55 protein-coding genes, 1 tRNA gene, 1 pseudogene and 1 riboswitch (2 of these 58 cut by a window edge) are annotated in these 55,556 nt (G+C 61.1%); of the genes and pseudogenes, 19 read left to right on the top strand and 38 right to left on the bottom strand.

Annotation, left to right across the window (positions count from 1 at the left end):
* From ASG47_RS05055 to ASG47_RS05025, 7 genes are all read right to left on the bottom strand, one after another.
* Nucleotides 1–1,249, bottom strand: the 5' portion of a protein-coding gene (locus ASG47_RS05055; RefSeq protein WP_061907653.1) for a CpaF family protein. It extends 245 nt beyond the left edge of the window; 1,249 of the gene's 1,494 nt are visible here — the first part of the coding sequence; it begins with the start codon at nucleotides 1,247–1,249; its stop codon lies beyond the left edge, outside the window.
* Between the two features lie 35 nt (nucleotides 1,250–1,284).
* The gene (locus ASG47_RS05050) at nucleotides 1,285–2,562 is read right to left on the bottom strand and encodes an AAA family ATPase (protein WP_061907652.1); all 1,278 of its coding nucleotides are present in this window, start codon (nucleotides 2,560–2,562) and stop codon (nucleotides 1,285–1,287) included.
* Nucleotides 2,563–2,584: 22 nt separating this feature from the next.
* Nucleotides 2,585–3,979 (bottom strand): type II and III secretion system protein family protein, encoded by a 1,395-nt coding sequence (locus ASG47_RS05045; RefSeq protein WP_162243220.1) that lies wholly within the window; start codon nucleotides 3,977–3,979, stop codon nucleotides 2,585–2,587.
* A 13-nt stretch (nucleotides 3,980–3,992) separates the two neighbouring features.
* The gene (cpaB, locus tag ASG47_RS05040; protein WP_082511581.1) at nucleotides 3,993–4,928 is read right to left on the bottom strand and encodes a Flp pilus assembly protein CpaB; all 936 of its coding nucleotides are present in this window, start codon (nucleotides 4,926–4,928) and stop codon (nucleotides 3,993–3,995) included.
* A 165-nt stretch (nucleotides 4,929–5,093) separates the two neighbouring features.
* Nucleotides 5,094–5,594 (bottom strand): prepilin peptidase, encoded by a 501-nt coding sequence (locus ASG47_RS05035; RefSeq protein WP_200940859.1) that lies wholly within the window; start codon nucleotides 5,592–5,594, stop codon nucleotides 5,094–5,096.
* A 7-nt stretch (nucleotides 5,595–5,601) separates the two neighbouring features.
* Complete coding sequence (locus ASG47_RS05030) at nucleotides 5,602–5,790, bottom strand: Flp family type IVb pilin (protein WP_413813450.1); 189 nt, start codon at nucleotides 5,788–5,790, stop codon at nucleotides 5,602–5,604.
* A 97-nt stretch (nucleotides 5,791–5,887) separates the two neighbouring features.
* Nucleotides 5,888–6,073, bottom strand: coding sequence for a Flp family type IVb pilin (locus ASG47_RS05025; RefSeq protein WP_061907648.1), 186 nt, complete (start codon nucleotides 6,071–6,073; stop codon nucleotides 5,888–5,890).
* 337 nt (nucleotides 6,074–6,410) lie between these two features.
* Here ASG47_RS05025 and ASG47_RS05020 point away from each other — a divergent pair, with 337 nt between their 5' ends.
* The 4 genes from ASG47_RS05020 to ASG47_RS05005 all read left to right on the top strand — a co-directional run bounded on the left by ASG47_RS05020 (nucleotide 6,411) and on the right by ASG47_RS05005 (nucleotide 8,774).
* On the top strand, nucleotides 6,411–6,854 hold the full coding sequence (locus ASG47_RS05020; RefSeq protein ID WP_061907647.1) for a pilus assembly protein N-terminal domain-containing protein: 444 nt from the start codon (nucleotides 6,411–6,413) through the stop codon (nucleotides 6,852–6,854).
* Nucleotides 6,855–6,981: 127 nt separating this feature from the next.
* Entirely contained in the window at nucleotides 6,982–7,509 is a 528-nt protein-coding gene (locus ASG47_RS05015; RefSeq protein WP_061907646.1) for a TadE/TadG family type IV pilus assembly protein, read from the top strand.
* Nucleotides 7,509–8,075: a TadE/TadG family type IV pilus assembly protein gene (locus ASG47_RS05010; RefSeq protein WP_061907645.1), complete on the top strand. Its 567-nt coding sequence runs from the start codon at nucleotides 7,509–7,511 to the stop codon at nucleotides 8,073–8,075. Before ASG47_RS05015 ends, ASG47_RS05010 begins: the two co-directional genes overlap by 1 nt.
* 78 nt (nucleotides 8,076–8,153) lie before the next feature.
* The gene (locus ASG47_RS05005) at nucleotides 8,154–8,774 is read left to right on the top strand and encodes an HAD family hydrolase (protein WP_061907644.1); all 621 of its coding nucleotides are present in this window, start codon (nucleotides 8,154–8,156) and stop codon (nucleotides 8,772–8,774) included.
* Nucleotides 8,775–8,814: 40 nt separating this feature from the next.
* On the opposite strand, the gene ASG47_RS05000 is transcribed toward ASG47_RS05005, so the two are convergent.
* The 14 genes and pseudogenes from ASG47_RS05000 to ASG47_RS04940 all read right to left on the bottom strand — a co-directional run bounded on the left by ASG47_RS05000 (nucleotide 8,815) and on the right by ASG47_RS04940 (nucleotide 23,004).
* Complete coding sequence (locus ASG47_RS05000; protein ID WP_061907643.1) at nucleotides 8,815–9,210, bottom strand: VOC family protein; 396 nt, start codon at nucleotides 9,208–9,210, stop codon at nucleotides 8,815–8,817.
* 3 nt (nucleotides 9,211–9,213) lie between these two features.
* On the bottom strand, nucleotides 9,214–9,855 hold the full coding sequence (gene upp, locus ASG47_RS04995) for a uracil phosphoribosyltransferase (RefSeq protein WP_061908069.1): 642 nt from the start codon (nucleotides 9,853–9,855) through the stop codon (nucleotides 9,214–9,216).
* A gap of 18 nt (nucleotides 9,856–9,873) precedes the next feature.
* Nucleotides 9,874–11,091 (bottom strand): phosphopentomutase, encoded by a 1,218-nt coding sequence (locus tag ASG47_RS04990; protein ID WP_061907642.1) that lies wholly within the window; start codon nucleotides 11,089–11,091, stop codon nucleotides 9,874–9,876.
* A gap of 4 nt (nucleotides 11,092–11,095) precedes the next feature.
* A complete protein-coding gene (gene deoA / locus ASG47_RS04985; RefSeq protein ID WP_061907641.1) occupies nucleotides 11,096–12,418 on the bottom strand; it encodes a thymidine phosphorylase in 1,323 nt (440 codons plus the stop codon).
* A gap of 147 nt (nucleotides 12,419–12,565) precedes the next feature.
* Entirely contained in the window at nucleotides 12,566–14,932 is a 2,367-nt protein-coding gene (locus ASG47_RS04980; protein WP_061907640.1) for an aldehyde dehydrogenase family protein, read from the bottom strand.
* 8 nt (nucleotides 14,933–14,940) lie between these two features.
* A complete protein-coding gene (deoC, locus tag ASG47_RS04975; protein ID WP_061907639.1) occupies nucleotides 14,941–15,936 on the bottom strand; it encodes a deoxyribose-phosphate aldolase in 996 nt (331 codons plus the stop codon).
* Nucleotides 15,933–16,727 (bottom strand): purine-nucleoside phosphorylase, encoded by a 795-nt coding sequence (locus tag ASG47_RS04970; protein ID WP_061907638.1) that lies wholly within the window; start codon nucleotides 16,725–16,727, stop codon nucleotides 15,933–15,935. Before ASG47_RS04970 ends, deoC begins: the two co-directional genes overlap by 4 nt.
* 82 nt (nucleotides 16,728–16,809) lie before the next feature.
* A pseudogene (locus tag ASG47_RS04965) lies at nucleotides 16,810–17,265 on the bottom strand (cytidine deaminase); the annotation flags it as partial.
* A 151-nt stretch (nucleotides 17,266–17,416) separates the two neighbouring features.
* Nucleotides 17,417–18,385, bottom strand: a complete 969-nt coding sequence (locus tag ASG47_RS04960) for an ABC transporter permease (RefSeq protein WP_061907636.1) — start codon at nucleotides 18,383–18,385, stop codon at nucleotides 17,417–17,419.
* Between the two features lies 1 nt (nucleotide 18,386).
* Nucleotides 18,387–19,517: an ABC transporter permease gene (locus ASG47_RS04955; protein ID WP_061907635.1), complete on the bottom strand. Its 1,131-nt coding sequence runs from the start codon at nucleotides 19,515–19,517 to the stop codon at nucleotides 18,387–18,389.
* Complete coding sequence (locus ASG47_RS04950; RefSeq protein WP_061907634.1) at nucleotides 19,514–21,121, bottom strand: ABC transporter ATP-binding protein; 1,608 nt, start codon at nucleotides 21,119–21,121, stop codon at nucleotides 19,514–19,516. The genes ASG47_RS04955 and ASG47_RS04950 overlap by 4 nt, the downstream gene beginning before the upstream one ends.
* Before the next feature lie 24 nt (nucleotides 21,122–21,145).
* A complete protein-coding gene (locus ASG47_RS04945; RefSeq protein ID WP_061907633.1) occupies nucleotides 21,146–22,150 on the bottom strand; it encodes a BMP family lipoprotein in 1,005 nt (334 codons plus the stop codon).
* Nucleotides 22,151–22,331: 181 nt separating this feature from the next.
* Nucleotides 22,332–22,454 carry a hypothetical protein gene (locus ASG47_RS21190; RefSeq protein ID WP_274532519.1) on the bottom strand — a complete coding sequence of 41 codons (123 nt, stop codon included), beginning with the start codon at nucleotides 22,452–22,454 and terminating at the stop codon, nucleotides 22,332–22,334.
* Nucleotides 22,455–22,563: 109 nt separating this feature from the next.
* Entirely contained in the window at nucleotides 22,564–23,004 is a 441-nt protein-coding gene (locus tag ASG47_RS04940) for a CoxG family protein (RefSeq protein ID WP_162243219.1), read from the bottom strand.
* A 246-nt stretch (nucleotides 23,005–23,250) separates the two neighbouring features.
* On the opposite strand from ASG47_RS04940, the gene ASG47_RS04935 reads away from it, so the two are divergent.
* From ASG47_RS04935 to ASG47_RS04925, 3 genes are read left to right on the top strand one after another with little or no spacing between them, the layout of a single operon-like run.
* Entirely contained in the window at nucleotides 23,251–24,468 is a 1,218-nt protein-coding gene (locus tag ASG47_RS04935; protein ID WP_061907631.1) for a hypothetical protein, read from the top strand.
* Between the two features lie 30 nt (nucleotides 24,469–24,498).
* A complete protein-coding gene (locus ASG47_RS04930; protein ID WP_061907630.1) occupies nucleotides 24,499–25,437 on the top strand; it encodes a DUF6384 family protein in 939 nt (312 codons plus the stop codon).
* 4 nt (nucleotides 25,438–25,441) lie between these two features.
* Nucleotides 25,442–26,995 carry a hypothetical protein gene (locus ASG47_RS04925; protein WP_156463996.1) on the top strand — a complete coding sequence of 518 codons (1,554 nt, stop codon included), beginning with the start codon at nucleotides 25,442–25,444 and terminating at the stop codon, nucleotides 26,993–26,995.
* A 54-nt stretch (nucleotides 26,996–27,049) separates the two neighbouring features.
* On the opposite strand, the gene ASG47_RS04920 is transcribed toward ASG47_RS04925, so the two are convergent.
* Entirely contained in the window at nucleotides 27,050–30,538 is a 3,489-nt protein-coding gene (locus tag ASG47_RS04920) for a peptidoglycan-binding protein (protein WP_061907628.1), read from the bottom strand.
* 173 nt (nucleotides 30,539–30,711) lie between these two features.
* Between ASG47_RS04920 and ASG47_RS04915 the strand changes: the two genes are divergently transcribed.
* The 4 genes from ASG47_RS04915 (at nucleotide 30,712) to ASG47_RS04900 (ending at nucleotide 33,619) form a co-directional block, all read left to right on the top strand.
* Complete coding sequence (locus ASG47_RS04915) at nucleotides 30,712–31,383, top strand: response regulator (RefSeq protein WP_061907627.1); 672 nt, start codon at nucleotides 30,712–30,714, stop codon at nucleotides 31,381–31,383.
* A 29-nt stretch (nucleotides 31,384–31,412) separates the two neighbouring features.
* The gene (locus ASG47_RS04910; RefSeq protein WP_061907626.1) at nucleotides 31,413–31,811 is read left to right on the top strand and encodes a VOC family protein; all 399 of its coding nucleotides are present in this window, start codon (nucleotides 31,413–31,415) and stop codon (nucleotides 31,809–31,811) included.
* A 132-nt stretch (nucleotides 31,812–31,943) separates the two neighbouring features.
* Nucleotides 31,944–32,861: a sulfite exporter TauE/SafE family protein gene (locus ASG47_RS04905; protein WP_061907625.1), complete on the top strand. Its 918-nt coding sequence runs from the start codon at nucleotides 31,944–31,946 to the stop codon at nucleotides 32,859–32,861.
* On the top strand, nucleotides 32,858–33,619 hold the full coding sequence (locus ASG47_RS04900; RefSeq protein WP_061907624.1) for a TIGR02186 family protein: 762 nt from the start codon (nucleotides 32,858–32,860) through the stop codon (nucleotides 33,617–33,619). Before ASG47_RS04905 ends, ASG47_RS04900 begins: the two co-directional genes overlap by 4 nt.
* A 149-nt stretch (nucleotides 33,620–33,768) precedes the next feature.
* On the opposite strand, the gene pdeM is transcribed toward ASG47_RS04900, so the two are convergent.
* Complete coding sequence (gene pdeM, locus ASG47_RS04895; RefSeq protein ID WP_061907623.1) at nucleotides 33,769–34,476, bottom strand: ligase-associated DNA damage response endonuclease PdeM; 708 nt, start codon at nucleotides 34,474–34,476, stop codon at nucleotides 33,769–33,771.
* A 53-nt stretch (nucleotides 34,477–34,529) separates the two neighbouring features.
* Nucleotides 34,530–37,031, bottom strand: a complete 2,502-nt coding sequence (locus ASG47_RS04890; protein WP_061907622.1) for a ligase-associated DNA damage response DEXH box helicase — start codon at nucleotides 37,029–37,031, stop codon at nucleotides 34,530–34,532.
* Nucleotides 37,032–37,096: 65 nt separating this feature from the next.
* Between ASG47_RS04890 and ASG47_RS04885 the strand changes: the two genes are divergently transcribed.
* Genes ASG47_RS04885 through ASG47_RS04875 form a run of 3 tightly spaced genes read left to right on the top strand, consistent with a single transcriptional unit; the run spans nucleotide 37,097 to nucleotide 38,255 of the window.
* Nucleotides 37,097–37,384 carry a DUF6460 domain-containing protein gene (locus ASG47_RS04885; protein WP_061907621.1) on the top strand — a complete coding sequence of 96 codons (288 nt, stop codon included), beginning with the start codon at nucleotides 37,097–37,099 and terminating at the stop codon, nucleotides 37,382–37,384.
* On the top strand, nucleotides 37,384–38,058 hold the full coding sequence (locus ASG47_RS04880) for a hypothetical protein (protein WP_061907620.1): 675 nt from the start codon (nucleotides 37,384–37,386) through the stop codon (nucleotides 38,056–38,058). The genes ASG47_RS04885 and ASG47_RS04880 overlap by 1 nt, the downstream gene beginning before the upstream one ends.
* Entirely contained in the window at nucleotides 38,055–38,255 is a 201-nt protein-coding gene (locus ASG47_RS04875) for a hypothetical protein (protein WP_061907619.1), read from the top strand. Before ASG47_RS04880 ends, ASG47_RS04875 begins: the two co-directional genes overlap by 4 nt.
* Here the strand turns inward: ASG47_RS04875 and ASG47_RS04870 are convergent.
* Nucleotides 38,252–39,355, bottom strand: a complete 1,104-nt coding sequence (locus ASG47_RS04870) for a quinone-dependent dihydroorotate dehydrogenase (protein WP_082460890.1) — start codon at nucleotides 39,353–39,355, stop codon at nucleotides 38,252–38,254. The two genes, ASG47_RS04875 and ASG47_RS04870, sit on opposite strands and share 4 nt — an antisense overlap.
* Nucleotides 39,352–39,708 (bottom strand): DUF952 domain-containing protein, encoded by a 357-nt coding sequence (locus tag ASG47_RS04865; protein ID WP_061907618.1) that lies wholly within the window; start codon nucleotides 39,706–39,708, stop codon nucleotides 39,352–39,354. Before ASG47_RS04865 ends, ASG47_RS04870 begins: the two co-directional genes overlap by 4 nt.
* 126 nt (nucleotides 39,709–39,834) lie before the next feature.
* On the opposite strand from ASG47_RS04865, the gene ASG47_RS04860 reads away from it, so the two are divergent.
* The gene (locus ASG47_RS04860; protein ID WP_061907617.1) at nucleotides 39,835–40,470 is read left to right on the top strand and encodes a helix-turn-helix transcriptional regulator; all 636 of its coding nucleotides are present in this window, start codon (nucleotides 39,835–39,837) and stop codon (nucleotides 40,468–40,470) included.
* Nucleotides 40,437–40,913: an aminoglycoside 6'-N-acetyltransferase gene (gene aac(6'), locus ASG47_RS04855; protein ID WP_082511578.1), complete on the top strand. Its 477-nt coding sequence runs from the start codon at nucleotides 40,437–40,439 to the stop codon at nucleotides 40,911–40,913. Before ASG47_RS04860 ends, aac(6') begins: the two co-directional genes overlap by 34 nt.
* Before the next feature lie 65 nt (nucleotides 40,914–40,978).
* Here the strand turns inward: aac(6') and ASG47_RS04850 are convergent, their stop codons facing one another.
* The gene (locus ASG47_RS04850; protein ID WP_061908066.1) at nucleotides 40,979–42,622 is read right to left on the bottom strand and encodes a lysine--tRNA ligase; all 1,644 of its coding nucleotides are present in this window, start codon (nucleotides 42,620–42,622) and stop codon (nucleotides 40,979–40,981) included.
* A 148-nt stretch (nucleotides 42,623–42,770) separates the two neighbouring features.
* Between ASG47_RS04850 and ASG47_RS04845 the strand changes: the two genes are divergently transcribed.
* Nucleotides 42,771–43,184: a tellurite resistance TerB family protein gene (locus ASG47_RS04845; RefSeq protein WP_061907616.1), complete on the top strand. Its 414-nt coding sequence runs from the start codon at nucleotides 42,771–42,773 to the stop codon at nucleotides 43,182–43,184.
* On the opposite strand, the gene ASG47_RS04840 is transcribed toward ASG47_RS04845, so the two are convergent.
* On the bottom strand, nucleotides 43,181–43,987 hold the full coding sequence (locus ASG47_RS04840; RefSeq protein ID WP_061907615.1) for a transporter substrate-binding domain-containing protein: 807 nt from the start codon (nucleotides 43,985–43,987) through the stop codon (nucleotides 43,181–43,183). The genes ASG47_RS04845 and ASG47_RS04840 overlap by 4 nt on opposite strands.
* 134 nt (nucleotides 43,988–44,121) lie before the next feature.
* Complete coding sequence (gene metZ, locus ASG47_RS04835; protein WP_061907614.1) at nucleotides 44,122–45,330, bottom strand: O-succinylhomoserine sulfhydrylase; 1,209 nt, start codon at nucleotides 45,328–45,330, stop codon at nucleotides 44,122–44,124.
* A 40-nt stretch (nucleotides 45,331–45,370) separates the two neighbouring features.
* A riboswitch (SAM riboswitch) is annotated at nucleotides 45,371–45,446 on the bottom strand.
* Between the two features lie 78 nt (nucleotides 45,447–45,524).
* On the opposite strand from metZ, the gene ASG47_RS04830 reads away from it, so the two are divergent.
* Nucleotides 45,525–46,628: a 2'-deoxycytidine 5'-triphosphate deaminase gene (locus ASG47_RS04830; RefSeq protein ID WP_082511577.1), complete on the top strand. Its 1,104-nt coding sequence runs from the start codon at nucleotides 45,525–45,527 to the stop codon at nucleotides 46,626–46,628.
* 52 nt (nucleotides 46,629–46,680) lie between these two features.
* Nucleotides 46,681–46,754 (top strand) — tRNA-Gly (locus ASG47_RS04825).
* Between the two features lie 65 nt (nucleotides 46,755–46,819).
* Here the strand turns inward: ASG47_RS04825 and ASG47_RS04820 are convergent.
* The 9 genes from ASG47_RS04820 to ASG47_RS04780 form a co-directional block, all read right to left on the bottom strand.
* The gene (locus ASG47_RS04820; RefSeq protein WP_061907613.1) at nucleotides 46,820–47,728 is read right to left on the bottom strand and encodes a hypothetical protein; all 909 of its coding nucleotides are present in this window, start codon (nucleotides 47,726–47,728) and stop codon (nucleotides 46,820–46,822) included.
* Nucleotides 47,729–47,738: 10 nt separating this feature from the next.
* The gene (locus tag ASG47_RS04815) at nucleotides 47,739–49,052 is read right to left on the bottom strand and encodes an HlyD family type I secretion periplasmic adaptor subunit (protein WP_082511576.1); all 1,314 of its coding nucleotides are present in this window, start codon (nucleotides 49,050–49,052) and stop codon (nucleotides 47,739–47,741) included.
* Nucleotides 49,049–50,758, bottom strand: coding sequence for a type I secretion system permease/ATPase (locus tag ASG47_RS04810; RefSeq protein WP_082511575.1), 1,710 nt, complete (start codon nucleotides 50,756–50,758; stop codon nucleotides 49,049–49,051). Before ASG47_RS04810 ends, ASG47_RS04815 begins: the two co-directional genes overlap by 4 nt.
* A gap of 65 nt (nucleotides 50,759–50,823) precedes the next feature.
* Nucleotides 50,824–51,117: a hypothetical protein gene (locus tag ASG47_RS04805; protein WP_061907611.1), complete on the bottom strand. Its 294-nt coding sequence runs from the start codon at nucleotides 51,115–51,117 to the stop codon at nucleotides 50,824–50,826.
* A gap of 488 nt (nucleotides 51,118–51,605) precedes the next feature.
* Nucleotides 51,606–52,625: a CNNM domain-containing protein gene (locus ASG47_RS04800; RefSeq protein WP_061907610.1), complete on the bottom strand. Its 1,020-nt coding sequence runs from the start codon at nucleotides 52,623–52,625 to the stop codon at nucleotides 51,606–51,608.
* A 4-nt stretch (nucleotides 52,626–52,629) separates the two neighbouring features.
* Entirely contained in the window at nucleotides 52,630–53,991 is a 1,362-nt protein-coding gene (locus ASG47_RS04795) for a hemolysin family protein (protein WP_061907609.1), read from the bottom strand.
* 9 nt (nucleotides 53,992–54,000) lie between these two features.
* On the bottom strand, nucleotides 54,001–54,654 hold the full coding sequence (locus tag ASG47_RS04790; protein WP_061907608.1) for an exopolysaccharide biosynthesis protein: 654 nt from the start codon (nucleotides 54,652–54,654) through the stop codon (nucleotides 54,001–54,003).
* A gap of 70 nt (nucleotides 54,655–54,724) precedes the next feature.
* Complete coding sequence (locus ASG47_RS04785) at nucleotides 54,725–55,477, bottom strand: anti-sigma factor family protein (RefSeq protein WP_061907607.1); 753 nt, start codon at nucleotides 55,475–55,477, stop codon at nucleotides 54,725–54,727.
* On the bottom strand, nucleotides 55,467–55,556 hold the 3' end of the coding sequence (locus ASG47_RS04780; protein WP_061907606.1) for a sigma-70 family RNA polymerase sigma factor. 429 nt of this gene lie beyond the right edge of the window; 90 of the gene's 519 nt are visible here — the last part of the coding sequence; its start codon lies beyond the right edge, outside the window; its stop codon occupies nucleotides 55,467–55,469. The genes ASG47_RS04785 and ASG47_RS04780 overlap by 11 nt, the downstream gene beginning before the upstream one ends.

The following is a 55,556-nucleotide window of genomic DNA, read 5'->3' as shown; positions in this document are numbered from 1 at the left end:
AGCCGTCGCGGAGACGCGCGGCCTGGACGATGACGTCGATCGAAGACACGATCATTTCGCGGATGGTGCGGCTCGGCAGGGAATAGCCGCCCATGGTGATCATGGATTCAAGACGCGACAGGGCTTCACGCGGGCTATTGGCGTGGAGCGTGCCCATGGAGCCGTCGTGGCCCGTATTCATGGCCTGGAGAAGGTCAAAACTCTCCGGGCCGCGGACTTCGCCGACGATGATGCGCTCGGGGCGCATACGGAGGCAATTCTTGATGAGATCGCGCATGGTGATCTCGCCTTCGCCCTCAAGGTTGGGCGGGCGGGTTTCCAAACGCACCACATGCGGCTGCTGCAGCTGAAGTTCGGCAGAGTCTTCGCAGGTGATGACGCGCTCATCCTTTTCGATGAAGGCCGTCAGGCAATTGAGCAGCGTCGTCTTGCCCGAGCCGGTACCGCCCGAGATGAGCACATTGGCCCGGACGCGGCCGAGAATGCGGAGAACTTCAGCCCCTTCAGGCGAAATCGAACCGTATTTGACAAGCTGCTGCAGGGTCAGCTTGTCCTTCTTGAACTTACGGATGGTGAGCGCAGCGCCATCGATGGCGAGCGGCGGAGCGATAACATTGACGCGGGAGCCATCGGGAAGACGGGCGTCGCAGATGGGCGAGCCTTCGTCGACGCGGCGGCCAACCTGGGACACGATGCGCTGGCAGACATTCATTAAATGCGCATCGTCGCGGAAGCGCACATTGGTGAGGCGTACCTTGCCGCCAACTTCGATGTAGCACTTCTGGCTGCCGTTCACCATGATATCGGCGATGTCGTCGCGCGCCAGCAGCGGCTCGAGCGGCCCATAACCGAGGACATCGTTGCAGATATCCTCAAGCAGATCTTCCTGCTCGGAAATCGACATGACGATTGATTTGAGCGCGATGATTTCGCCGACGATGTCGCGGATTTCCTCGCGCGCAGCCTGGCTTTCCATCGTCGCGAGCTGGCTGAGATCGATGGAGTCTATCAGCGCGTTGAAAATCGCGGACTTGGTCTGGAAATATTCGCGATCACGCTGCGCATCGACGGGATTGCGCACGTCCAGCACTTCGTCCGTCGTTCGCTGGCGCGTGGCCATGCTGTCCGTGTCGGAAGCGCGGCGTTGCGGTGCGGCAGCTGGCTCAGGGCGCGTTGGGCTGGGCACAGGGCGAGCGATCTCCGCCACGCCCGGTGTATTTCCGCCAAATGTCGTCCGCTTGCCAAACATGTTGTTCTCTTATTTTTCGCGCCGAGCTCTTGGAGCTAGGCCCGCTTTCTGAGGAAGGAGGGCAGCTTCATCAGCCCCGCCGCCTTGCCTGCGCCATGCGCGACCTGCCGGCCGGTGACCTGCATGCCGATATTGCGATAGACGTCGTTGACCTTATTGCTCGCCGAAACCTCGGCGATCATCTGGCCATTGTTCGCGGCCGTGCCGAAGAGCGCGGCGTCAAAGCCGATTTGTCCGATCAAGGTGCATTCGACCGAGGCGGCGAATTCGGCCGCGCTGATCTCGGGGCGCCGGGCGATACCCTGCTTGTTGATCACAAGGTTCGGCGCCTTTTCCGTCGGCCGCAGCGCCTTGATCGTGTCAGCCAGGTTCTTCGCATTGCGCAGATTGGCCAGATCGGGCTCGGCGACGATCACCACCTCATCGATCGTCGAGAGCGTGTGCCGCACCCAGGCATTCCACGAATGGGGAATATCGAGGATGATGACCGGCATGGATTTCTGGCAAATCTCGACGATCTGCTCGAATTCGCGCTCTTCAAAATCCCAGGTGCGATCGAGCGTTGCCGGGGCCGTCAGCAGGTTGATATGATTTGCCGCCTTGCTCATCAGCCGGTCCAGCATGGTCTGATCCACCTTCTGGTTGGCGAGCAGAGCATCGGCAATGCCATGCGGCGGGTCCTGGTTGAAATTCAACCCGGCCGTGCCGAAGCCGAGATCCATATCGAGGATCAGGCAATCCTGCCGGAGGCCAGTGGCAATCGCCCAGGCAACATTGTGGGCGACAGTCGAGCCACCTGCTCCGCCTTTGGCCGAGACAAAGCCGATCGTGCGCCCGATGGCCGCCGCGCCTTCACCCGCAAAGAGGTCAGTGATGGAATTGACGATGATCTGCGCGGTCGCGGGCAGGACGATATATTCGGAAATCCCCGAGCGGATCAGCTCACGGTAGAGCAGCACGTCATTGACGTGGCCGAGGACGATCACGCGCGTGGTCGCGTCGCACACATCGGCGAGACGCCCCAGCGCCTGCGGCACCTCTTCAGGCGGCAGCGAGGTCTCGACAATGATCAGGTTCGGCGTTGGGTTGGTCTTGTAGGTTTCGACCGCACCGTCGATGCCGCCGTTATGCGTCGTCAGCGCAACCTTGGACATACGCCGATCATGCACGGCGCTTTCGACCAGTTGCGCAGTCTGGGAATGCTCACAAAATGCCTGGATGGTGATGCGCGGAACAAGACGCGCGCCGGGCGAGATATCGGCTGCGGCCTCTTCCTGCTTAGCTGGCTCTTCGGGGTTGAGGAAACTCTTCATTACTTTTCTCCTGCCGCCATCATCAATCGAGCGCGAAGCCGACAGAGCCGTTGAAACTGCCGCGCATGCCGCCGGGGCCGACGCCGTATTGCTTTTCGAGCTTGCCGAGGAAAATGCCCTCGGCGTCGCTCGCAGGCACGGCATAGTCGGTCGGCACGGGAATGGTGTTCACCGGGGCGGGATTGACCAGGTAAGGGGTCACCAGAACGACCAGTTCGGTTTCCTCGCTGCGGAATTCGCGGCTGCGGAACAGGGCGCCAAGGATCGGGATATTGCCCAAGCCCGGAAGCTGATCGATATTCTGCGTGGTGTTTTCCGAGAGCAGCCCGCCGATGGCGAGCGTCGACCCGACACCAAGCTCGACGCTGGTGTTCACATCACGCCGTGTCAACGCATAGCTGCCGGTCTGCACTTCCGACACACCGGTTTTGACCGTCAGCGCGATCACGCCATTGGAGCGCACCGTGGGCGTGAACTGCAGTTCGACGCCATAAGGCTTGTACTCGACCGAAGTGCTGCCATTGCTATTCGTCGTTGGGACCGGGAATTCACCACCGACGAGAAATTCCGCGGCCTGGCCCGAGACGGCTGTGAGGGTCGGCTGGGCCAGCAGACGCAGCGCGCCGCGCTGTTCGAGCGCCCGCAGCGAGGCGTTGATCTGGGTATTGCCGATCGGGAAATTGCCCGAAAAGCCGTTGGTCGAGGTGCTTGGCGTCACTGAATTGTTCAGGCCAAGGCTGGCCGAGCCGATGGTGACGGTGCCCGATAGATTGATGCCGAGCTGCTGCGCAACGGTGCGACGAATTTCCGAAACAGTGACCTGCAGCATGACCTGCAGCCCACCGGCGACCTCAATGATATTGGCAACATTTTCCGGGTCGCCCGCAAACTGGATGGCCACCTGGGCGGCACGATCCTTGTCATCGGAAGACAGTACGGTGCCGGTCAAGACGACCCGGTTCGTCGAGTCGTTAAGAGTGACGGATTCGACGCGGATATGAGAACCGGGGATGACGCGGGCCAGCGCCTCTTCGAGAGCATTGCCGACCTGGGATGGCTCCTTGATCACGCGCAGATCGAGCACCTGAATGGTGCGGCCGGCATCATCGATGAAGAAAATATTGGTGTCGCCACCGCCAATGCCCTGAACGATGGCACGGGTGCGCGTGCGCATGATCGCAGCGGCCACCGATGGCTGCGAGACGATCACCTCGGCAACGCCAGCAGGGAGATCGACGATCATCGACTTGTTCAATTCAAGATCGATATCTCGCTGCCCGCCATAGGCCGTCGAAGAAACATTGATCTGTGCCTGGGCCACGGCAGGAGTCGCAACTGCAAGTGACAAGCTGCCGATGGCGCTGGCAACGAGCCAATGGCGCAGGGATCGAGATAGTCTCGTTGATTTGGCGATCATTTCCATCTCTCCCTCACTGCGGCATCAGCTGCGGCTGGGCGGTTTCAACCTGAATTTCAGGCAGTGCGGGCGCAGTCGTCTCCGTCGCCACGAACTGATCGGGCGGCTGCGTTTCGATTGGCGCACTGCTCGACAGCGACCCTGCGAGCACGCTTTGTTCCTTACCGGCACGAATAACCCGCACAGATTGGCTGGCGCTCGCCGGCCGCTGCGTGTCGGCGGTCTTGCCGAAATCGACGATCGACCGAAGGCTTAGGCTCAATTGGCCGCGCATAGAGGCGTTGATCAGGGTTTCGGCTTGGGGCGGGGTCAGTTCGAGGGTCGCGATCGTGCTGTTGTCGAACGGCTCCGGCGCTGGAGTTTCGGCCTCGCCAGTCTCGTCGCCGCCGCTCATGCCAAGTTCGCCAAGGCGCTTGCCGATCGCGAGCACGCGGACATTGGAAAGGACGACTTCGGACTGCTGCCCGCCATTAGTCGCGGTCGTCAGGACAACGTCGACATGATCGTTTGGCACGACGAACCCGCCGGCGCTCGAGACGGCGGTGACGCCAACCGACACGCCGCGCATGCCGGACGCGAGAACAGCCGAGAGATAACCCTGATCGGATTTGACGAGCTTCTGCTCGCGAATGGGTTCGCCGGGGAAAAATTCAAAGCGCGCCACGGCACCAGTCAGCGTCGCCGGAGCATCCGGCATCGATGAGACGGTTACATATTCGGGACGAATGGCGCCTTCGGGCCAATCCTGCCACTCGACATTTTCCGGCTTGAGCCTCTCGCCCACCCCGATCGGTGCCTTGGCAACGAGGATCTGGGTCTTGGCTTCCTCTACCACCTGCGTGACGACTTCGGTCGTCGAAGGTGCCTGTCCGCCGCGAAGTACAAGGATAGCGGCGAGCCCGCCAGCGACCAGGGCAACTACCACCAGGATGATACGTGCTGGTCTCATGACCCACTCCGGTTACGCTGGGCAAATGCCCAATTCCACCGGGTAACTATGCGATCAAAGGGTCAAAGTTTGGTTAATCGAGCCTTATGACACAAGGTAAACAAGATCTTAATTGCCTGCCGCCATTAGCTTTGTTCTTGCAGGCGTAATCGGACCGTTGCTAGTTCAGGCGATGAGTCGTTCGAAAATTACTGTGTTCGAGTAGACCATGATCGCGGCAACCGCCATGGCGATGCCATAGGGCACGCCTGATTTCTTGTCGTGCAGACGAGCAATCCATTCCCAGCGCGCTATAAGCGGGTTGAGCGGAAGAGCACGCAGGCTCAAAATAAGCAATGTGAGGGTCCCGCCCAGCATGCCTGCCAAAAGCAGATAGGGCAGAGTTATACCAAAACCCAGCCAGAGCGTCGTCGCAGCCGCAAGTTTGGCATCTCCGCCGCCGATCCAGCCGAACGCGAACATCACGAAGGCACAGAGAAGCACAACCGACGCGCACAAAAGATGCATGCCGATCTGCTCAAGCGGTAAATTGACGGCAATGGCGACGACAAAGAAGGTCGCGGTGAGTGCGATGACCAGCCTATTTGATATTTTCATCGTCAACAGATCGGACGACGCGGCGAAGGCCATGAAGGCTGGAAACAAAAAAAGGGCTAGGGTCCACATGATGTCCTCAGGAACCAGACAAGACAGGAACCAAGTAGCTCCGGATATACTCGTACATATCGACCATGCTGCCGTTGAGCGCCGTCAGCGCGCCGACGATGACCACTGAGATAAGAGCCCCGATAAGGCCGTATTCAATGGCGGTAGCTCCCGACTGATCGGCCCTAAGCCTCTGTGCCAAGATGAACATATTCATATCAATCGCCCCCGATTGACGCATGAGACACTAGAATTGTTTAAAAATGAAAAAGGGGCTCATAGAGCCCCTTCCTAACTCAGCAGCGGTCTTTTGCTTAGGTGCCCTTGACCGCCGCAGTGCCACCAAGCTTGGTGTTGATGTTATTGAAAACGCTAAATAGCTGACCGCCAAGAGCGCTGACAGCGCCGATGATGACGACCGAGATAAGTGCGGCGATGAGGCCGTATTCGATTGCAGTTGCGCCGGATTCGTCCTGCGCGAAACGTGCCAAAATATTCATGTCCCAGGCTCCTTTTACACGTCCTCGTGACGCCTCACGGCCGGTCACAGCGAAGATATGGCAAAACTAGCCCCCACTCATTGCCATTGCGTTAATCGAGCACCTCAGAACGCGTGCTTTTCGGGTAAAATAAGTGATGGTTTTCAACATGTTGAAGAATTGGGTCGCATTTTAGACACCATTCATCACCGCGATCTACTTGGCATCAATTTGCTACGTCTATCAACGACTTGAGCGGAACGTATCGGCACATCCAAGCAGGAAAACAACCGCTGTTTGCCAAGTATTTACCATTCCATCAGATGGTGTTGTGCATAGTTCAAGCCGGATGAGTGCCATGTTCCGCAAAATTGCCTTCACAGGCTTCTCAATCCTGCTCGCGACGGCAGTGCCAACCCTTGCCACGGATAATGCGCCGATCGATGTGAAGGTGAACATGGCGCGGGTTTTGCGCATGAGCGCACCGGCCGCGACGGTGATCGTCGGAAATCCAGGGATCGCCGACGTCACCATCCAGGATCCACAGACGCTGATCCTGACCGGCAAGAGCTATGGACAGACCAATCTGATCGTCCTGGATGCCTATGGCGAGCCCATCGCCGACACTCTGATCGATGTCGTGCAAATGCAGGCCGGCGTGACCACCGTCTACCAGGGACAGTCGCGCACCACTCTGAGCTGCGCGCCCGTTTGTCAGCCGACGGTCATGCTCGGCGATGACAATGCCTTTACGACCCAGGCGCTCGCATCGTCGCAATTGATCCAGACAACTGGCAATTAGATTTAGCCCTGCTTAACCCTGAACCTGAATTCGGCGCTTGGGTTCACCAATCCTAACGACGCTTTAGCCATAACCGGTTCACTTAGAGCGCATAGCGGAAATTGTCCGCTTGCCGGGTGGAAAAGGCATGGCACGTCTTCGACGCAAATCCTTCTTTGGCGATACGCGCGGCGCAACCGCAGTCGAATTTGCCTTGCTTGCGCCGATCTTTTTCACCCTTCTGGGCGCCATCCTCGAAACGTCAGTCAATTACCTTGCAGCACAAGTGCTGGAAAGCGGGGTGCAGGATACAAGTCGGCTGATCCGCACTGGCGAAGCGCAGCGCCGCAATTGGACCGTTGCCGACTACAAGAAAGACGTTTGTGGGCGCTTGTTTGGGCTCTTCGGCGACTGTTCGGACATGTATGTCAGTGTCCGGCAGATCGATACCTTTCAATCCGCAGATTATGAAGTACCGCTCGACCGCGATTGCAAAAGCAATTGCAAGTGGAGCAAATCGGACGAATGGCAGCCTGGCGTCGCCTCCGGCGTCGTCATGATCCAGGTCTATTATCGCTACCCTTCCATTCTGCAGACGCCGCTCGCCGATAATCGGCTGGGAGATGGTCGGCTATTGATGGGTGCTGCGACGGTTTTCAGAAATGAGCCGTTCTGATGGGTAAACTGATGAAGTATTTGCGCCGTTTCATTCGCAAAGAGACCGGCACGGCAGCAGTTGAATTTGCATTGGTCGTCCCACTGATGCTGACGCTTTATCTTGGCTCTTCGGAAGCAGCAGCGCTCCTCACGGCAGATCGTAAGGTTCAGACCGTTTCCGGCGCTGTGGGCGACCTTGTGGCACGCGCCAACAAGACCATCACCAGCGACCAGATGAAGGATTATTTCGACGCGGCGACCAGCATCATGACGCCCTATGTCACAACTGGGCTGACGCAGACAGTAACGGCGGTTTCGGTTTCATCAACCGGGCAGACGACGGTTCTCTGGTCGGTCCGCTTTGCTGATGGCAGATATTCGGGGACGGTTGCCGATCACCCCAAAGGGCAGCCCTATACGTTGCCGGCCGAGACGATCGCCATCGCCAAAGGCCAGACCGTAATCGCTTCGGAAGCCCGCTATGCCTACAAACCCTTGCTTGGCCTTGTTTTCACGAGCACGTTCGATCTCAACCGCTCCGCGCTGTTCATGCCCCGCTTCGGCGGCAGAATCGATCTGATGTGATCGCCATGGCCTGAGCGGTTGCCGAGTTCCGGCCAGCGTGCCAGAAGCGGTGAGCTTCACCTCGAACCGATCAAGAGCATGAACGACACAATCATCCCTGTCTTCGACCTGGGCGGCGTTTTCGTCGACTGGAACCCTATGTATCTGTTCCGCAAGCTCTTCGAGAGCGAGGAGGATGCGTTGTGGTTTCACCAGAACATCTGCACCGGCGACTGGAATCTCGAATTCGATGCCGGCGAAATCTATGCTGAAGGCGTCGCCAAGCTGATCACGCGCTTTCCGAAATATTGGCGCGAAATCCAGGCCTTTGATCTTCGCTGGAAAGAAACGCTCGGCGACTTCATTCATGGTACGGTCGACATCCACAACGAGCTGATCGAACAGGATATCCCAACCTTCGCCATCACCAATTTCTCCTGGGAAAAATGGGTGAGTTGCCTCGGCGAGTGGCCATTCCTCGAAAAATTCGATGGCGTGATCGTTTCGGGCCTCGAAGGCCTCGTCAAACCCGATCCGCGCATCTATCGCGTCTTCTGCGAACGCTATGGCTTCGCGCCAGATTCCTGCGTTTTCATCGACGACAGCGAACCCAATATCGTCGCCGCCCGCAAGTTCGGCATGCACGGCATCCACTTCAAGGACCCCGTCGCACTCCGCGGCGAACTGATCGCCCTCGGCCTGCCGCTCAAGGCCAAATAACAAAAACCCCGGAGCGATCCGGGGTTTTTCATATTTGCGGTTACTGGAAGCGACCACCCTTCTGGATGACTTCGATTTTGTAGCCGTCGGGGTCGGTCGCGAAGAAGAAGCGCGCGACTGGCACATTGCCGTTCTTGAAATCCACCACCTTGCCGACAGTAAATCCTTCGGCCGTGAACCGCTCGTGCTCGGCCTGCAGATTGTCCACGACGACTGCGAGATGCCCATAGCCGTCGCCGAGATTATAGGGCTCGGCGCGGCCGTGATTGATGGTCAGTTCCAGCTCGAAGCCATCGAGTTCATGGGCCATATAGACCAGAGTGAAATCGGCGAATTCGATCCGGTTGACGATTTCGAGCCCAAAGGCGCGGCGATAAAAATCCACAGACCGCGCTTCATCGAGCACGCGGAGCATCGAATGGGCAAGTTTTGTCATAACTTACCGTGTGCCGTACATGCGGTCGCCCGCATCACCGAGGCCGGGAATAATATAGCCCTTCTCGTTGAGATGGCTGTCGATCGAGGCTGTATAAACCGGCACATCCGGATGCGCCTTTTCGAAATTGACGATGCCTTCGGGCGCCGCCAAGAGGCACAGGAAGCGGATATTATTGGCGCCGCGCTCCTTGAGCTTTTCGATCGCGGCCGTGGCCGAATTGCCGGTCGCCAGCATGGGATCGACGACGATGATCAGGCGGTCTTCAAGGTTGGATGGCGCCTTGAAGTAGTATTCGACCGGCTCGAGCGTCTCGTGGTCGCGATAGATGCCGATATGGGCGACGCGCGCGGCTGGGACGAGATCGAGCATGCCATCGAGAAGACCGTTACCGGCGCGCAGGATTGAGGCGAAAACCAGCTTCTTGCCCTTGATGGCAGGCGAATCCATCGTCGCCATGGGCGTGTCGATCGGAATCATTTCAAGCTCCAGATCGCGCGTCACTTCATAGCACATCAGGTGAGCAATCTCGCGCAGCAGCCGCCGGAAACCGGCGATGGAGGTCTCCTTGTTGCGCATGATCGTCAGCTTGTGCTGGATCAGCGGGTGATCGATGACTGTGACATTGCCCACGACTTTGCTCATATCGATCATCTCTCTCGGTTACAGGAAGGACCTGCCGTGGCGGCCGGGCGCCAGCCCGAGCCATGCGGCTATGCTTTCCCCAATATCTGCGAAGGTGGAGCGAATGCCAATCTCTCCTTTGGGGAGGGCTGGGGAAAAGACGAGGATCGGCACCTGTTCGCGCGTGTGATCGGTGCCCGGCCACGTCGGATCATTGCCGTGGTCAGCCGTCAGGACGAGCAGATCGTCGTAACGCATCTTGGCGATCAGTTCGGGCAGCCGCGCATCGAACAATTCGAGTGCCGCGGCATAACCCGGCACATCCCGGCGATGACCATACTCAGAATCGAAATCGACGAAATTGGTCATTATGAAAGCGCGGTCTGCGGCCATTTCCATGGCGTCGAGCGTCTTGTCGAACAACTGCGGAATCCCGGTCCCCTTGATCTTGTGGGTCACGCCGGAACCGGCATAAATGTCCGAAATTTTCCCAACCGCATAGACCTGATTGCCGGCCGCCTGATTGCGATCAAGCAATGTTGGTTCTGGTGGCGGAATGGCGAAATCACGACGATTGCCGGTGCGCTTGAACGTGTCCGGGGTGTCGCCAACGAACGGCCGAGCGATGACGCGACCGATATTGAGCGGCGCCGTCAGTTCGAAGGCTTGTCTGCAGATCTCGTAGAGCCGCTCGAGCCCAAAGTGGCTTTCATGCGCCGCTATCTGGAAGACGCTATCGATCGAGGTGTAGCAGATCGGCTTGCCGGTGCGGATATGCTCTTCGCCGAGCGCAGCGATGATGTCCGTACCCGAGGCATGCTTGTCGCCCAAAATGCCGGGGAGCTCAGCGCGTCGAACAAATTCTTCGATCAGGTGCGGCGGAAAGGTTGGTTCGGATTGTGGAAAATAGCCCCAATCGAAAGGCACCGGCACGCCGGCGATTTCCCAATGCCCCGATGGCGTATCCTTGCCGCGCGAGATCTCACGACCAACGCCGAACCGGCCGCCCTTTGGCACATCGCTGAGATTGGGTGGCAGGCTGCCCGTGGACAGTTTGATCGCTGCCCCAAGGCCCATGGCGTCCATGTTCGGCACATTGAGCGAACCGGAACGGAGGCCGGCTCTGTCCGCCCTGCCCTCGGCGGCCCATTCGGCGATATGGCCGACCGTATTGGCGCCCTGGTCGCCATATTGATTGGCATCAGGCGAGCCGCCAATGCCGACACTGTCGAGAAGGCAGACAATTGCGCGTGGCATGGGCTTACTCCGTGGCGGTGATGCGGTCGGCGATCAATGCGAATTTTGGCGCGCCGGAGCCGACGAAATAGGCAGAGCGCAGACGCGCTTCGGCATCGGCTGCCGAAGCTTCATCGGCGGCGTGGATGCGGGCGATCGGGGTAGTTGGTTCGACTTCCGCGCCAAGACCAAGCAGGCGATCGAACCCCACCCGATGATCGATGGCGTCCGTCGGCGTTGCCCGACCGCCACCAAGGGCGACAACCGCCATGCCGACGCCGCGCGTATTGATCTCGGCGATCGTGCCGCGGCCTCCCGCGAGAACGTCGCGAACGATCGGCGCCGGCTGCAGATGCTCATCCATGCGCTCGACGAAATCGGCCGGGCCACCCAGCACAGAAACCATTTTCGAAAAGTGCTCCGTCGCCTTGCCGCTATCGAGGGCGACTTCCACTTTTTTGCGAGCGGCGGCAGACGTTTCCGCCATTCCGGTCATCAGGGAAATTTCCGCCGACAAGGCAAGTGTCACTTCGCGAAGGCGCCGGTCCTGGTGCTTACCCGTCAGAAATTCGACGGCATTGCGCATCTCGAGGCCATTGCCCGCAGCACTCGCCAGAGGCTGGTTCATATCGGTAATCAAAGCGCCGGTCTTGAGGCCGGCACCATTGGCCACATCCACCAGGCTTTTGGCGAGATCGCGGGATGCTTCGAGGGTCGGCATGAAGGCGCCAGAACCCGTCTTGACGTCGAGCACCAATGCTCCAAGGCCTGCAGCCAGTTTCTTCGACAGGATCGATGCGGTGATCAGGGAGATGGATTCGACCGTTCCGGTCACGTCGCGAATGGCGTAAAGCGTCTTGTCGACTGGCGCGAGATCGGCGGTCTGGCCGATAATGGCGCAGCCGGCCTGCTGCACCGCGTTGCGGAAGAGCGTATTGTCGGGCTGGGTCTGATAGCCGGGAATGGAATCGAATTTATCGAGCGTACCGCCCGTGTGGCCCAGGCCGCGGCCGGAAATCATCGGCACATAGATGCCGATGGCGGCAAGGATCGGCGCAAGCATCAGCGAAACATTGTCGCCCACACCGCCGGTCGAATGCTTGTCCGCGACCGGACCATCGAGATCGGACCAATCGAGCACGCTTCCGGAATCGCGCATGGCGAGCGTCAGCGCGACGCGCTCATCCATGCTCATATCCCGAAAATAGACCGCCATGGCAAAAGCGGCCGCCTGCGCATGGGACACCGTCCCTTCGGCAAAGCCGACGATGAAGCGGGCGATGTCTTCCTTGGGAAGTTTCTCGCCATTGCGCTTTTTCAGGATCACTTCTTGGGGGAGGAAGACCATTGGATGGCTTTCAGCTCTGAGGAATTACCCCCACCTAACCTCCCCCTGCTAGGGGGAGGAATAGCCTAGAGGTCGTCTCGATATTGCGGCAAGAACCGACGCGCTCCTCCCCCTATCAGGGGGAGGCTGGGAGGGGGTGACTTGGGCTCACGCCCCGTATGGAATCCAGACGTTCTTCACCTGCGTCGCCTTACCGAGGAAATAGTCCCCGGCAAAGCGCTGATCGGCAAGATCATAGTAGAGCCCGCGGCTCGTCCAGGTCTGCTTGAGATTGCCCACCGAGGCCTTCTCGACCATGGCAGAGCCTTCGGCAGACCCCGCGAACCAAAGCCCATCGACGCCATCGTGTTCGGCCAAAGTCTTGGCAAGGCTGACACTTTCACCGGTGACGATATTGACGACGCCAGAAGGCATGTCGGAGGTTTCGAGCACCTGGTAAAAATCGGTCATCGACAGCGGCGAGCCCTCCGAAGGCACTAGCACGACGGTATTCCCCATGGCGAGCGCTGGAGCGATCAGCGCGATCGACCCGAGCAGCGGGCGCGAGGGTGGAGCAACCACGCCGATCACGCCAAGCGGCTCGACCATGGCGGCGGCAACGGCGCGCATGGGCGGGTTGTGCACCGCCCCATCATATTTGTCGGCCCAGCCAGCAAAGGCGAACAGGCGCTCGACGGACTGAGCGACTTCCTTGGAGCCGTCATCGCCGGTCTGCACCTTGATGCGCGCCGCGAATTCGTCCCGGCGATAGTCGAGATTTTCGGCAAGGAAATAGAGGATCTGCGCGCGGGAATGCGCTGCAGTCGTGCCCCAGCCAAGCGCGGCGCGAGCCGCTTCGACGGCATTGCGAATATCCTTGCGATTGCCATCGCCGACTTCGCCGACGAGCGCGCCGTCAGTGCCATGGACCGGCCGATTATAGCCGCTATCGGGCCGTGCCTGCTTGCCGCCGATATACATCTTGGCTGTCTGGTCGAGATGTTCGGCATCGAGCGGGTTTGCCGCCTTGGCAGGAACCGACGTCGCCACAGGAGCCGGTTGGAGCGCCTTCTCCCACTTGGGTTTCAGGTAAGCCGACATGCCTTCGCGGCCGCCTTCGCGACCGAAGCCGGACTCTTTATATCCGCCGAAACCGACGGCAGCATCGAACTGGTTGGTGCCGTTGATCCAGACGACACCGGCCTTGAGCTTTGGCGCTATATCCAGCGCGAGATTGATGTTCTCGCTCCACAGCGTCGCGGCAAGACCGTAGCGGGTGTTGTTGGCAAGCGCGACGGCTTCTTCAGGTGTGCGGAAGCTCATGGCGACCAGCACGGGGCCAAAAATCTCTTCTTCCACAAGAGTGTTAGCCGGGGAGACATTGGTGACGAGGGCCGGTTTCAGGAAGCAGCCATTGGCCGGTACTGTGCCATCGGGCTCGTAGACCACAGCGCCTTCGGCGACGCCCTTTTTCATCAGGTCACGGATGCGCTCGACCTGCACCGGGGCGACCAGCGCGCCGATATCGACTGATTTATCAAGGGGATCGCCGACCCGAAGATTGGCCATGCGCTTTTTCACCTTGGCGATAAAGCGTTCTTCGATGGATTCTTGGACCAGAAGACGTGAGCCGGCGCAGCAGACTTGGCCCTGGTTGAACCAGATGGCCTCGACGAGACCTTCAACCGCCGAGTCGAGATCGGCGTCCTCGAAGACGATGTAGGGCGATTTGCCGCCGAGTTCGAGCGACAGGCCCTTGCCGGTTCCGGCCGTGGCGGCGCGAATGATTTTTCCCACTTCGGTCGAACCGGTGAAGGCGATTTTGTCGACGTCGGAATGGTTTACCAGGGCCGCGCCCGTCTCGCCTTCGCCCGTGACTATGTTGACGACGCCCTTGGGAAGGCCGACGCGCTCACAGATTTCAGCGAAAAGTAGCGCAGTGAGCGACGTGAATTCGGCGGGTTTGAGGACCACCGTATTGCCGGCGGCGAGAGCCGGTGCGATCTTCCAGGCCAGCATCAGCAGCGGGAAATTCCACGGGATGATCTGGCCGCAGACACCATAGGGGACATGGTCGGGGAATTCACGTTCGAGATGTGTGGCCCAGCCGGCGTGGTGATAAAAATGCCGTGCTACCAAGGGGATATCGGCGTCGCGGCTTTCGCGGATTGGCTTGCCGTTGTCCATGGTTTCGAGCACGGCGAAGAGGCGGCTGTGCTTCTGGATCATGCGGGCGATGGAATAGAGAAATTTCCCGCGCTCATAACCACTTAGACCACTCCACAATGGGAAGGCGGCGCGGGCGGCAGCTACAGCTGAATCGACGTCGGCAGAGGTGCCGTCGGTGATGTCGGCCAGTTTTTCGCCTGTTGCCGGATTGGTCGAGGCAAAGGTCTTGCCGCGGGCGGTCCAGGCGCCGTCGATGAAGTGGCCAAAAGTCCGATTTTTGCTGTCGAGCCAGGCATTTGCCTGGTCAGCAGTTTCGGGTGCGGGGCCGTATTCGAGGGTTTCGAAGATTTGTGCGATCTTGTTCATTTGTGGCCTCACACCATCGGCTGGCGGTAGTCGGCGGCGTAGTGGCCGGTTAACCCGTGCTCGAGTTGACGTTCTATATCCGTTAACAATCCGCTAGCGCCGAAACGGAATAAATGGGGATTCAGGTAATGGGTCCCCAGTTCCTCTTTCATCAGCGCCATATATTTGAGCGCGTCGCCCGCGGTCGCGATACCGCCGGCTGGTTTGTAGCCGATCTCGATGCCGGTCTCTTCATTGAACCAGCGGATCATGCGGATCATGGTCAGCGAGGTGACGAGATTGGCGTTGACCTTTTCCTTGCCGGTCGAGGTCTTGATGAAATCGGCGCCGGCCAGCATGCAGACGAGCGAGGCTTTGGCGATATTGGTCTGGGTGGCGAGTTCGCCCGTGCCCAAAATGGTCTTGATATGCGCGTCGCCGCAGGCCTTGCGGAAGGCGCGGACCTGATCGTAAAGCGCCTGCCAATCGCCGCGCAGGACCATGCCGCGCTCGATGACAATGTCGATTTCCTGAGCGCCGTCTCTTACCGAGGCTTCGATTTCGGCGATCTTGGTGTCGACGGGAGCGAGGCCGTGGGGGAAGGCAGTCGAGACGGCGGCGACTGGAATTCCGGTCCCTTCCAACGCGTCGACCGCGGTCTTGACGAAGGTGTGGTAGACGCAGACGGCGCCGGGAAGGATGCGCAGATCACCGACCCCGAGCTTGTCGACGATTTCAGCGCGGAGCGGATTGCGCGCCTTGGCGCAGAGGCGCTCTACGCGGCCGGGTGTATCGTCGGCATTGAGCGTCGTCAGGTCGATCAGCGTGATGGCTTTGAGGAGCCAGGCGAGCTGGTAGTCCTTCTTGACAGTGCGGCGCGCGCCGATGGAGCCGGCGCGGCGTTCGAGGGCCGAGCGGTTCATGCGGACGCGTTCAACCCAATCGAGATCGAGCGGGTAGCCCGGATTACGCTTGTGCGCGGGCGCGTGGCTGCTCCCGCTATTGTCGACGACCTTGAGACTCATAGCTCCTCCACCAGGGCCGGGATCAGCTTTTGCAGCTTGGCCGCCCCTTGCACCGCCATGGTCTTGGTATGCTCATGGCTGATGTTTTCGTTCGAAAGGCCGGCGCCCATATTGGTGATGGACGAACAAGCCCAGACTTTTAGCCCCAAGAAGCGCCCGAGGATCACTTCCGGAGCAGTCGACATGCCAACGGCATTGGCGCCGAGGCGAATGGCCATCTGGATTTCGGCGATGGTTTCAAAGCTCGGGCCAGAATACCAGAGATAGATCCCCTCCCCGACCTTGATACCGAGCCTTTCGCCCGCCGCCTTGGCCTTGGCGCGCAGATCGGAATTGTAGCAATCGACCATGTTCACAAAACGGCGGTCGGTCGGCTCGCCGATCAGCGGGTTCATGCCGGCATAGTTGATGTGATCGGAGATCAGCATGAGATCGCCGGGACGCAGATTTTCGTCGAGCGAACCGGCGGAATTGGTGAGAAGCAGCGTCTTGGCGCCAAGCTCGGCCATGGTTTCGAGCGCGGGACGCATGGCGGCGGCATTGCCATGCTCATAATAGTGTTCGCGGCCGGTGAGGATGGCGATGCGCTTGCCGCTCATCGTGCCTATCAGCAGATCGCGGCCGTGGCCGGAGACGCCGGCACCCGGGAAATCCTTGAGCTCGGAATAGGGAATGGTGACCTTGTCTTCGAGCAGATCACCAATGGCCGAGAGGCCAGAGCCAAGGGTCAGCGCGGCGACAATGGGTTCTTCACCGGCGATCTTGCGAATGGTTTTGGCGGCTTTGGTCATTTTTGCCTCTCGGCTTTCTTCTTTGGCATAGCTTGTTTACCCCGCCACTCGCGCATAGCGCTCGCGGCCTTCTCGCCTAAATTCACTCCACCGGAGTGAATTTGCCTGCGGCCGGCTCTAAGCCCAAAAACTCCGGCCCAAAGCTGTGCGGCAAGAGCTGCCCCAGCGTCTGCACCAGCGGCGTTCCATCCACGCCGTGCGAAATCACTTCCACGTCGAGATCGGCGAATTCGCGGATGCGTTGGCGGCAGCCGCCGCAGGGGGTGACGGGAGCGCTGCCAGGACCGGTGACATAGATGCGCTGGATGCGCCTTGCACCGCCGGCGATCATGGCGGCAATAGCGGAGGTTTCAGCGCAATTGCCTTGCGGATAGGCGGCGTTTTCGATGTTGCAGCCGGAATAGATCTTGCCATCATCGGCGAGGATGGCGGCGCCGACATGGAAATTGGAATAGGGCGCATAGGCCTTGGCGCGGATCGCTTCGGCAGCGGCGAAGAGGGATTTATCGGTATCGGTCATTTGTTTGTTCTCCTCTGCTGCTTTTTCACCTCTCCCTTTGGGGGAGAGGTCGGGTTGCGAAGCAAACCGGGTGAGGGGGCCTTTCGATGTGGGTGCCTAAGGCCCCCTCACCCGCCGCTTTGCGGCGACCTCTCCCCCAAGGGAGAGGTGAAGTGCGCCCCAGCCTCCCTCAGCGCTCCTTCGTGTACGGCACGCCGCCTGCCTTGGGGCCGACTGCCTTGCCGATGAAGCCGGCGAGGAGCACGACCGTGAGTACATAGGGCAGAGCCTGGATGGCCTGGACGGGGACGACGCCGATGACCGGCAGCTCGAAATTCTGCAGGCGGATTTGCAGGGCATCGAGGAAGCCGAAGAGGAGGCAGGTGAACATGGCGGGGACCGGCTTCCACTTGGCAAAGATGAGCGCCGCGAGGGCGATATAGCCCTTGCCGGCTGTCATGTTGTTGCCAAAGCCGGAGCCCTGCGCGATCGAAAAATAGGCTCCGGCGAGACCGCAGAGAAGGCCGGTGATGATGATGGCCTGATAGCGCTGCTTGACCACCGAAATGCCAGCGGTGTCGACGGCTTTGGGGTTTTCGCCGACGGCGCGGAGGCGGAGGCCGAAGCGGGTGCGGTAGAGCACGAAGGTTGTCACCGCGACCATGATGAAGGCGATATAGACCAGAAGGTAATGGCCCGAAATCAGCTCGGAATAGATCGGGCCGAGAATGGGCACGCCCGCGAGTTCATTGGCGAAGGGCAACGTGATGGGCGAGAAGCGGCCGCCTTCGGAGAGTGCTGGCGTGCGGCCGCCCTGGCTGAACCATGTCTGACCGAGGAAGGTCGTCATGCCGGCCGCGAGCATGTTAATGGCGACGCCCGCAATCAACTGATTGCCCTTGAGCGTGATGGCGGCTGCACCCTGCAAGAGCGTCGTTGCTAGCGAAACGGCCATGCCGGCCATGAGGCCGAGCCAAGCGGAGCCGGAAATGGCGGCGACGGCGCCGGCCGCAAAGGCCGCGGCGAGCATCTTGCCTTCGAGGCCAATATCGAAAATGCCGGCTCGTTCCGAATAGAGCCCCGCCAAGCAGGCGAGGAGGAGCGGCGTCGAGAGACGGATCGTGGCATCGAGGACGGAGAGAATGACGGCGAGATCCATCTCAGCTCTCCGGCTTGGCGGTCGAGACCGCAATGGCTTCGGATTTCTGCTCGGGCGAGAGCAGCATGAAGGCGCGCTCGAGCGAGGGGCGGAAAAGCCCTTCCATGGCGCCGGTAAAGAGAATGACCAAGGCCTGGATCACGACGATCATTTCGCGGGTAATGCCGGGAATGACGAACTGCAATTCCTGCCCGCCCTGATAAAGCGCGCCAAAAAGAATGGCGGCGAGCGCAATGCCGATCGGGTGATTGCGGCCCATAAGCGCGACGGCGATACCGACAAAGCCTGCACCGGCGACGAAATCGAGCACGAGACGATTTTGCACGCCCATGACTTCATTGATCGCCACCATGCCGGCGAGGGCGCCGGAAATGGTCATAGTGATCATGATCATTTTCGAATTTGAAATACCGGCATAGCGCGAGGCCGTCGGATTGGCGCCAAGGACGCGCATGGCATAGCCGAACTTGGTGTGCCAGATCAGGATATAGACCCCGATCAGAGCCGCAATGGCGATGACGATCGAGAGATTGACCGGCGAATAGCCAAAGAAGGAGAAGAACTGGCGAAGCTGCGGCACGCGGCCGGCGACTTCGATGGTTTCGGATTCCGGAGCCATGGTCGAGGCGGGTTTGAGCACGCGATTGACCATGTAGACCATCAGCGCCGAGGCGATGAAATTGAACATGATGGTGGTTATGACGACGTGGCTGCCGCGCTTGGCCTGGAGCCAGCCGGGCACGAAGGCCCAGAAGCCACCGACGGCACCGGCCGCGATGACCGCAAGCGGCATGGCGATGAGCCAATGGGTCTGGTCGAGCGCCAGCGCAACGACCACGGCGCCGAGGCCGGCGACATAGGCCTGGCCATCGCCACCGATATTGAAGAGCCCGGCATGAGCCGCGACGGCGACCGCGAGCCCCGTGAAGATGAAATTGGTGGCATAATAGAGCGTGTAGCCAAAACCATCGCCATAGCCGAAGGCGCCATAAAGGATGACCTGAATGGCGTGGAACGGATTTTCGCCCACGAGCAGCACGACAAGGCCCGAGACAAGGAAGGCGAGAAGAAGATTTAGGGCCGGCAGGAGGGCAATATCAGCCCAGCGCGGAAGAGGTCTGCTTGCGCTCATGGAAGAGGTCCCTGTTCGGCTATGCCGATGGTGCGGGGCGCGGTCTTGTTGATGCCGGCCATCATCAGGCCGAGTTCGCCTTCGGTGGCCGTGGCTGGATCGGCTTCGCCGACGATGACGCCATCGAACATGACGAGGATGCGATCGGCGAGGGAGCGGATTTCATCGAGCTCGACAGAGACGAGGAGGATCGCCTTGCCCTCGTCGCGCATCTTGATGATTTCATTGTGGATGAATTCGATGGCCCCGATATCGACGCCGCGGGTCGGCTGGCCGATGATCAGCACATCGGGGTCCTGCTCCATTTCGCGGGCAAGGACGATCTTTTGCTGATTGCCGCCGGAAAAGAGCGATGATTTCAGATTGATATTGGCCGGACGGACGTCGAAAAGCTTGACCTGATCGGCGGCGGCTTTCTTGGCGGCGGCGATATCGAGGAAGGCGCCGGAGCCATAGGCGGGCTTGTCGTGATAGCCGAGAATGGCGTTTTCCCATTCCTGGAAAGTCGTGACGAGGCCCATGCGCTGGCGGTCTTCAGGCACGTGGGCGAGGCCGGCCTGGCGGGCGCGGGCTGCGCCATCATCGCCTTCGAGCGAGAGTGGCTTGCCGTTGAGGATGACCGTGCCCGATTTCTGATCGCGCATGCCGGTGATGGATTCGAGGAGTTCTGACTGGCCATTGCCGGAGACGCCCGCAATGCCGACGATTTCGCCGGCACGAATGGCAAAGCTAACATCTTTGACGCGGGGGACGCCCATATCGTCGGCGACGACGAGATTCTGGACTTCGAGGAGGGTCTTGCCCGGATTGGCGGCGGTCTTGTCGACGCGGAGGAGCACGCGGCGGCCGACCATGAGTTCGGCCAGTTCTTCTGGGCTGGTTTCGCTGGTCTTGACGGTTGCGACCATCTGGCCCTGGCGCATGACCGAGACATTATCGGTGATGGCCATGATCTCGCGCAGCTTATGGGTGATGAGGATCACCGTCTTGCCCTGGGCGCGGAGCGTTTCGAGAACGCGGAAGAGGTCGTCGGCTTCCTTGGGGGTAAGGACGCCGGTGGGCTCGTCGAGAATGAGGGTTTCGGCGCCGCGATAGAGCGCCTTCAGGATTTCGACGCGCTGCTGCTGGCCGACGGAAATATCCTCGATAATGGCATCGGGATCGACTTCGAGCGCATATTCCTTTTCGAGCCGATCGAGTTCCTTGCGGGCACGATTGAGGCTGGGCTTGAGGAAGCCGGAATCTTCGGCGCCGAGCACGATGTTTTCGAGGACCGAGAAATTATCGACCAGCATGAAATGCTGGTGCACCATGCCGATGCCGAGCGCGAGCGCCTGCCGGCTGTCGGCGATATTGGCTTCGGCGCCATTGACACGGATCGTGCCGCTGTCTGCCGTGTAGAAGCCATAGAGGATGGACATGAGCGTGGATTTGCCCGCGCCATTCTCACCCACAATGCCGTGGATGGTGCCGCGTGCAATTTTCAGATCGATGTCCTTGTTGGCGTGAACTGCGCCGAACCGCTTGTTGATCTTTTCAAGCTCGATCGCCCAGCCATTGGCCGGTTGAGGTACAGCGGCCGTTTCCGGCCGCTGCGTGTTCATGGTGTTCTCACTCATGCCGAGCGCTTAGAGCGGGCAAGCCGAGTCGGTGGTGTAGTCGTGGACGGTGACTTCACCGGCGATGATCTTGGCCTTGTAGTCTTCGGCCGCGGCAATCATTTCGGGCGTGAGCAGGTCCTTGTTGTTATCGTCGACCGCATAGCCGACGCCGTCATTGGCAAGGCCGAGAACGGTGAGGCCTGGCTTGAAGGTTGCGTCATCAGCAGCTTCGGTCAGCGCGTTCTGGACGGCAACGTCGACGCGCTTGAGCATCGAGGTCAGGACCGAACCGGGCTGGAGGTAGTTCTGATTGGAATCGACACCGATCGAGAACTTGCCAGCATCCTTCATGGCCTGGAGCACACCGAGGCCCGAACCACCGGCTGCTGCGTAGACGACGTCAGCGCCGGCATCGACGGCAGCCTTGGCGAGTTCGCCGGCGGTGACCGGGTCATTCCAGGCGGCAGGCGTGGTGCCGGTGTAGTTTTCGATCAGCTTGATGTCCGGGTTCGCAGCCTTGGCGCCCTGGGCATAGCCGCAATAGAACTTGTGGATCAGCGGAACGTCCATGCCGCCGACAAACCCGACCGTGCCGGTTTCAGACTTCATGGCTGCGAGAACGCCGACGAGGAACGAGCCGGTGTGCTCGTCAAAAAGGATCGACTGCACGTTGGGCGCGTCGACGACGGTGTCGATCACGACGAAATTGGTATCGGGGAATTCCGGCGCCACGGCGGTGAGCGCGGCGGTCCAGGAGAAGCCGGCCATCACGATCGGGTTTGCACCCTGGCCGGCAAAGCGGCGGAGGGCCTGTTCGCGCTGCGCGTCGTTCTGCAGTTCGAGATCGAGGAAGCTGCCACCGGTAGCGGCCTTCCATGCTTCGGCGCCGTTATAGGCCGCTTCGTTGAACGACTTGTCGAACTTGCCGCCGAGGTCATAGATCACGGCCGGATCGGCCAGGGCCACACCGGTCAGGATCGCGCTGAGAGCAAGACCACCGGACAGAGCCTTGGTGAGGGTCGAGAAATTCATGGATTTAGTCTCCCTGTCTGACATCGTGTGGCCTGGCACCCCCTCGGGGCCAGTCCCAATGTCCTAACAAAGAATAAAATCGTTGAATGACCCGCCCCGCAAGAGGGATCGGCTATTATTTTTCCGGATGGTCAAAATTCTCGGGGACATATTCTGTTACCCGAGCGCGACAGGGAAATGACTACCACCGCGCAAGGATGGCGTGGAACAGGGTGCCGAGATCGACATCGGCATAAAGCACGCAGAGAACGGCCACTGCGGCAATGAAATAAAGCGCGATGCCGTCACGCGTTTGGCTGGTCATATTCATTTTGAGACAAATTGCAAATGGTTGATGGGCGTGTCTCTAACGCACGGGCCGGGGCTGGATTGTGGCTGCGCCGCGGCAATCAAATCTTAGGGTAAATGCCGCGTTAAGCGCGCGGCAGCGGGGTGACCTCGATACCGGCCGCAGCACCGAACCGCTCGAAGAAGCCATCGATAATGCGCTGGGCCGAATTGCCGATCAGCGCCTTGCCTAGCTTCATGATCTGGCCCGACGCGCCGCCATTGGCGGTGAAGGTGAGGATGGTGTTGGGGCCGTCATCGGCGAGCGTGACATCGGCACTGCCTTCGGCGAGACCCATGAAGCCGCCCTTGCCACGACCAGACAATGTGTAGCTCTCGGCCGGGACGATATTGGACAGCGTCAGCTCGCCTTTAAAGGTTGGGTGCATGACGCCGAGATTGACCTTGATCTCGAGGTCGAGCGCATTTCCGACGGACCAGTCGATGTAGCTACAGCCGGGAATGGCGGCCTTGAGCATGGCGGGGTCGTTCAGCGCCTCCCAGATGCGGTTGCGCGGGGCGGACATGAGATAGCGGCCACCGAACTCCATCAGGCAGAAACCGCGTCGCGAAGACGTTTTTGTGGATTGGCACAATTGGGCAAAATCATCGTCGCGGACCCCAGTCTTTACGTGCGGCTTTTTCGCACCAATATGGACTAAATAGTTGCGGGAGCGAGGCGATGCAATTGTCAGCGGAAGCTTCCCGCGCAATCTAGGGTGCATGGGCACCCCACGGCCTCGATGGGCCGCCAAATGCACAGGGAGCGATCGATGACCGACCAAGTGACCACCGCGCCGCAGACCACGACCAGTGCCGTGACGGAACGGCCGCTGCAGTATCTCGACAAGGCCGTCAACGCCATCCGCGACCTCGGCATCTGGCCGGCAAACCAGGGCGAGCAGCCTATTACGGGCCTCTTGCAACAGATTACCGAGCTCGACGAGACGCGCGTCATCCTGATCGGCCGCACGCTCTCCCAGGCGAGCGCGTTTAACGAAGTGGTGCGCGAACAGGTCGCCGCCATGAAGATCGGCGAGCGCTACGAAGAGATCACCAAGGGTTTTGATTCCATTCGCGACGACGCCAAGGGCATGGTCGACCAGTTGGAAGACAACAAGCTCGACCTGCTCGAGCGCGCATCGAACGTCTGGATGAAGGTCAGCCGCGGCGATATCGCGACGCGCTTCAACAAGATCCGCGACACCTATCTCGATGTCACCAAGGACACCAAGGATCAGATCGATCGCGAACAGACGATTTTGGAAGCCTATCGCGATTTCCGCGGGGCACTGAAGCAGTCGGAAGTCATGGCGCTTGAAGTGCTTGCGGTCGCTGAAAAGCGCCTTGAGGAAAAAAAGAACATTTTGCAGGCCGCTTCGAACGAAGTGACGGGTTTTGCAGGCACGGCGCCGGCTGATCGCGCCCGTCTTGAAATGGCGCGCGACGAAAAGCTGCGCGACATGCAGAACGAAGAAAAGCGCTATCAGATTGCCAAGGACCTCTCGGACAATCTGACCATTTCCTACAATACCTCGGAAGTGGTGATGGCGCGGCTGATGCAGACGACCAATGCCAAGGAGCGGGTCTATCAGCAGTCGATTTCGTTCTTTTCGACCAATGAGACGGTTCTCACCGCGCTCTCCGCCTCGTTCACCGGGATGTTCGGCCTCCATGAATCGACTGCGACGCTGAACGCGATGAAGGAAGGGATGTCGAAGAGCTTGGAAACGCTTTCCGAGATCGGCGACAAGGTGCAGGAAGAAGCGGTTCGGGCTGGCTATGGTCCGACGGTGCGCGCTGACGCGGTGAAAAAGCTCGTCGATAGCGTCGTCAATTTCCAAGAAAAGAGCCGCACGATCATCAACGAGATGCGCGTGGCTTCGACCAAGAATTCGGCCGAAATCCGCGATGCCGTCGAGGATGGCAAGCGCCGACTCGCAACGCTAGCGGCCGAGGGCAATGCCCTGCTGCTTGAAACCAAGAACTGATCGGGCCCGGTGGAGACATAGGCCCAGAGGATGAGTGACGCGACGGCCAAGACGGCTGCCCCTCTCGATGAAGTCATGCTGGCGATGGACGTGGTGGACACACTGCGCCATCGACAGGATCTGGCTGTGCGCGAACTCGACGGCGCGGCGCGCGAAGCGCAGCTAATCGAACGCCTGCGCGAGATCTATCGCCAGCAGGGCATCGAAGTGCCCGATCACATCCTCAAGCAAGGCGTCGAGGCGCTGGCCGAAAGCCGCTTTGCCTATGACCCGCCATCGCCAAGCTTCAAGACGACGCTGGCGCGCCTCTATGTCAGCCGCAAGCGCTGGGGGCGCCCTGCCCTTATCGTCGTGGGCGTGATTGTAGTCCTTGCCATTGGCTATTTCGGGGTCGTTCGACCCTTCGCGGAAGGTCGCGCTCATCAGGATCAGGTGGAACTGAGCGAGGGCCTACCGGCCCAGATGGATGCTCTCTACAAGACCATATTCGATGAGACCAAGGTGCAGCAGGCCGTCGTGCAGGCCGATAGCCTCGTCAGCCGCGGCAAGGCTTTTGCGGCCGAAGGCAATCGCACTGGCGCCGAAGATATCGTCGCGCGGCTTACGGCACTACGCGATCAACTCCGCCAGGAATACGTGGTGCAGGTCGTCAATCGCTCCGACGTTCAATCGGGCTTTTGGACCTTTCCGGAAATTAACACCGACGCGACCAATTATTATCTCGTCGTCGAAGCCATCGATCCCGATGGCAAGGTTTTGAGCCTGCCCATTCTCAACGAGGAAACTGGCAAGACCGAGGTCGTTGCGCAATGGGGCCAGCGCGTCTCGGAAGGCGTCTATAATGCTGTCGCCGCCGACAAGCGCGACGATGGCATCATCCAGGCCAATGAAGTGGGCCGGAAATCGGACGGTTTCCTCGAGGTGGAATATCAGATGCCGGTGCTCAAGGGCACCGTGACGCAGTGGTGATGGCATGAGCATAGGCGGTCCACAGGCTCTCGCCAGCCTTGAAGAGGCAATGCGCGATATTCGCCGCGAAGAAGATGAAATCTCCCGCCGGCTGGCGCGCTCCTCCGAAGTCATCGCCAAGGTCAAGGAAAGCGAGGCGGAGCTGTTCCGCCAGCTTGCGCAATTGCGGCTCGACCCATCGATCCAGCGCGAACTGGACGGACGGATTTCGAGTGCCGAAGTGCGCGCCCGCGAGACGCTGAAAACGCATGGTAAGGCTATCGAAGGCGCACAGAAGACGCTCGACGGCTTTGAGGCCGGGCGCGTGTCGCTGATCGAGCGGCGCGCCAATGCCGTCGCCGTGCTGGCTGAAAAACAGCAGGCGCTCGACGCGCTTCTCAAAGAGGTCGCAGTGCGGCTCGAGGCCGATCCGGCCTATATCGAGAAACGCACGGCCGCAGCGGCACTAGCCGAAATTGCCGATCAATCGCTCGACAAGACCAAGCAGGCGGAAGCCGATCGCGAGGAAAAGGGCAAACCCTATCGCGACGATCCGCTCTTCATCTATCTCTGGGACAATGGCTTTGGGACCAGCGCCTATCGTGGCGGCAATCTCACGCGCTATCTCGATGGCCTCGTTGCGGGGCTTGTCGGCTTTGCCAAGGCACGGCCAAACTATGCCATGCTCAACGATATCCCGCTTCGCCTTCGCGAACATGCCGAGCGGCAAGCGGCGGGCGCGGAAGCAGCAGAAGGCGAGCTCGCCGCTTTTGCCGATGCCGCGGCGGATGCGGCCGGCGGCAAACCGCTGCGCGAAGCGCGGGCAAAGGCGCAGGCCGATGTCGATGCGATCGATGCCGCAATCGTCGAAGCCGAAGACAAGCGCGATGCCGCGGCCCAGTCGTTGCAGGACCTCAATGGCAGCGACAATCCCGTGCTGAGTTCGGCCGCGGCCGCGCTCGCAGCTGCCTTGGGACAAGAAGATATCCAGACGCTTCTCGCCGAAGCGCGCCGCACGCGCACTGGTCAGGACGATACGATCGTTGCCCAGATCGATGATGCGCGCACACGCATGCGCGAAGAAGAAGAAGAAAGCCGCGACCTTCGCGATCGCGCCCGGACGCTTGCGGCGCGGCGGCGTGAGCTCGAAGACATCCAGTGGGAATTCAAGAAGCAGCGGTTCGACGATCCGCGCTCGACCTTCCGCGAGGACAGGCTCGTGGGTGATCTGCTCAACGATTTCCTGCGCGGCGGCATTTCGGCGGCAAGCTATTGGGACCAGTGGCGCAAGAGCCAGAACTGGACGCCGGGCAGCGAATGGGGCGCAGGCAATTCTTCGTCACGGCAAGGTGGCTCGCCCTGGGAGGGCGGCGGCGGCTTCAACTGGCCCGACAACAGCTTTGGCGGCGGCGGTGGATCGTCGGGCAATCGCAAGCCGCGAGCGCCCGGCGGGTTCGGTGGCGGCTGGAGCGGCGGGGGCTCGAGCAGTGGCGGCAGCGGCGGCGGGTTTTCGAGGCCGCGGACTGGTAGCTCCGGGACGCGAAAGCACGGCGGCTTCAAGACAGGCGGCGGATTTTAGCATCGTGCCAATACAAAAAGCCCCGCTCGCGCGGGGCTTTTTGTTGGCTGCGCCTCAGACAGGTTGACTGCCAAGGACCGCAAGAAGCCGAGGATTGATCTTGCCGGTTTCGTTCATGCCGGTGCCGCGTTCAAAAGTCTTGATCGCTTCGGCGGTCTTGGGACCGGCGACGCCGTCTGGGCTGCCGATATCGTAGCCGAGGCGCGTCAGCACTTCCTGAACGCGGGCGATCACCTCTTTGCTCGTGATCGCGTCGCCGGGATTGAAATCCTTCATCCAGGTGCCGATGGGTGCAAAGTTGGCTTCGAGCTCGATCGGCTCGGCCTTCCAGGCATCGACTTCGGCGGTGATCCGGCTGACGGCATCCGCCGTCAGGGACTTGGCGATATCGTCGCGGGCCTTGGCCGAATCCGCGTCGCCGCGCTTGGCGGCGAGCGAGAACCACTTGTAGGACTTTTCGAAATCCTGCTCGACGCCGAGGCCGCGGGCATAGAGCATGCCGAGATTGAACTGGCTATCGGTCATACCGCGCTGTGCGGCCCGCTCGAACCATTCGGCGGCCTGGTTGAACTGCTGATCGCCAAGCTGGCCGCTGGCGTAGAGCGCGGCAAGATTGTGCATGGCCATGCGATTGCCGGCATCGGCGGAGCGCTGATACCAGAGGCGAGCCATATCGAGGTCCTTGTCGACCCCCGTACCCGCTTCATAGAGACTGCCGAGACGGTATTGCGCCGGAGCAAAGCCCTGGGCTGCGGAGCGTTCGTACCAGACGGCCGCTTCCTTGGGGTCGGCCGGGACGGCGCGGCCTTCGGTATAGATGGCCGCGATTTCAAATTGGGCGCGGGCGTCACCATCTGCTGCCGCCTGCCGCATGGCCTCGGGGCCAACGGCTTCGGGCGGCAGATCGAAGGTTTCCTGGACGGCAGGATTGACCGCGCCGATGACTGGGTTTTCCTCGATGACCGATTCAGCCGTCGTCGACAGCGGCTTGGCCTGTTCGGCGAAAAGCGCCGGCGGCATGGGCGTGACTTCCGGGGCGCGCGAGAACGACATGCGCTCGCCCGGATTGATGGCGCCGACCGAAGTGGCATCGACCATATCGATAACGCGCGGAGCGATCAGTTCGGAGGTCTGGGTCGAGGGCGCGGGATCAACCGGAATAGTGAGCGAGCTGACTTCCGGCGTTGCGTCGGTCGCGGTCGATTCGACCGCTGCAGGAGCCGCCGTATCCTCGCGCATGCGCTGCAAGACGAGATTGAGGGTCAGCATGGACACGGCCACGACGGCTGCCGCGAGCAGAAGCGGGCGACGATGGCGAACGAGGAAGCTTGGCTGAGCTTCATCGGTGTCTTCGGCGCTTTGTGCAGCGACTTCCGGCGCAGGCTTGCGCGGACGGCGCTTTTCCGGCTTGGGCGCCACGGGCGTTTCGACAGCAGCGGCTTCAGCCTTGGGCTGCGGCTTTACGCGCGCCAGGGCACGGCCGATGATCGAATCCGACCCCGAGGGCGCAGCGGGTAGTTCCTGACGAGCGCGCTGGGCGCGGCGTGCAGCGGCAACGAAGGTGCTGGTATTGGTCTGCGGCGCTTCGACAGAGGGTGCAACGTCGACTCGTGGGGCGCCAAAGCTTTCCTTTTCGGCTGCAAAGCTCGATTGCGGGCGCGGCGGCCGCTCGACCTTTTCGGGATCGAAAGCGGGAGTTTCGGGGCGCACTTCGGCCTTGGGCGCAGGCTTGGCAGCGGGGCGTGGTGCAGCGGCAGGCGCAGCCTCGGCTTTTGGCGCCTCCTTGAAACCACGATCGACCAGCGGCGCTTCGTCTGCCGGATTGGCCGGCATGGCATCGTCGCGCTGACGGGCATCGAGGCGCGAGAGGAGTTGGTCAAGCCGCGAGGACTGGACGTCGAGATCGTCGTCCTCGACATAGGTCGGGGCTTTGGGGGCCGGTGCAGCAGCCGGCGCTTCGGCGCGCGGTGCGCCGGTCGGCGCGGTGTTGCGCGAGGCGAGGGCCGCTTCGAGGCGCGCGAGACGTTCGGCGGTATCCTTGCCAGCGGTGTTGAAGACGGCGGTCATGCGCTTTTCGAGCGCTTCAAACCCTTCGGGATTGAACGCGGGCGCCGTGGCGCCGGACTTGGCGACGGCGGCCGACGCCTTTTCGGCGATGAGCTGCGCAAGAGTGTCGGCGTCGGGGGTCTTCGAAACCGAGCGCACGAGGCTCGAAATGCGATCTTCGATGGTCTTAAGGCTTTCCGGGCCGAACATGGCGACCGGCGCAGGCGCCTTGCGGCTCATGGCGTCGCTGGTGCGTTCGGCGACGAGAGTAGCGAGCTGCTCGAAATCGGGCTTGTCGCCGGCATCATGATAGAGCCGGGCAAGGCCGTCGAGCTGGGCGCCGGCTTCGTCCATGCGGACCATCAGGCGCTTGAGCTGGCTTTCGACGGCGCCGGTATCGACCGGCACGACCTTGGTGCTCAGCGCTTCGATCTGGCTTTCGATTTTTGCAAAGCGCGGCTCCATGCCGGTGATGACGGCCTGCTTGAGCGCGGCGATATCATCCTTGAGGGCAAGCACGTCGCCCGATCCACTGCCACTCTGTTCGAGACGATCGGCAAGCGCATCGACGCGGGAGACGATGAGGTCGGGGTTGATGGAGTGATCGCGCAGGGCTTGGGTGACAGCGGCCATTTCGCCGGTCAGGCGTTCGAAATCGCCGGATGAAATGCTCATATTGCGCTCGATCGCATCGATGCGATCATAGACGCTGCGGACGTTGGCTTCGATCGAGGCCATGGCCGGCTCGAGCTTGGCCATGGACTTGCCCTTGGGCGCGGCCTCGGCGCGTTCTTCGCGCACGATTTCACGTTCCATCTGCTGGGCCTGGAGTTCGGCAAGCTTGGCGACGGTATTGGACACGTCGTCGAGACGGGCATTGACGGCGCTGAGATCGACGCGCGGACCCTGCTCGATCATGGCGCCGAGCGCCGCGATCTGCTTTTCCAAGCGCTTGACCTGGCCGGTTTCGCCGACGGCACCGGCGAGGAGCTCAACGACCTGGGTCAATTGCTCGACCTGGCTTGCGACTTCGCGCACGTCTTCCGAGCCGTTGCGGACGGTGCGCAACTGGCCTTCGAGATTGCCGATGCGATCGCCGATGCCCGAGACGAGCACGGAGAGGTCGCGATAGTCCGGCATATCGGCCGGGCGGCGATCGAGGAGCGAAACGCCGGCGGGCCCTTGGCGGGAGCGGATTTCATTGATGGCCGCTGTCAGATCATCGGCATCGTCATCCTGATGATTGAAGCGATCGACGGCGCGCTTGACGCTTTTGAGCGCTTCGCGACGGCGATTGGAGGTGTCTGGGGTGCCGACCTGATCGCGCAGGTGCTTGACGCGGGTCGATAGGCCGTTAGCTGGCGAGGCGCTCGCGCCAAACCGGCTTTCGACTTGATCGAGCAGGGCGACCAGTTCGCCACGCAATGCCTGCCAGTCGCCAGCTCCCGGTTCGTGGGCGGCGTCTGCGTAGTCCGATTGTGGATAGGCGCGGGCCATGGGCAGTCCCTGTCAACTCGCTGGTGCCAAGCCGAAGCAGCACGAAGGTCTAAAGGTTACTTTTGGGAAAACATGGTAAAGAACCCGTTAAGCATCGCTGCATTATGCGAATGCTGAAGGCCTGAAACGATGGTTTTCTCGTCATTTGATCGCTTCTGGAGTTCCAAACGCCCATGACTCGCCGCCGTATCATCATCGTCGACGACCATCCGCTGTTCCGCGCAGCCCTGCGCCAGACGCTTGCGGGAGGGGATGCGACCGTGCATGTCGAGGAGTCAGGCGACCTCAACGCGTTGAGCAAATCGCTCGATGCCGACCGCGATTGCGACCTAGTGCTGCTCGACCTCAACATGCCGGGCGTGCGGGGTTTTTCCGGTCTCTTGCTGGTGCGGGCGCAATATCCCGATATTCCGGTAATGATCATTTCCGCGGTCGAAGATGCGACCGTCGTGCGCCGCGCCTTCGAGCTTGGCGCCTCGGGTTATCTTCACAAGTCCGAAGGTCCGACGGAGATCCGGCGTGCGATCGAGACAGTGCTCGCGGGGGAAGTATTCATACCTAAGGGCACGACCCTGACCGGCGAGGACGAACAATCTGCGCTGATGAAGCGGCTTGCGGCCCTCACCCCGCAGCAGGTCCGTGTTCTGATGATGCTCAGCGATGGGCTGATGAACAAGCAGATCGCCTATGAACTGTCCATTTCCGAAGCGACGGTGAAGGCCCACGTCTCCGCCATCCTCCAAAAGCTCGATGTCGATAGCCGTACCCAGGCTGTCATCGCGGCTGCCCGCATCGAAGAAGGGCAATTCGAAGCGCTCTTTGCCACCGGGGCAGAAAAAGCCTAGACGAGGCCACCGCGAAACCGGAGTGCGCCATGAAGCCGAAAATCAACATCATCACCATCGGGGTGGACGAACTCGAACGCGCCTTTGTGTTTTATCGCGAATTGTTCGACATTCCCGATGAGCAGATCGGCGCGGGTGAAGATCACATCGCCTTCTTTTTCGATGACGATTTTTCCTTCGTTCTCTTCCCGCGCGAGCAGATTGCCCTGACCGCCGGCAAGCCCGAAGCTCTCGAAGGCACCCCCGGCTTCGTGCTCAGCCACCGCGCGGAGAGCGCCGAGGAAGTTGATGCGATCCTCGAGCGCGTGCTGATCGGTGGCGGTCTCATCATTACCCCGGGCACGGAATCGGAATGGGGCTATTCGGCCTATTTCGAGGATACCGAGGGCAATGTGTGGGAGCTGATGGCGACGCCTGTGGCGAACTAGCCAAACGGCGGTGCACAAAAAATCCTACGGATCGATAAAATTTTGACCTGTTTTTCTGGAACCTTGACCACTTGTTGACGGTCTAACCGTTAGCTTCAGGCTCAAACACCAGACCAGACGGGACCCAGGGTCTTGCAGATCTATCTGCCGATCGCCGAGCTTTCCGTGAACCTCTTTTTCCTCGTGGGGATCGGAGGGGCAGTCGGCTTCTTGTCGGGACTGTTCGGCGTCGGTGGTGGCTTTCTCCTCACCCCGCTGCTGATTTTTTCCGGCGTCCCGACTTCGGTCGCCGTTGCATCGGTGACCGGGCAGGTCGTTGCCGCCTCGACCTCAGGGGCGCTTAGCCACTATCGACGCGGCGGCATCGACCTGCATCTGGCGATGTACCTCATCCTTTCGGGCATTCTCGGCGCTTTCGGGGGCGTTGCGACCTTCTCGATCCTGAGGGCCAATGGCCAACTCGATCTTGTCATCGCGGTCGGCTTCGTGGTGCTCCTTGGCTTTGTCGGCACCTTGATGCTGCAGGAATCGGTGCGCGCGCTCCTCAAGCAGCGCAAGGGCGTCGTCGTTCGCGACCGACAGCCCAACCAGCATAGCTGGATCCATGGCCTGCCCTGGCGCGTGCGCTTCAAGAAGAGCCGGCTCTATATCAGCGTGCTGCCGGTCCTCTTGATCGGGCTCTTTATCGGCTTCGTCGGCTCGCTCCTCGGCATTGGCGGCGGCTTCGTCATGGTGCCCGCGCTCGTCTATCTCTTGCGCGTGCCCGGCAATGTCGTGATCGGGACCTCGCTCGCGCAGGTCGTTGCCATGATGGCGGCTACGACGATCATGCATGCGGTGCAGAGCCAGAGCGTCGATATTCTCCTCGCCTTCTGCCTGATGGTGGGCGGCACGGCCGGCGCACAATTTGGCGCTGCGGCAGGCCAGCACCTGCGCGGCGAACAATTGCGCGGGCTTCTCGCCCTCCTCGTCCTCGCCGTCGCTATTCGCTTCGGGCTATCGCTGGTCTTGACCCCGAGCGATGTGTTCTCGATGGCAGTGGCGCGATGAAACGGCTTTGGCTTTTTATCCTGGCGCTGCTGCTTCCCGTCCTGCCCGTCCAAGCCGAACGGCTGGTTTCAGGCATTTCCAATGACACGATCCAGATCACCTCGAGCTTTGACGGCGAGCGGCTGACTTTTTACGGCACGATCGCGCCCGATGCTGGATCGACGGAGCGCGTCGTTCAGGGACCGTTCGACGTCGTCGTCGTCATCCTTGGCCCGACGCAGAACCGGGTCGCGCGCGAGATGACGCATAATTTCGGCATCTGGCTCAATACCGAGCAGGTCGAGTTCAAGCGCTTTCCGAGCTATTTCCATGTGCTATCGAGCAAGCGGCTGATCGAGATCGCCGACATCAACCTCCTTAATGAAAACTACATCCTGCCCGAAGCCCATGCCATGGCGCCGAACCCGGCCGGCTTCATGAAGACGCTCGAATTCGGGCGCGAACTGATCCGCCTGATGTCGCAGGATGGCTTGTTTGGCGTGCAGGAAAACGGCGTCCAGTTCATGTCCGACACGTTCTATTCGGCGCAGTTGACCCTGCCGAGCAGCGCACCGCCCGGGCCCTATATCGCCCAGACCTATGTGTTCAAGAACGGCCAGATCATCGCTCGCAAGTCCGAGGGATTTGCGGTCCGCAAGATCGATTTCGAGCGGTTCCTCGCGCAATCAGCGACGCAGTCACCGCTGCTATATGGCATCGCCTGCGTCGTGCTGGCGCTGTTTACCGGCTGGTTGGGCGGGGTGCTGTTCCGGCGGTAGCCGCCCTCGACGGCTTCCCCCCTCATCCGGCGCTGCGCGCCACCTTCTCCCCGAGAGGGAGAAGAATGTACTGCGGCCCCCTTTATTCCTCTCCCCCTCGGGGAGAGGTGGCCCGGCAGAGCCGGGTCGGTGAGGGGGAAAATCCGATCCTAGCCCCGCACCAATCGCTTGGGCGAAACTGGATAAGTCCGGTCACGCCCCAGCATCGTCACTTCCACCGAAGGCCAGTGCAAGAGGCCGACAAAGGCGGGCGAGAGGATGTTGAGCGCGCCGGTCGAGCTGCCATAGGCCGGCAGGATCATCAGGCGGTTGTCGTGGACAAAGCAGGCGCTGCGGGCGGTGCGGCCCGACACAGCGATGCGCGCCGCGGGATGAAGATGGCCAGCAACGAGACCCGCTTTGCCCCGCTTCGGTTCATGGGTCAGCGAAAGCCCGTCCAGTTCGAGTTCGGCGCAGCACATGCCGCCGATGACATGGGGGGCGGGATCATGATTGCCCGAAAGCCAGGTGCATTCGATGGTTTCGACGATCGTATCAAGCCGAAGCCGTTCGGCTGCGCCGAGCAAGGCGCTGGCATCGGCGCGGTGAAAGGTGTCACCGAGCGAGATCAGCTTTTTTGCGCCGGTGCGGCGAAGATCGGCTTCGAGCCGCGCCAGCGTCATGCCGGTATCATAGGGCGGCAACATCTGGCCGCGGCGCGCAAAGCTCGCCATTTTTTCAAAATGCAGGTCGGCCACGAGCAGGGTCTGCCGCGCGTGCCAATAAAGGCCGCCGGAGGGGAGAGGCTCGAAATTGTGGCCGGCGAAGCGCAGCACGGGGGACTCCAGCGGAGAAATATCGGAGGCAGCGCTGAGCATATGGTTTCTTCGTCACCCGATCGGAAGGTCTGGCGGACCCGCTGGGGCGATCCTCAAATCTCGCCGACGGCCTCGCGCAGGAGTTCTTCTGCTGCGTCTGCCATAGCCGATTCGCGGGCTTCTCCGAAAATGGGTTCCTTGCCGATATCGAGCATGATGGGCACCGCGAGCGGTGAAATCTGCGTGAGCGGCTTATGGACGATATGGGATTTGATGCGCGCCAGCATCTGGCCCAGGCGCTCGATATCGAGGAGACCACGGGCGGCGTCGCGGCGGGTGGCTTCGATCAGGATATGGTCCGGCTCGTGCTGATAGAGCACGTCGTAGATGATGTCCGAACTCATGGTGATTTGGCGGCCGGACTTTTCCTTTCCCGGATGGCGGCGCTCGATGAGGCCGGAAATGATGGCGCAGTTGCGGAAGGTCCGCTTCATGAGCGCGGATTCATCGAGCCAGGATTCGAGATCGTCGCCGAGCATGTCCTCGTCGAAAAGTTCGTCGAGCGAGAGACGATCGGTGCGGATCAGCGCCGAGAGATCACCGAGCCCCCAGATGCCCAAGGAGTATTCGGAAGCGACGAAGCCGAGCGGGCGGGCACGCATGCGTTCGAGCCGCCGGGTTAGCAGCATACCGAGCGTCTGGTGCGCCAAACGCCCCTCGAAGGGATAGCAGACGAGGAAATGATTGGAGCCGCGCGGAAAGGTTTCAACGAGTAGGCTATCGCGCCGCGGCAAGACCGAAAAATCGCGCTGCAGGCGCAGCCAGTCACTCACCTGATTGGGGAGTTTATCCCACTCGTCGGGCGTATCCATGATGCGGCGAACGCGCTCCGCGAGATAGGTCGAGAGCGGGAAGCGGCCGCCGGAATAAGACGGCACCTTGGGGTCCTTGGCAAAGGCGCGGGAAACGAAGGCCTCGTTGTCCTTGATGCCCTCGAAGGCGACGATCTCGCCGCCAAAGACGAAAGTGTCGCCGGGGACAAGCTGGCCGAAAAAGTACTCTTCCATTTCCCCGAGCACGCGACCGCCTGAGCCGATCGGGCCGGTCGTCCGCCCACGCTTTTGCTCCTTGGAGCGAATGAGGCGCACGCGGACCATGGGCTCTTCGATGATGGTGCCGATATTGAGCCGGTATTGCTGGGCGACGGATGGATGCGACAGGCGCCAGCGCCCGTCCTCGTTCTGGCGCAGGCGGGCATAGCGCTCATAGGCGCGCAGGGCATAGCCGCCGGTCGCGACGAAATCGAGGATGCGATCGAACTTTTTGCGCTCGAGATCGCGATAGGGCCAGGCGCGGATCACTTCGGCATAGAGATCATCGGCAAAGAAGGGCTCGGCGCAGGCCATGCCGAGAACGTGCTGGGCGAGGACGTCATAGGCGCCGGGATGCGGGTCCTCGCTGTCCTGATGGCCCTCCGAAACCGCTTCGACGGCCGCTTCACATTCAAGCACCTCGAAGCGGTTGGACGGCACGAGAAGCGCGCGGGAGGGATCGTCGAGCCGGTGATTGGCGCGGCCGATGCGCTGCAACATGCGCGAGGAGCCTTTTGGCGCGCCGATCTGGATGACGAGATCGACATCGCCCCAATCAATGCCGAGATCGAGCGTCGAGGTACAAACGACGGCTTTCAATTTGCCTTCGGACATGGCTGCTTCGACTTTGCGGCGCTGCTCGACCGACAGCGAACCGTGGTGCAGCGCGATGGGCAGCATGTCATCGTTGATATCCCAAAGACCCTGGAACAGCATCTCGGCCTGGGAGCGCGTATTGACGAAGAGGAGCGTCGTCTTGTGGGCCTTGATGGTCTCGTAGAGATCGTGGTGGGCATAGCCCGCCGAATGCCCGGCCCAGGGGAGGCGCTGCTCGGTTTCTAGAATGGCAAGTTCGGGCGGCGCGCCACCGGTCATGCGGAGGAGATCGGTGTGTCGGTTGGGGACGGGTTCGGCGATCCAATCGCGGAGGAGATCGGGGCGGGCAATGGTGGCCGAGAGGGCCGTCACCCGCATTTCGGGCGCGAGGCGCGCAAGCCGGGCTAGCCCGAGCGACAGGAGATCGCCGCGCTTATTGGTCACGAGCGCATGGAGTTCGTCGAGAACGACGCGGCGGAGTGTGCCAAACATCAATTCGGCATGGGGATGGGAAATGAGCAGCGCCAATTGCTCGGGCGTGGTGAGCAGGATGTGCGGCGGCTTCAGCCGCTGCCGGGCGCGCTTGCTCGCCGAGGTGTCGCCGGTGCGCGCTTCGACCCGGATAGGCAGGCCCATTTCGATAATGGGGTTGGAGAGGTTGCGATGGACGTCGATGGCGAGAGCCTTAAGCGGGGAGATATAGAGGGTGTGGAGACCCTCGAACTTGCCGTCGACGAGATCGGTGAGGCTCGGGAGAAACCCGGCCATGGTCTTGCCCGCGCCGGTCGGCGCGATCAGCAACTGGCTCGCGCCCGATTGATAGCTCCCTAGCACATCGAGCTGGTGCTGACGCGGCGACCAACCGCGCTTGGCAAACCAGTTGGCAATGACAGGTGGAAGGCTCGGGGGCACGAAAGTTGACAACAAGCACCTACTGCAAATCGGGCTAAAGCCTATATGATGGGCTTGAACCTGCCAAACGGAGCGAACCGATGACAGAAGACCTACGCCCCGACCCGCGTTCCGGGCTCGAACGGTTTTTGGGCGACCGGCCGATGGCGCTAGCCATCAGGCTGCTGCTGATCTCGCTTTTCGTCGGTTTTCTCATGACCGTCTTTGGCTTCGATGCCGCCGATCTCGTGCGCGGCGCGACTGATGCAATCCGCGATGTTCTGCGCGATGGCGGCGGCGTGTTCCGTCAGCTTGGCGCCTATATCCTAACGGGTGCCGCGATCGTGATCCCGGTCTGGATTGTCCTGCGTCTGTTGCGGGCACGCTGATGCTCTCCGGCAAGCTGACGCTGACCCCGATCGATGCGCTGACCGAATTGACGGTCATTGCGCAGCAATTGGCCGATAAGGCAGAAGGCCGGCGCATAGTGCTGGGTCTCGCGGGTGGCCCGGGCGTCGGCAAATCGACGCTGGCGGCGGATCTGGTTGGGGCGCTTAATGCGGCGCAGCCGGGGCTTGCGGCGCTGGTGCCCATGGATGGCTTCCATATGAAGCACGCCAAGCTCGAAACCATGGGCCAGACGGATTTCAAAGGGGCGCCGCACACCTTCGAAGCAAGCGACTTCGCGCAGTTCCTCAGCCGGCTCAAGGTGGCGACGGAGGCCATGAGCGGTCCGGGTTATTCGCGAAAGATCGAGGATACAGTCGACGATGCCTTTACCGTTCCCCCGGAGGTGAAGGTGCTGGTGGTCGAGGGCAATTATCTGTTGCTCGACGACGACGATTGGGCCGCGGTGCGTCCGCTGCTGGATTATGCAGCGTTCATCTCCGTGCCGCGCGACCTCGTCCGCGCGCGGTTGATGAAACGCCATGGCGAAGAAGGGCTGTTTACCGAGGAGCGCAACCGCGCCCATATCGAGCGGAACGACCTGCCCAATTATGATCGCGTCACGGAAACGCAGGGACGAGCAGATGTGATCATCACGCTCGACGTCGCCCAGTGAAGACCTGGCCGATTGCGCTCGCCGTCGTCGCGGGAGCGGCAATCGTTGCATGCGCCGTAGTGCTCAAGCCGAGCCCCTTTCGCGAATGCGTGGGGATCATCTCGGAGGACATTTTCCGGCAGGACCTGACGGTGACGCTCGATCCGCGCGATGTGGAAGCACAAGCGGCGCGGATCTGCTCTGGCGTCAGTTCTTAAGCCTCGCCGCGGGCCCAGGCATCGGTCTTGGTGCCAACAAGATCAGTGATGTTTTTCTTGCCCGAGGCGCGCACGCTCGTGACAAGACCTGCCTTGATGCGCTCCAGGAGATCGAGACCACCAAAGACCAATGCCGAATAAAGCTGGATGGCATTGGCGCCAGCTTCGAACTTGGCGAGCGCCGTCTGCGGCGAATGGATGCCGCCGACGCCGACAATCGGCAGCGCCCCGACGCGCTGGCGCATCTGGGCGAGGCGCTGGGTCGAGAGGGTGAAGAGCGGTTTGCCCGAGAGGCCGCCCATCTCATCGGCATTTTCGAGGCCAGCGACCGGATCGCGCGAAATGGTGGTGTTGGACACGATCAGGCCATCGAGATCGGTCGCGCCGATGACGCGCGCAATGGCATCCATCGCCGCTTCGTCGAGGTCGGGCGCGATCTTGAGAAGCGTGGGCACGCGGGTCTTGGCCTTGGCGCGCGCATTAAGCACAGCATCGAGCAGCCGCGTCAGGGCCTCATCGGCCTGGAGATTGCGCAGACCCGGCGTGTTGGGCGAGGAAATATTGACCGTCAGATAATCGGCGAGATCGGCAAAGCGTTTGACGCCCGCGACATAGTCGGCGACGAAATCCTCGCTGTCCTTGTTGGCGCCGATATTGACCCCGAGCGCTGCGGGGACGCGAAGGCCTTTCAGGCGCTCGAACGCGGCTTCATGGCCTTCATTGTTAAAGCCCATGCGATTGACGACGCCTTCGGCTTCCGGAATGCGGAAGAGGCGGGGTTTTGGATTGCCGGCCTGCGGGCGCGGCGTGACCGTGCCGATCTCGACCATGCCGAAACCCATCAGCGCCAATGGGCGCGGCACTTCGGCGTTCTTGTCAAAGCCGGCTGCCATGCCGATCGGGTTCTTGAGGTCGAGACCGCAGAGGCTGGTCGCGAGCTCCGCCGGATCGGGCCGCTCCTGCGTCGGCGCAAGACCCATGCGGAGCGCCGTGATCGTCGCGCCATGCGCGGTTTCCGGGTCCATGCGCAACAGCGCGTCGCGCGTCAGATTGGCCAAACCGGCATTGCGCAGCAGTGGCGAGAAGGCGGAGAAGATCATTGGACACCGGCCGGCAAATGACACGAACCGTCCGCAGCAACGCTGATCTGCTCTTCCCAGAGGATATCGGCGATGTCGAGCGGCCCACCATAAAGATGCGGAAAGAGTTCGCCACCGCGCGAAGGTTCCCAGACGAGCCTATCGCCCAGATCCACCGTTTTGACCGCTAGGAGCAGCAAACACGATTGGCCGGCAAAATGCAGCCGTAGCGTTTCCGAGAGTTGGCTCGCCGTCGAAAAATGCATGTAGCCGTCTGCAGCATCGATCGGCATTCCGGCAAAATTGCCGGAAGCGCGGGCTGGGGCAAAAGCAGCGGGCGTGGTGATTTTATAGATCAGTTCGGGTGTCGACATGGCGCGAAACTAGACAAGGCGCAGCGGATCGGCAAGCGCGCATCGGCTCTTTACAGGGCCAGTTGAGAGGGCTAGTTTAGGACTAATTTCCTTGTCTATAATCGAACTCCTTTTTACGGCTGTGACATGCTTTCACATCGGGCCCTCTGGGACGGTATCGACGCTGTGGCGCAAAGAAATGGCCTATCGGTGTCGGCGCTCGCCAAATTGGCGGGGCTCGACGCCACGGCATTCAATGTCTCGAAGCGCGTGAGCAAGGACGGGCGGGAGCGTTGGCCGTCGACGGAAAGCATCGCCAAAGTGCTCGAAGCGACGGGAGAGACGATGGATTCGTTTCTCGCGGGCGGCACGTTTCTGCATATGGATGCCCCCCGCTACCGCACGGTGCCGCTGCTCGGTCTGGCCCAAGCGGGGGCCGGCGGCTTTTTCGATAGCGCAGGTTTTCCAGCCGGACAGGGTTGGGACGAGGTCAGCCTGCCCACGCCGGGCGATCCCGGCATTTATGCGCTCGAAATCCAGGGCGATAGCATGGAGCCGCTTTATCGCGAGGGGGACCGGGTCGTGGTTTCGCCCACCGAACAGGTGCGGCGCGGCGATCGCGTCGTCGTCAAGACGCGCGAGGGTGAGGTCATGGCCAAAATCCTCTATCGCCAGACGGCCAACCAGATTGAACTTCATTCGCTGAATCCCGCCTATGATCCGCGGATACTGAACATGAAGGATATCGAATGGATCGCGCGGATCATCTGGGCCAGCCAGTAACGATCGCTCCCGCCGTCCCGAGTGACGCCTGCGATTGGACATCCATGCGCACGGCGCTTTGGCCCAGTGGTGGCAATGGTGAACACGCGGCCGAGATTGCTGAACTGCTCAAAGATCCCGGCGAGACGATCAACCTGATCGCACGAGGTGCGGATGGCGCGGCGCTCGGTTTTGCCGAGGCCGCGCTGCGGCGCGACTACGTCAACGGCTGCAAGACTTCGCCGGTAGCGTTTCTCGAAGGGATTTTCGTTGTGCCGGAGGCGCGCGGCAAAGGCGTGGCGCGTGCGCTTATTGCCGCCGTCGAAGGCTGGAGCCGCGCCCAAGGCTGCACTGAATTTGCTTCAGATGCAGCGCCCGAGAATGCAGCAAGCCTTGCGATGCATGCCGCGCTGGGCTTTGCCGAAACGCAGCGCGTGGTGTTTTTCAGGAAAGTTTTGGGGTAGCGGCTGGGTTGTGAGGCATGCCCACTCCCTCCCCATCGCGGGGGAGGAAGGGAGGGGATGGAGCGCTAGTTCAGCAGCTCGCCGGCCAGCGCTTTGTCGATCAGCTTTCGCGTATTTTCGATCCCGTAGAGCGCCGCAAACGAGCCGAAGCGCGGGCCGCGTTCCTGCCCGATCAGCACCTGATAGAGCATCTGGAAGAACTCGCCGGAAACGCCGGGGCCGCCGGTCGGACCCTTCTTGGTGTGATCCTGATAGCGCTCGATATTGCGCGCGACATCGAGCGCCGCATTCTGGATCGTTTCGTTATCGGCATCGGCGGGCAGCGCTGCGAACGCAGCGGAAAGCCCTTCGAGCGCGGCCCGTTCGACATCGTCCGGTGCCCGATAGGTCTTTTTCACGAAATCGCGGAAGTAGCGCATGGCGTAGCCGACCAGCGCATCGAGATGCGGATGGGTCTTGGCCGAAATCCCCGGCGCATAGGCCGAAATATAGCCCCACATGACTTCGGGCGTTTCCGGGTTCGACGCCGTTGCGAGGTTAAGCAGCAGCGCGAAAGTGATCGGCATGTCGACCTTGGGCACATTGCCGTAGTGGACATGGAAGGCCGGGTTTTCGAGCCGTGCTGCCGCTTCCTGCTTCTCATAAGAGGCGACATGGGCGAAATATTCGTCGACCGCGCGCGGGATGACATCGAAATGCAGACGCTTGGCGACGCGCGGCTTCTGGAACATGTAGAGCCCAAGGCTCTCCGTCGGCGCATAGGTCAGCCATTCGTCGATCGTCAGGCCATTGCCCTTCGATTTCGAGATTTTTTGTCCTTCAGCATCGAGGAAGAGCTCGTAAACATAGTGCTCGGGCGGAGTGCCGCCGAGGATCGCGCAGATCTTGTCGTAGATATGCTGATTTGTCTGGTGATCCTTGCCGAACATTTCAAAGTCGACGCCGAGCGCGGCCCAGCGCATGCCGAAGTCAGGCTTCCACTGCAGCTTGACGTGGCCGCCTGTGACCGGAACCGTGGTGTCGCGGCCGTCTTCGTCCGCGAAGGTCACGGTGCCGTCCTTGGCGTTCACTTCCTTCATCGGCACGTAAAGCACGCGGCCCGAAATCGGCGAGATCGGCAGGAATGGCGAATAGGTGGCCTGACGCTCGGCGCCGAGGGTCGGCAGCATCACATCCATGATCGCCTGATAGCGCTCGGCCGCGAGGCGCAATACGGGGTCGAACTGGCCGGACCGATAATAGTCGGTCGCGCTCGCAAATTCGTAATCGAACCCAAAGGTGTCGAGGAAGCGGCGCAGCATGGCGTTGTTGTGGTGGCCAAAGCTTTCATATTCGTTGGTCCACGGGTCCGGCACCGAGGTCAACGGCTTTTGCAGATGCGGCTCCATCGCTTCCTTGGAAGGGACAGTGTCCGGGATCTTGCGCATGCCGTCGAGATCGTCGGAAAAGCACAGGAGCCGCGTCGGAATCTGGTCGCGCGTCAACAGGCGAAAGGCCGTACGCACCATCGTGGTGCGCGCCACTTCGCCGAACGTGCCGATATGAGGCAGGCCCGAAGGACCATAGCCGGTTTCAAACAAGGCTTCGCCCTTGCCCGACTTTTCGAGCCGTTTGACGATCTTGCGCGCTTCTTCAAACGGCCAGGCGCGAGCGGTCTGCGCAGGCTCAAAGAAGGAGGGGTCAAGTTCGGGCAAAGCAGCGGACGACACGGGCTGGCGGCCTTTCGGAAAATACGAGAAAACAGGCAAGGCATGCGGTGTCGCATTCCCTCGCTTTGACGTCAATGTCGCAGGTGGTTGCGAAAGTGCAGCCGGAGACCTAGTTCTTGTGCCTGTTCACTCTTTGCCGGAAAGCACCATGACGACCACTGCCCATGACGCTCTGATCCACGTGATGCTTGTCGCTGCGTCCTCGGACAGCACCATGACGGAGCGCGAACTGTTTCGCATCCAGGCCCTGATCGACCGCCTGCCGGTGTTCGAAGGCTTTGATAAATCCAGGCTGATGGCGGTCGCCAATGATTGCGCGGATATGCTGAACGAGCCCGATGGCCTCGATCGCGTGCTCGACAATGCCTTGGCAGCCTTGCCCAAGAAGCTCGAAGATACCGCCTATGCCCTCGCGGTCGAGGTGACGGCCGTTGACCTGCACCTCGAACAAGAAGAGCTGCGCTTTCTCGAAATGCTCCGCGACAAGCTCAGCATCGATCGGTTGACGACGGCCGCAATCGAAGTCGCGGCCCGCGCCCGCCACCGTCGTCTGCCGGCTTAATAAAACCCGACAGGGAACCAGCGCAGATAGAGTTCATCGAGGGCGCCGTTCTGCTTGAGGCGGACGAGTGCCCAATCGATGGTGTGCCGGATGGCGTCGTTTCCAGCGGGAACGGCGATGGTGAGCCCCTCCCCAAAGAGCTCCGGCCGGAAATAGGGTTCGCCGGCAAAGCTGCAGCAGTCGGGATTTTCATTGAGCCAGAACGCGGTGCGCATGGCATCGCCGAAATAGGCATCCGCCTTGCCATCACGAAGCGCGGAAAGCGCGTCGATCTCGGTTGCGAAGGGCGCAACCGTCACGTCCGGCATATAGCGCGCCATGAATTGGGCATGGGCGCTGCCTTCGCGCAGGGCAACGGTCTTGCCTTTAAGACCCGCTACCGAAAAGCTCGCGGCGTCGTCGGTGCGCGTGACGAAGCGTCCCGGCAAGGCCAGATAGGTCGATGAAAAATCGAAGCGTTCGCCGTTTTCAGCGCTGACTGCCAGACCGGCAATCAGTGCATCGCCCTGGTTATCGCCCAGTGCATTAGCGGCTTGATCCCACGGCCAGGCCTGGAGCGTGCAAGCGATATTGACCTCGGCACAGATGCGCTTGGCGAGATCGACATTGAAGCCAATCAGTTCCCCGGTGCTGTCGCGAAAATTGAACGGCGGGAAATCCGCCGTGGTCAGGAACCGAATGGCCGGCACGGCGCCCTGCATCGGCAGGATTTCGCGGGCATCGGGATCGGCGTGATTGGGGAGGGGTTGGGCGACGGCGGGGGCACTGAGGGCGAAGAACGCCAGCGCGAGGAATGCGCGCAAAGACCCCCACCTAGCCTCCCCCTGCAAGGGGGAGGAATACTTCTGCGCGTGTAGCTTGATCGTGTCCCGACCACGAAACTGTCCCTCCCCCTTCGAGGGGGAGGCTAGGTGGGGGTGACCGGACGTAGAGGTCATCACACCTGATCCAGCGCATACATCAGGTCGGCAATCAGATCATTTGGATCTTCGAGACCAACCGACAATCTCAGCAGACCCGGCGTCACGCCCGTTTCGAGCCGGACCTCTTCGGTCAACCGCGCATGCGTCGTCGTGCGTGGATGAGTGATCAGCGACTTGGCGTCACCGAGATTGTTGGAAATCAGGATCACCGCGAGCGCGTCGGATAAGGCGAACGCAGCCTCCTGACCACCCTTGGCCTCGAGCGCCAGCAGCGTCGACCCCCGGGTCATCTGGCGCTTGGCCAGATCGTACTGCGGGTGGCTCTTGTGGTGCGGATAGATGACGCGCGCGATTTTCGGATGCGAGCCCAGCGCCTCGGCGACTTTTTCGGCGCTATTGGTCATCTGCTCGACGCGCAGCGTATAGGTCTCAAGGCCCTTGAGCAGCACCCAGGCATTGAAGGCGCTGAGCGTCGCACCGGTCTGGCGAAGGAAAGTGTGGACGTCGCCTTCGATCAGCGCTTTCGAGCCGAGCACGATGCCGCCGAGCACCCTGCCCTGCCCGTCGATATGTTTCGTCGCCGAATAGGTGACGAGATCGGCTCCGAGCTGGAGCGGCTTTTGATAGAGCGCGGTCGAAAAGACATTATCGACGATCAGCTTGGCGCCATGGGCATGCGCGATTTTGGCGACGGCAGCGATATCGACCAGTTCCAGCGTCGGATTGGTCGGCGTTTCGATGAAGACCACCTTAGTATTGGGGCGCATAGCCGCTTCAAAATTGGCGGGGTCGCGGCCATCGACGAGCGTCGATTCGACGCCAAAACGCGGCGCGTAGTCTTCGACCACATAGCGGCAACCGCCGAACAGCGCTTGCGCGGCAACGATATGATCGCCCGCCCGCACTTGGCTCATCACCGCATTGGTGACCGCAGCCATGCCCGAGGCAAAGGCGCGGCTGGCTTCCGCGCCTTCTAGCAGCGCCATGCGCTCTTGAAACATGTCGACGGTCGGGTTGGCAAAGCGGGAATAGTTGTGGCCGCCCGGGATTTTGCCCTGGAACAGCAATTCGGCATGTTCCGAGCTGGGATAGGAATAGCCCGAATTAAGGAAAATCGCTTCGCTGGTCTCGTTGAACGGCGAGCGCATCCCCCCGCCATGCACCATTTGCGTCGCCGCAGAATGCTTGGCTGGATCAAGGAGGGGATTTTTCTCTTTGGACATGGCTCTGCCTTCAAACAAAAAACCGGCGCGCGAATGGCGGCCGGTTCCAATAACGGTCTTTAGCGACTTATTTAAAGTGGCTGCAAGCGACCGGCCAAATCACCACTGGTTGGGACTAAACCGCAATTGGCCGGTGGCGTCAATCTCCGCGCTTTGCTAGGGAGAGCGACCCCTGATTTGACGGAGCGCGCAGCATGCAAGAGGCTTGGCCCCAAGGCGTCTTTCCCGCGCGCCTGATCGAAAAGCTCCATGCGCAAGGCGCAATCACTGCGACACGCGAATTCGACGCCGATCAGGTACAGCCGGCAAGCCTCGATCTCCGGCTTGGCGATGTCGCCTATCGCGTACGTTCGAGCTTTTTGCCCGGCCCGGCCCATTCGATGGCCGAGCGGATCGAAGCGCTAACACTCCACGAGATCGATCTGACCAAGGGCGCGGTGCTGGAGCGTGGTTGCGTTTATCTGGTGCCGCTGCAGGAAAGCCTTGCTCTCCCGTCCGACGTCAGCGCCTCGGCCAATCCCAAGAGTTCGACAGGCCGGCTCGATGTCTTCACCCGCGTCATCGGCGATCGGGCGCGCGGTTTCGATCAAATGCCCAAGGGTTATAACGGGCCGCTCTATCTTGAAGTCAGCCCGCGCACCTTTCCCGTCCTGGTGCGGACCGGGTCGCGGCTGAGCCAAATGCGGTTCCGCTCCGGCGATACGCGTCTCTCGTCATCCGAGCATCAGGCGCTGCATGCCAGCGACACGCTGGTTATCGGCGGCGATCTGCCGGTCGATGGCGGCGTCGCGCTTTCGATCGATCTTTTGGGCGAAGGCCGCGATGGCCTCATCGGCTTCCGCTCCAAACGCCATACGGCCGTGATCGATGTCGACAAGAAAAGCGCGCTCGACGTCCTCGATTTCTGGGAGCCGCTTTATAGCCGCGGACGGCCCGAGCTGACGCTCGACCCTGATGAATTCTATATCCTTGTCAGCCATGAAGCCGTGCATGTGCCGCCGAGCCATGCCGCTGAAATGGTGCCGTTCGACCCGCTCGTAGGCGAATTCCGCGTTCATTATGCCGGCTTTTTCGATCCCGGCTTTGGCCATTCCCTCGCCGGCGGCACAGGCAGCCGCGCGGTTCTCGAAGTGCGCAGCCGCGAAGTGCCGTTTCTTCTCGGCCACAAACAGATCATCGGCCGCCTGATCTACGAAAGCCTCGCCGAAACGCCCGACCGTCTCTATGGCTCGGCACTCGGCTCGAACTATCAAGCCCAGACACTCAAGCTTTCAAAACACTTCAAGCCGTTCCCCTGAGACCGTCTTGACGCTGACCCCGATTTCCAGCATCTAGGGTCAACACCGGAATGCGGGTGTATCTCAATGGTAGAGAAGCAGCTTCCCAAGCTGATGACGAGGGTTCGATTCCCTTCACCCGCTCCAGTCCTCAGGCCTTACCCGATGTCGGAATATCGCTCGGGTTTGCCGTCTCGCATTGAAATCCAGCCTTAAAGAAGGCTCAGGGCGTTCAAGCCGTGGGAGCCGGCGAGGTCCGGAACATCGGTGTAGCTCAAGCCCAAAAGTCCGCCCACCGAACTGCCGACGTCTGCCACGAGCGACGACGCTGCATCACTGAGGTCAGGTATAGCCAAGCTATCGCTGCCTCCATCGGCATAGAACAAGTCCGAGAGCAATCCATCCGAGCCGTCTGGGCCCTCATTGCCCAAAAGGGCCGATGGCAGGTCGGCGAGATCGCCAATGGTCCCGCCCAAAATTTCGGATGGCAGGGCGCCGACATCGGTCAATATCGTATCGGCCAGGTTTGCGGTGGCACCCAAGATGCCGTCCACCATCGAAACAGGATCGATCTCAGCGAGAGTGGTCTCGCCGAGGTTATCACTACTGGTCAGCAGCGAGCCTATATCGAGGCGCGCGACAATTTCCTGGGCAGATTGGACGATGTCGCTGGAGATCGCCTGGCTGAACGCTTCCGCACTCATCCCAGGCTCTGCGCCTTCCATCACCTTGGAGATGGTACCCGCCATCTGTTGCGACAGCTCATGGACCAATTGATCTTCCACCGATGTGACCATCGGGCTTGGAAGCGCTGCCTCAACCGGCATCACTGCTAGTTGCGCTGGATCATCCATGCCGGTTGGGGCCAAAGCCGGCTCCTGATCGGCCTGCTGCGCGCTGTCCAATTCCGCTGCCGGTCCTGTTGTCGCCGGGTGGTCGCCGACATCCAAACCGGGCACCGGCGTATGCACGTCCGACGCCTCTGCCGTCGCCGCTTGCGCCTGCATCGTGCCCAGGACCAGGCCGCCGGCTGCCGTTCCCAGGACGATCGCGTCGGCGAGCGGGGTTTGGGCGGGCTGGCGGTTGTCGTCCTGACGCCGTTGCTTTTGCGGAGTGGTCATTTCAAATCTCCTAGCGTTCCCGGAAGGCGCCGCTCACCTCATCGAGGAGCGGGCTGGTGAGGTAATCGATCAACGTGCGTCCCTTGGTGGGAATGACCACCTGAACGGGCATGCCGGCCGTCATGTCGATCCCGGCATCGGCGACTTGCTGCGCATCGAGCGAAACCCGCAGCGCATAAAACGACTGGCCGCTCCGATCGTCGATCACGCGGTCGGCCGAAACAGTCTCGACCGTACCGCTCAGGGATGGCCTTATCGAGGCAGGCACTGCGAGAAGTCGGATATCGGCCACCTCGCCGGGGGTTACATCCGTCACATCGGCGAGCCGCATTTGTGCTTCGACGATCATCGGCCCATCCGAAGCGATGATCGAGAGCAGTTCCTGGCCGGGCGAGACGACACCGCCCACCGTGATGACGGAAAGGCCGACCACCCGGCCGCTGGCCGTTGCGGTCACGTCAGTGCGCATCAGCGCATCCTCTGCCGCCGCAAGTTTTGGATTGAGAGCGGCAAGCGCCGCCTGATTGGCGCGCAGGTCCTCGCTCGCGCCCGATTGACGCTCGCGGTCGAGACCCGAAATTTCAAAATCCGCCTCGGCCATCGCCTTGTTGGCCGTCGCGATATCGGCGCGAAGCACGGACGCCTGGGCATCGATGTCGTTGAGCGAGCGTTCGAGTTCCAAAACCCGGCTGCGTTCGATCAATTGCTGGGCCAACAATGCCTGCGCGTCTTCAAGTTCGCCTGCAATGGACGCCCGCCTTTGATCGAGCCCAGCAATCTGGGCTTGAGCGGAATTGACGCGCTCGTCGAGCTGCGCCTTTTGCTGCAAAAGCACATTTTTTCGCGTCTCGAATTGCTCGGCCCGCGCCCCCATCAGCGCGATTTCGTTGTTCATTGCCTGCTGGACAGTTGGTTCGGTCCGGCGGGACAGAAGATCGTCCGGGAAAGCCGGCTCTGTCGCGCCGGCCAGTTCGGCCTCTAGCCGTCCTTCTGCGGCGAGCAAGGTATCTCGCTCTGCCGAGAGCACATCGACTTGCGCGCGCGGTTCGGCATCGGAAAGCCGCATCAGCACCTCGCCTTCGCGCACGCTATCGCCTTCGGCGACAAGCAGTTCGGTGACAACCCCGCCATAGGGGTGCTGGACCGCCTGGCGGCCGCCTTCTGCCTGCAAAACCCCATTGGCTACCACTGCTCCCGAGAGCGGCGCCAGCGCACCCCAGCCGATCATCACCATGGCGAAGACCACGATGACGAGAAAGCCCAAGCGGGCCGGCGTGCCGGGATTAAGGAATTTGCTGTTGAGGGTTTCGCCAGGGTTCATCATTCTGCCGCCTGCATTTCAGGGACGACGTTCTCCTTGATGTGCCGGTAAACGTCGTCGGGCTTGGCAAAAACCTCGAGCCTGCCATTGCGCACGAACATCATGCGATCGACCATTTCGAGCACGGTCGTGCGATGGGTCACGAGGACGATGGTGGTCCCTGCCGCTTTCAAAGCCTCGAGCGCATGGCGAAGGCCGGTTTCGCCCGCCGTGTCGAGATTGGCATTGGGCTCGTCGAGCACCAGCAAAGCGGGTTGGCCGAGGAGCGCCCGCGCGAGACCCAGCCGCTGCCGCTGACCGCCCGAAAGGCCGACGCCCTCGGGCCCGAGTTCGGTGTCATATTGCTTGGGCAGCCCCAAGATCATGTCATGAATGCCGGCCTTCTTGGCGGCAATGACGATATCTTCGATCTCCGCATCGCCGAAGCGCGCGATGTTTTCCCGCACAGTGCCGGCAAAAAGACCGACATCTTGCGGCAGGTAGCCGATCTGACGCCCGAACACCGTCGGGTCCCAGCTCCGATAGCTGAGATCGCCGAAGGAGAGCGTCCCTGCCGTCGTTGGAATGGCGCCGATCAGGAGGCGCGCGAGGGTGGATTTTCCCGAGCCGCTCGGGCCGACAATGCCGACTGCTTCGCCCGGCTTAATCGCAAAACTGATATCGCGCAGGATGGGTTCGGGCCGCGTCGGAATAGCAAAGGACACGCGCTCGGCGGTCAGTCCGTTCTGATTGGCAGGCACGATGGTCTTGTCTTCCCGGCCCGGAACCTCATCGAGCAGTTTTGAAACTTCGCGATAGGCCGTCCGCGCTTCAGTAAACTGCTTCCACGTCGCAACGCCCTGCTCAACGGGAACCAAAGCGCGGCCCATGATGATGGAAGCGGCGAAGATCGTTGCCGGCTGGATATATTGTCCGATGGCAAGCCATGCGCCTGCGCCCAGCATCAAGGCCTGGAGCAAGAGCCGCGCAAAGCGGATGCCGGACGACACGACAGCGTTGCGATCACTGGCCATGCCTTGGCTCGCCAACATCGTGTCGCGACTGCGCTGCCAATGGCCTTCGATGGCAGGCTGCATGCCCATGGCCACGACGACATCGGAATGGCGGAGAATATTTTCGCTGAAGGCATAGGCCCGGTTGCCCTCGGTCTCCGCGACGCGCAATGACGGCCGGGTGGTGCGCTCGTTGACGAGAGCCAGAAGCAGGAGGATGACAGCGCCAACTGTCGACACCACGCCCAAGACGGGATGAATGAAAAACAGCAGCAGCAGATAGAGCGGGATCCAGGGCAGATCGAACGCGAAATAGATGCCCGGGCCGGTAATGAAGGTGCGGAACTGGTCCAGTTGCCGCAATGTCTGGCTACCCTTCGAAAAACCCAAGCGCGCCGACTTGCGCACCAGAGCATCAAAGACGCGCCCCGCGAGCGATCGATCGAGCCGCATGCCCGCACGCACCAGCAATTGCGCGCGCAAGGCGTCAAGCGCGCCCATGGTCAGAAGGGCGCAGACGAGGATCAGGGTAAGCAGGATCAGTGTCGTGACGTTTTCGGACACCAGGACGCGATTATAAATCTGCATCAGATAAAGCGGCGAGCTCAGGTACAGCAGATTGATGACGCCGCTGAAGACGCCCGCCACCGCAAAATGCGGCAGTTGGGAGCGAACTGCCTGGCTCAGCTCATTATTTGTCTTGTTTTCTGCTGCCATGAGGTGTTCCGGGTAAGAAAAGGCGGGGTTCCGAAGAACCCCGCCAATTCGTGATGGTTGCTGGATTAGAGCAGGCCACCAAGCAGACCACCGCTATCGCTGTCCGAAACCTGCTGGTCGGAGCTTTCGCTCGACGAGCTCGAACCGAGATAGATCGGGGCGCCCAGGCCAAGGCTCAGGCCACCAATACCGGTGAATGAAGAGGAGTCGCCGTCATCATCGGTGCTCGAAGAGTGGAGCACGTCATCAAGGCTGAACCCAAGCACTGGGCTAGCCCCGACTTCATTGCTGGAGGTGTCCGAATTGTTCGAGACGGAAGCGTTATCACCACCACCAAGAAGCTGATCAAGAATCGACATTTGATTGTTCCTTCTTCTGTTTGCCCGTTCGTCGGGCGAGGAGTTACACCCTTGAGAGTGTCGCTCGTAAGTGACCCGCAGTTGCGGCGTCGGGGAGGATAACCGCTTTCTGTCTTCGCTGTTCCGGCAATTTCGGCGCGAAAAAAGTGATCGGTTTCAAAGCCTTGGATATCTATAGTTAAAATGCAGATTCACGTTTCTGTGCGCGAAACTGCCCGCTCAGGGCCACAATTGAAACGTGACAGCCGACGGGAATAGGCATTGAACGGGTGCCGTTCAGAGGTTGGATAGCACTGAGGCTGCTCGCTTTTTTGGAGCGGCACATCGGTCTACGAAGCTCTCTTTTCCGCGCTATCTGCTGTTTTCAATCCCAACTTGCCTTACCGCGATGGTCAGGTGGCAAAGGGCCATTGATCTCGACAATAGCTCTCGCCATCCCCGATCCCTGACGGCATCTTGGCTGAGCAACCGCGACGGAAGCGACTTTGCTATACGCTGACGTCGCCAGCCGGCAGCAGGCGCTTGGTGATGTCGGCCAAAGTGACAAGCCCCCCAACCTTGCCTTCGGCGAGAACGACGGCGAGTTGGACGCTGTTTTCGCGCATTTTCGCCAGGGCCTCATAGACGGGCGTCTTTGCTTCGAGCGTCACCGCTGGCCTTGCTGTATCGAGCGCCGGCTCGTCGTCACCGCGCAAAAGGGTGTCGCGCACGTGGACGACCTTTAACTGCGCCGGGTCTTCCGTCAGCATGATGATGCGCATATGGCCTGACTCGCGCGCGACGCGCCGAACCTCGCCTATCGTTGCCTGCGGTGACACCGCGGCGAGGCGATGGGCGATTGGGACGATCTCGCGCACCGGCATGGTACCAAGCTCGACAAGCCCTGAAATCTGCCGCTGGATCTGCGGCTCGAGCGTTCCGACTTTGGCGGAATGCTCCACCAGTTGCCGGATCGTTGCCATATCCCGGCCGCCCACCGCCGCGCTTTCGACCGGGGTGACACCGCTCGCAGCGACCAGGCGATTGGCGACGAAATTGATCCAGCCAAGAATGGGCCGTAGCGGCCAGATATAGGCGCGTGCCAACAAACCAATCGACACCGCGGATCGCTCGGGATGCGCGATGGCCCAGGATTTGGGCGCCATTTCGCCGACGACGAGATGGAGGAAGGTGACGAAGAACATGGAGAGCGCAAACGAGGCGCTGTCCGCAACAATGGTGGGCAGGCCGAGCGCGGCAAGATTGGGCCCAAGCCAGTGATCGACGGCAGGCTTGGTGATGGCGCCAAGAGCAAAGGTACAGACCGTAATGCCAAGCTGGGCGCCGGCGAGCATCAGGGTCAAATCGTTCATGCCGCGCAGGGCAGCACGCGCCGAAGCACTATGGCTTGCCTGCTCTTCCAGCCGATGCCGGCGCGCGCCGAGCAGGGCAAATTCGATGATGACGAAGAAGGCGCTCAGAACGATCAGGAGCGTCGTGATGAGTGTTACGAACAATGTGCCGCTCATGATCTTACTCCGCACTCTCGATCAGCTTGACGCGCACCCGCGTCGGCACATGCCGCTCGATCTCAAGAACCTCGAGCTCCAGACGTCGCTCGATCGGATGATCATCGACGATCTCTTCGGGATCGCTGGGCAGCACGATCGACACCGTGTCGCCGACAACGGGCAAGGCTCCGGCTTCGACGATCAGGAGGCCCGCGAGGGTTTCGACCTCGCCGCGCGGCAATGTCCGGTCCAGCAGACGCTCGACTTCGTCGAGTGGCGCATCCCCATCCATGACCCAGACGCCGTCGGCCTCTTGCCTGACGACGGCATCGATCTCGGCGTCATGTTCGTCCTTGATCTCGCCCACGATCTCCATGGCGATATCTTCAAGGGTCAGCATGCCGGCAAAGCCACCATATTCATCGACCACACAGGCCAATTGTTCGCCGCGTTCGAGAAGCTGCTGCAGCGCCGCGGGAAGGCTCATGAGGCTCGATAGCACTTCGGCCGGCCGCATGACGGAGCTGACGAGCTTATCGCCCGAAGCCTCGTCGAGTTGGGTCAGCAGGTCGGCAAGGTGAACGACGCCCAATGGCGCTTCCTCATCGTCGATGACGGGATAGCGCGTATGGCCATGCGCCATCAGTTGACGAACCTCACCGATCGTCGCGTCCGGTCCGATCCAGTCGACCTGCGAGCGCGGCACCATGGCATGGGCAACATCTTGCTCCTGGAAGTCGATGATGCGCTCCATCATGTGCGAGAGTTCGACCGGCAGATCGCCGCTGTCACGCGAATCCGCGATGATGCGCGGCAGATCTTCGATGGAGGCCGAGACGTCGAGATCGTGCACCGGCTCAATGCGCAAGAGGCGCAAAAAGAGATTTGCCGCCTTGTCGAAAAAGCTGATCAGCCAGCCCATGACGCCGAGATAAATAAGGGTCGATCCCGCGAGGGCCCGGGCCAGCGGCTCTGGGCTCGCGATAGCGAGGTTCTTTGGATAAAGTTCGCCAAAGATCATCTGGACGACTGTCGCGAACACCAGAGCCAGCACGGTGCCGGTGGCGATACCGACCTCGGTCGGCACACCGACGCCGCCCAGCAGCGTGCCGAGCGACGCCCCGACGAGCGGCTCGGCGACATAGCCGACGAGAAGACCCGTCAAGGTAATCCCGAGCTGCGCTCCGGAAAGCATGAAGCTTGTGCGGCTCGTGACCGACAGGGCGCGCTTGGCGGAGACATCGCCCTTTGCCGCTTGCGCCGCCAGGCGGGTGCGATCAACCGCCATATAGGCGAATTCCTGGGCGACGAAATAGCCATTGGCCGCGATGATGGCGAGGATCACGAGGATCCCTAGCAGAAGCGTCAGAATGGGCTCGAGCATGACTGTTTCTTACAAGGAGAAGATTGCGGCTGTGGCAAGCCAGGCGGCATAGGCAAAGGCTGCGACGACGCCGGAAACGATGATGACCGAGACGATGGCGGTCAGCGTCCCGACGAGTATCCAGATCCCGTCCCGCTCGATCAGCCCCAGCGCGAGAATGGAGATCGCGATCGCCGGCAGCATGTTGCCGAGCGGAATGGGCAGGAAGAGGATGATGGCGAGCAGCAATACCATTGCGCCGACGAGATATTCGGCCGGCGGCCGCGCCAATATTTCGAGCCGCGGGCGCATCAGCTTTTCCGCCTTGCCAAGCCAGGGCCCGACCTTGATCACCACCTTTTCGAAGTCGGTGCGGGCAAAAGAGCGATCGGCGATGATGCGCGGCAACCATGGCGACCGCCCGAGCATCAGTTGGGCGCCAAGGAAGATCAGCGGCGCGCCGAGGACGCCGGAAACGCCGGGCGGCACGGGAATGGTGTTGGGCACCGCGAAAATGAACAGCAGCGCCGCAAGAGCGCGATGGTCCAGTTCCCGGAGGAGATCGCGAATGAAGATGCGCTCGCGGTCCGGTTCGGAGGCGATGCGCAGCAGGGTGGCCGAGAGGCGATGATCGTCTCGAGACGGCACATCACCCTCGGCGAGACTTCGACTGGGGTCGGGCATGTTCGCCTAAAACTCCATGGCGGCGCTGCCGCCGCGCCGACCGAAACAACACGTCATGTATCGTCTCCGTTCAATCAAGGGTCGCGGCAAGCCCGTTTGCTGCCGCAAGAATGGCGTCCGGCTCGGCCTTGCTGACGAGGACATAGGCCACCTCGTCGATCTGCCAATGCGCCAGGGTCGCATCGCCGTTCGGGGCTGTCGTTGGCTCGATCGTGACGAAATCGCCCGGCCGCGCCGCAAAGATCGACGCCCGCCCGAGCCCACCGGCATCGATCGCCATTTCAACGCTGGGGCCGAAGCGAGAGGGATAGACCTGCACATCGGTCACCACCCAATCATCGGGCAATGTCGGCATGATGATGGCCGTGGCTGAAAGCAGCTCGTCCCGGTCATATTCCGGCGCCTCGAGCTGCGACACCATCACGGCGCGCACCTGGCTCACCGCGTGCGCCTCGAGCGCGGCTTCAAGATAGCCCGGCCTATCGGGTTTGAAGACCGCAGCAGTCATCGCCGCTCCGCCCACCGCGCCCGCGGCCAGGAGAAAACAAGCGGCCAATGCCGGCCTTAATTTATTCAAGACCATGCGCCGCGCCATCGCCCGCTGCAGTCTTAGCGCAAGGCTCGTTGTTGCAGGATCGGGCGTGCCGTCAGCGTCGGTCGCTGCCATCCGCAGCGCATGGATGATCTTGAGCTCTTCCATGATGCGAGCAGCCAAAGCCGGTTCCTGCGCGAGATAGGCTTCCACCTCGATCTGCCGCGCCGGCGCGAGCTGATTGTCGATATAGTAGGCCAGTTCCGTTTCGCTGATCGGTTCACGCGCCATCCGAACCTCCCACCACACGCAATCGTCGCGAGCGCTGGTGCTCGCGTTCACGCAGGGTTTGCCGCGCCCGCGACACGCG

The organism is Devosia sp. Leaf420 (assembly GCF_001425445.1).
GTDB lineage: Bacteria > Pseudomonadota > Alphaproteobacteria > Rhizobiales > Devosiaceae > Devosia.
This window is presented reverse-complemented; position numbering and strand designations above follow the sequence as displayed.

What these genes read in the sequence shown, in the direction of transcription:
- ASG47_RS05050 (WP_061907652.1), bottom strand. Translation starts at nt 2,562, where the DNA reads ATGAAGAGTTTCCTCAACCCCGAAGAGCCAGCTAAGCAGGAAGAGGCC.
- ASG47_RS05045 (WP_162243220.1), bottom strand. Translation starts at nt 3,979, where the DNA reads ATGATCGCCAAATCAACGAGACTATCTCGATCCCTGCGCCATTGGCTC.
- cpaB (WP_082511581.1), bottom strand. Translation starts at nt 4,928, where the DNA reads ATGAGACCAGCACGTATCATCCTGGTGGTAGTTGCCCTGGTCGCTGGC.
- ASG47_RS05035 (WP_200940859.1), bottom strand. Translation starts at nt 5,594, where the DNA reads ATGTGGACCCTAGCCCTTTTTTTGTTTCCAGCCTTCATGGCCTTCGCC.
- ASG47_RS05030 (WP_413813450.1), bottom strand. Translation starts at nt 5,790, where the DNA reads ATGAATATGTTCATCTTGGCACAGAGGCTTAGGGCCGATCAGTCGGGA.
- ASG47_RS05025 (WP_061907648.1), bottom strand. Translation starts at nt 6,073, where the DNA reads ATGAATATTTTGGCACGTTTCGCGCAGGACGAATCCGGCGCAACTGCA.
- ASG47_RS05020 (WP_061907647.1), top strand. Translation starts at nt 6,411, where the DNA reads ATGTTCCGCAAAATTGCCTTCACAGGCTTCTCAATCCTGCTCGCGACG.
- ASG47_RS05015 (WP_061907646.1), top strand. Translation starts at nt 6,982, where the DNA reads ATGGCACGTCTTCGACGCAAATCCTTCTTTGGCGATACGCGCGGCGCA.
- ASG47_RS05010 (WP_061907645.1), top strand. Translation starts at nt 7,509, where the DNA reads ATGGGTAAACTGATGAAGTATTTGCGCCGTTTCATTCGCAAAGAGACC.
- ASG47_RS05005 (WP_061907644.1), top strand. Translation starts at nt 8,154, where the DNA reads ATGAACGACACAATCATCCCTGTCTTCGACCTGGGCGGCGTTTTCGTC.
- ASG47_RS05000 (WP_061907643.1), bottom strand. Translation starts at nt 9,210, where the DNA reads ATGACAAAACTTGCCCATTCGATGCTCCGCGTGCTCGATGAAGCGCGG.
- upp (WP_061908069.1), bottom strand. Translation starts at nt 9,855, where the DNA reads ATGAGCAAAGTCGTGGGCAATGTCACAGTCATCGATCACCCGCTGATC.
- ASG47_RS04990 (WP_061907642.1), bottom strand. Translation starts at nt 11,091, where the DNA reads ATGCCACGCGCAATTGTCTGCCTTCTCGACAGTGTCGGCATTGGCGGC.
- deoA (WP_061907641.1), bottom strand. Translation starts at nt 12,418, where the DNA reads ATGGTCTTCCTCCCCCAAGAAGTGATCCTGAAAAAGCGCAATGGCGAG.
- ASG47_RS04980 (WP_061907640.1), bottom strand. Translation starts at nt 14,932, where the DNA reads ATGAACAAGATCGCACAAATCTTCGAAACCCTCGAATACGGCCCCGCA.
- deoC (WP_061907639.1), bottom strand. Translation starts at nt 15,936, where the DNA reads ATGAGTCTCAAGGTCGTCGACAATAGCGGGAGCAGCCACGCGCCCGCG.
- ASG47_RS04970 (WP_061907638.1), bottom strand. Translation starts at nt 16,727, where the DNA reads ATGACCAAAGCCGCCAAAACCATTCGCAAGATCGCCGGTGAAGAACCC.
- ASG47_RS04960 (WP_061907636.1), bottom strand. Translation starts at nt 18,385, where the DNA reads ATGGATCTCGCCGTCATTCTCTCCGTCCTCGATGCCACGATCCGTCTC.
- ASG47_RS04955 (WP_061907635.1), bottom strand. Translation starts at nt 19,517, where the DNA reads ATGAGCGCAAGCAGACCTCTTCCGCGCTGGGCTGATATTGCCCTCCTG.
- ASG47_RS04950 (WP_061907634.1), bottom strand. Translation starts at nt 21,121, where the DNA reads ATGAACACGCAGCGGCCGGAAACGGCCGCTGTACCTCAACCGGCCAAT.
- ASG47_RS04945 (WP_061907633.1), bottom strand. Translation starts at nt 22,150, where the DNA reads ATGAATTTCTCGACCCTCACCAAGGCTCTGTCCGGTGGTCTTGCTCTC.
- ASG47_RS21190 (WP_274532519.1), bottom strand. Translation starts at nt 22,454, where the DNA reads ATGACCAGCCAAACGCGTGACGGCATCGCGCTTTATTTCATTGCCGCA.
- ASG47_RS04940 (WP_162243219.1), bottom strand. Translation starts at nt 23,004, where the DNA reads ATGTCCGCCCCGCGCAACCGCATCTGGGAGGCGCTGAACGACCCCGCC.
- ASG47_RS04935 (WP_061907631.1), top strand. Translation starts at nt 23,251, where the DNA reads ATGACCGACCAAGTGACCACCGCGCCGCAGACCACGACCAGTGCCGTG.
- ASG47_RS04930 (WP_061907630.1), top strand. Translation starts at nt 24,499, where the DNA reads ATGAGTGACGCGACGGCCAAGACGGCTGCCCCTCTCGATGAAGTCATG.
- ASG47_RS04925 (WP_156463996.1), top strand. Translation starts at nt 25,442, where the DNA reads ATGAGCATAGGCGGTCCACAGGCTCTCGCCAGCCTTGAAGAGGCAATG.
- ASG47_RS04920 (WP_061907628.1), bottom strand. Translation starts at nt 30,538, where the DNA reads ATGGCCCGCGCCTATCCACAATCGGACTACGCAGACGCCGCCCACGAA.
- ASG47_RS04915 (WP_061907627.1), top strand. Translation starts at nt 30,712, where the DNA reads ATGACTCGCCGCCGTATCATCATCGTCGACGACCATCCGCTGTTCCGC.
- ASG47_RS04910 (WP_061907626.1), top strand. Translation starts at nt 31,413, where the DNA reads ATGAAGCCGAAAATCAACATCATCACCATCGGGGTGGACGAACTCGAA.
- ASG47_RS04900 (WP_061907624.1), top strand. Translation starts at nt 32,858, where the DNA reads ATGAAACGGCTTTGGCTTTTTATCCTGGCGCTGCTGCTTCCCGTCCTG.
- pdeM (WP_061907623.1), bottom strand. Translation starts at nt 34,476, where the DNA reads ATGCTCAGCGCTGCCTCCGATATTTCTCCGCTGGAGTCCCCCGTGCTG.
- ASG47_RS04885 (WP_061907621.1), top strand. Translation starts at nt 37,097, where the DNA reads ATGACAGAAGACCTACGCCCCGACCCGCGTTCCGGGCTCGAACGGTTT.
- ASG47_RS04880 (WP_061907620.1), top strand. Translation starts at nt 37,384, where the DNA reads ATGCTCTCCGGCAAGCTGACGCTGACCCCGATCGATGCGCTGACCGAA.
- ASG47_RS04870 (WP_082460890.1), bottom strand. Translation starts at nt 39,355, where the DNA reads ATGATCTTCTCCGCCTTCTCGCCACTGCTGCGCAATGCCGGTTTGGCC.
- ASG47_RS04865 (WP_061907618.1), bottom strand. Translation starts at nt 39,708, where the DNA reads ATGTCGACACCCGAACTGATCTATAAAATCACCACGCCCGCTGCTTTT.
- ASG47_RS04860 (WP_061907617.1), top strand. Translation starts at nt 39,835, where the DNA reads ATGCTTTCACATCGGGCCCTCTGGGACGGTATCGACGCTGTGGCGCAA.
- ASG47_RS04845 (WP_061907616.1), top strand. Translation starts at nt 42,771, where the DNA reads ATGACGACCACTGCCCATGACGCTCTGATCCACGTGATGCTTGTCGCT.
- metZ (WP_061907614.1), bottom strand. Translation starts at nt 45,330, where the DNA reads ATGTCCAAAGAGAAAAATCCCCTCCTTGATCCAGCCAAGCATTCTGCG.
- ASG47_RS04830 (WP_082511577.1), top strand. Translation starts at nt 45,525, where the DNA reads ATGCAAGAGGCTTGGCCCCAAGGCGTCTTTCCCGCGCGCCTGATCGAA.
- ASG47_RS04820 (WP_061907613.1), bottom strand. Translation starts at nt 47,728, where the DNA reads ATGACCACTCCGCAAAAGCAACGGCGTCAGGACGACAACCGCCAGCCC.
- ASG47_RS04815 (WP_082511576.1), bottom strand. Translation starts at nt 49,052, where the DNA reads ATGATGAACCCTGGCGAAACCCTCAACAGCAAATTCCTTAATCCCGGC.
- ASG47_RS04810 (WP_082511575.1), bottom strand. Translation starts at nt 50,758, where the DNA reads ATGGCAGCAGAAAACAAGACAAATAATGAGCTGAGCCAGGCAGTTCGC.
- ASG47_RS04805 (WP_061907611.1), bottom strand. Translation starts at nt 51,117, where the DNA reads ATGTCGATTCTTGATCAGCTTCTTGGTGGTGGTGATAACGCTTCCGTC.
- ASG47_RS04800 (WP_061907610.1), bottom strand. Translation starts at nt 52,625, where the DNA reads ATGAGCGGCACATTGTTCGTAACACTCATCACGACGCTCCTGATCGTT.
- ASG47_RS04795 (WP_061907609.1), bottom strand. Translation starts at nt 53,991, where the DNA reads ATGCTCGAGCCCATTCTGACGCTTCTGCTAGGGATCCTCGTGATCCTC.
- ASG47_RS04790 (WP_061907608.1), bottom strand. Translation starts at nt 54,654, where the DNA reads ATGCCCGACCCCAGTCGAAGTCTCGCCGAGGGTGATGTGCCGTCTCGA.
- ASG47_RS04785 (WP_061907607.1), bottom strand. Translation starts at nt 55,477, where the DNA reads ATGGCGCGTGAACCGATCAGCGAAACGGAACTGGCCTACTATATCGAC.